49 protein-coding genes and 1 pseudogene (2 of these 50 running past the window's edge) are annotated in these 57258 nt (G+C 61.6%); 28 read left to right on the top strand and 22 right to left on the bottom strand.

Translation table 11 applies throughout. The annotated features are described in order from the left end of the window. A protein-coding gene (locus tag ACVWZP_RS06550; RefSeq protein ID WP_198864401.1) for a pirin family protein crosses the window boundary here: on the bottom strand, positions 1 to 652 show its 5' portion. It extends 44 nt beyond the left edge of the window; 652 of the gene's 696 nt are visible here — the first part of the coding sequence; it begins with the start codon at positions 650 to 652; the stop codon falls past the left edge of the window. Between the two features lie 218 nt (positions 653 to 870). Between ACVWZP_RS06550 and ACVWZP_RS06545 the strand changes: the two genes are divergently transcribed. Continuing rightward, a complete protein-coding gene (locus ACVWZP_RS06545; protein ID WP_457369577.1) occupies positions 871 to 3315 on the top strand; it encodes a UvrD-helicase domain-containing protein in 2445 nt (814 codons plus the stop codon). 92 nt (positions 3316 to 3407) lie between these two features. Here ACVWZP_RS06545 and ACVWZP_RS06540 read toward each other — a convergent pair whose 3' ends face one another. Then, entirely contained in the window at positions 3408 to 3680 is a 273-nt protein-coding gene (locus ACVWZP_RS06540; RefSeq protein ID WP_017845703.1) for a DUF1652 domain-containing protein, read from the bottom strand. A 257-nt stretch (positions 3681 to 3937) separates the two neighbouring features. On the opposite strand from ACVWZP_RS06540, the gene ACVWZP_RS06535 reads away from it, so the two are divergent. The 5 genes from ACVWZP_RS06535 to ACVWZP_RS06515 all read left to right on the top strand — a co-directional run bounded on the left by ACVWZP_RS06535 (position 3938) and on the right by ACVWZP_RS06515 (position 8359). Continuing rightward, positions 3938 to 4765, top strand: coding sequence for a helix-turn-helix transcriptional regulator (locus ACVWZP_RS06535; RefSeq protein WP_046383340.1), 828 nt, complete (start codon positions 3938 to 3940; stop codon positions 4763 to 4765). Between the two features lie 82 nt (positions 4766 to 4847). Further along, positions 4848 to 5276, top strand: a complete 429-nt coding sequence (locus ACVWZP_RS06530) for a hypothetical protein (RefSeq protein ID WP_457369576.1) — start codon at positions 4848 to 4850, stop codon at positions 5274 to 5276. A gap of 168 nt (positions 5277 to 5444) precedes the next feature. Next, on the top strand, positions 5445 to 6851 hold the full coding sequence (locus ACVWZP_RS06525) for an NAD(P)/FAD-dependent oxidoreductase (RefSeq protein WP_104903137.1): 1407 nt from the start codon (positions 5445 to 5447) through the stop codon (positions 6849 to 6851). 26 nt (positions 6852 to 6877) lie between these two features. Further along, a complete protein-coding gene (locus ACVWZP_RS06520; RefSeq protein WP_046383344.1) occupies positions 6878 to 7219 on the top strand; it encodes a cupin domain-containing protein in 342 nt (113 codons plus the stop codon). Between the two features lie 60 nt (positions 7220 to 7279). Continuing rightward, entirely contained in the window at positions 7280 to 8359 is a 1080-nt protein-coding gene (locus tag ACVWZP_RS06515) for a polyamine ABC transporter substrate-binding protein (RefSeq protein ID WP_057004055.1), read from the top strand. Between the two features lie 44 nt (positions 8360 to 8403). On the opposite strand, the gene ACVWZP_RS06510 is transcribed toward ACVWZP_RS06515, so the two are convergent. After that, positions 8404 to 9198, bottom strand: coding sequence for a helix-turn-helix transcriptional regulator (locus ACVWZP_RS06510; protein WP_017845709.1), 795 nt, complete (start codon positions 9196 to 9198; stop codon positions 8404 to 8406). A 199-nt stretch (positions 9199 to 9397) separates the two neighbouring features. On the opposite strand from ACVWZP_RS06510, the gene ACVWZP_RS06505 reads away from it, so the two are divergent. The 8 genes from ACVWZP_RS06505 (at position 9398) to ACVWZP_RS06470 (ending at position 20061) form a co-directional block, all read left to right on the top strand. Then, the gene (locus tag ACVWZP_RS06505) at positions 9398 to 10762 is read left to right on the top strand and encodes an APC family permease (protein ID WP_017845710.1); all 1365 of its coding nucleotides are present in this window, start codon (positions 9398 to 9400) and stop codon (positions 10760 to 10762) included. 9 nt (positions 10763 to 10771) lie between these two features. Next, the gene (locus ACVWZP_RS06500; RefSeq protein ID WP_079443742.1) at positions 10772 to 11875 is read left to right on the top strand and encodes a DmpA family aminopeptidase; all 1104 of its coding nucleotides are present in this window, start codon (positions 10772 to 10774) and stop codon (positions 11873 to 11875) included. Between the two features lie 358 nt (positions 11876 to 12233). After that, on the top strand, positions 12234 to 13667 hold the full coding sequence (locus ACVWZP_RS06495; RefSeq protein WP_104903141.1) for a serralysin family metalloprotease: 1434 nt from the start codon (positions 12234 to 12236) through the stop codon (positions 13665 to 13667). 48 nt (positions 13668 to 13715) lie between these two features. Then, a complete protein-coding gene (locus ACVWZP_RS06490; RefSeq protein ID WP_448124010.1) occupies positions 13716 to 14084 on the top strand; it encodes an AprI/Inh family metalloprotease inhibitor in 369 nt (122 codons plus the stop codon). A 97-nt stretch (positions 14085 to 14181) separates the two neighbouring features. Continuing rightward, entirely contained in the window at positions 14182 to 15933 is a 1752-nt protein-coding gene (locus ACVWZP_RS06485; RefSeq protein WP_046383348.1) for a type I secretion system permease/ATPase, read from the top strand. Further along, a complete protein-coding gene (locus ACVWZP_RS06480; RefSeq protein WP_017845715.1) occupies positions 15930 to 17231 on the top strand; it encodes an HlyD family type I secretion periplasmic adaptor subunit in 1302 nt (433 codons plus the stop codon). Before ACVWZP_RS06485 ends, ACVWZP_RS06480 begins: the two co-directional genes overlap by 4 nt. 2 nt (positions 17232 to 17233) lie before the next feature. After that, positions 17234 to 18577, top strand: a complete 1344-nt coding sequence (locus tag ACVWZP_RS06475; protein WP_017845716.1) for a TolC family outer membrane protein — start codon at positions 17234 to 17236, stop codon at positions 18575 to 18577. Positions 18578 to 18636: 59 nt separating this feature from the next. Then, complete coding sequence (locus tag ACVWZP_RS06470) at positions 18637 to 20061, top strand: polyurethane esterase (protein WP_457369575.1); 1425 nt, start codon at positions 18637 to 18639, stop codon at positions 20059 to 20061. A gap of 75 nt (positions 20062 to 20136) precedes the next feature. Here the strand turns inward: ACVWZP_RS06470 and ACVWZP_RS06465 are convergent, their stop codons facing one another. Beyond that, on the bottom strand, positions 20137 to 20361 hold the full coding sequence (locus ACVWZP_RS06465) for a YgdI/YgdR family lipoprotein (RefSeq protein WP_017845718.1): 225 nt from the start codon (positions 20359 to 20361) through the stop codon (positions 20137 to 20139). A gap of 187 nt (positions 20362 to 20548) precedes the next feature. On the opposite strand from ACVWZP_RS06465, the gene ACVWZP_RS06460 reads away from it, so the two are divergent. Together ACVWZP_RS06460 and ACVWZP_RS06455 are read left to right on the top strand one after the other, a co-directional pair. After that, entirely contained in the window at positions 20549 to 22195 is a 1647-nt protein-coding gene (locus ACVWZP_RS06460) for a VRR-NUC domain-containing protein (protein WP_108524049.1), read from the top strand. After that, positions 22192 to 24462, top strand: coding sequence for an ATP-dependent DNA helicase (locus ACVWZP_RS06455; protein ID WP_457369574.1), 2271 nt, complete (start codon positions 22192 to 22194; stop codon positions 24460 to 24462). Before ACVWZP_RS06460 ends, ACVWZP_RS06455 begins: the two co-directional genes overlap by 4 nt. On the opposite strand, the gene ACVWZP_RS06450 is transcribed toward ACVWZP_RS06455, so the two are convergent. Next, entirely contained in the window at positions 24452 to 25411 is a 960-nt protein-coding gene (locus ACVWZP_RS06450) for an oxidoreductase (protein WP_079443747.1), read from the bottom strand. The two genes, ACVWZP_RS06455 and ACVWZP_RS06450, sit on opposite strands and share 11 nt — an antisense overlap. A 99-nt stretch (positions 25412 to 25510) precedes the next feature. On the opposite strand from ACVWZP_RS06450, the gene ACVWZP_RS06445 reads away from it, so the two are divergent. Continuing rightward, the gene (locus ACVWZP_RS06445; RefSeq protein WP_046383354.1) at positions 25511 to 26431 is read left to right on the top strand and encodes an AraC family transcriptional regulator; all 921 of its coding nucleotides are present in this window, start codon (positions 25511 to 25513) and stop codon (positions 26429 to 26431) included. On the opposite strand, the gene ACVWZP_RS06440 is transcribed toward ACVWZP_RS06445, so the two are convergent. Together ACVWZP_RS06440 and ACVWZP_RS06435 are read right to left on the bottom strand one after the other, a co-directional pair. After that, complete coding sequence (locus ACVWZP_RS06440) at positions 26428 to 27378, bottom strand: alpha-E domain-containing protein (protein ID WP_017845722.1); 951 nt, start codon at positions 27376 to 27378, stop codon at positions 26428 to 26430. The genes ACVWZP_RS06445 and ACVWZP_RS06440 overlap by 4 nt on opposite strands. A gap of 2 nt (positions 27379 to 27380) precedes the next feature. After that, on the bottom strand, positions 27381 to 28790 hold the full coding sequence (locus ACVWZP_RS06435; RefSeq protein WP_026139870.1) for a circularly permuted type 2 ATP-grasp protein: 1410 nt from the start codon (positions 28788 to 28790) through the stop codon (positions 27381 to 27383). Between the two features lie 422 nt (positions 28791 to 29212). On the opposite strand from ACVWZP_RS06435, the gene ACVWZP_RS06430 reads away from it, so the two are divergent. Then, the gene (locus tag ACVWZP_RS06430) at positions 29213 to 29347 is read left to right on the top strand and encodes a hypothetical protein (RefSeq protein ID WP_017845724.1); all 135 of its coding nucleotides are present in this window, start codon (positions 29213 to 29215) and stop codon (positions 29345 to 29347) included. 51 nt (positions 29348 to 29398) lie between these two features. Here the strand turns inward: ACVWZP_RS06430 and ACVWZP_RS06425 are convergent, their stop codons facing one another. The 5 genes from ACVWZP_RS06425 to ACVWZP_RS06405 all read right to left on the bottom strand — a co-directional run bounded on the left by ACVWZP_RS06425 (position 29399) and on the right by ACVWZP_RS06405 (position 37195). Continuing rightward, positions 29399 to 30139, bottom strand: coding sequence for a glycosyltransferase (locus tag ACVWZP_RS06425; RefSeq protein WP_457370388.1), 741 nt, complete (start codon positions 30137 to 30139; stop codon positions 29399 to 29401). Between the two features lie 406 nt (positions 30140 to 30545). Further along, positions 30546 to 34391, bottom strand: a complete 3846-nt coding sequence (locus ACVWZP_RS06420) for a hypothetical protein (protein ID WP_457369573.1) — start codon at positions 34389 to 34391, stop codon at positions 30546 to 30548. Positions 34392 to 34653: 262 nt separating this feature from the next. Next, complete coding sequence (locus tag ACVWZP_RS06415) at positions 34654 to 35217, bottom strand: GNAT family N-acetyltransferase (protein ID WP_046383356.1); 564 nt, start codon at positions 35215 to 35217, stop codon at positions 34654 to 34656. Positions 35218 to 35320: 103 nt separating this feature from the next. Further along, positions 35321 to 36070: a helix-turn-helix domain-containing protein gene (locus ACVWZP_RS06410; protein WP_046383357.1), complete on the bottom strand. Its 750-nt coding sequence runs from the start codon at positions 36068 to 36070 to the stop codon at positions 35321 to 35323. Positions 36071 to 36271: 201 nt separating this feature from the next. Beyond that, positions 36272 to 37195, bottom strand: a complete 924-nt coding sequence (locus tag ACVWZP_RS06405) for a universal stress protein (protein WP_046383358.1) — start codon at positions 37193 to 37195, stop codon at positions 36272 to 36274. A 243-nt stretch (positions 37196 to 37438) separates the two neighbouring features. On the opposite strand from ACVWZP_RS06405, the gene ACVWZP_RS06400 reads away from it, so the two are divergent. Together ACVWZP_RS06400 and ACVWZP_RS06395 are read left to right on the top strand one after the other, a co-directional pair. After that, entirely contained in the window at positions 37439 to 38512 is a 1074-nt protein-coding gene (locus tag ACVWZP_RS06400; RefSeq protein ID WP_026139872.1) for an NAD(P)-dependent alcohol dehydrogenase, read from the top strand. Positions 38513 to 38524: 12 nt separating this feature from the next. Further along, positions 38525 to 39763 (top strand): MgtC/SapB family protein, encoded by a 1239-nt coding sequence (locus ACVWZP_RS06395; RefSeq protein WP_079443751.1) that lies wholly within the window; start codon positions 38525 to 38527, stop codon positions 39761 to 39763. Between the two features lie 7 nt (positions 39764 to 39770). On the opposite strand, the gene ACVWZP_RS06390 is transcribed toward ACVWZP_RS06395, so the two are convergent. From ACVWZP_RS06390 to ACVWZP_RS06360, 7 genes are read right to left on the bottom strand one after another with little or no spacing between them, the layout of a single operon-like run. Next, on the bottom strand, positions 39771 to 41135 hold the full coding sequence (locus ACVWZP_RS06390; RefSeq protein ID WP_324746600.1) for a sensor histidine kinase: 1365 nt from the start codon (positions 41133 to 41135) through the stop codon (positions 39771 to 39773). After that, positions 41132 to 41794 (bottom strand): response regulator, encoded by a 663-nt coding sequence (locus tag ACVWZP_RS06385; protein ID WP_017845733.1) that lies wholly within the window; start codon positions 41792 to 41794, stop codon positions 41132 to 41134. Before ACVWZP_RS06385 ends, ACVWZP_RS06390 begins: the two co-directional genes overlap by 4 nt. Positions 41795 to 41805: 11 nt before the next feature. After that, positions 41806 to 42450 (bottom strand): tetratricopeptide repeat protein, encoded by a 645-nt coding sequence (locus tag ACVWZP_RS06380; protein ID WP_017845734.1) that lies wholly within the window; start codon positions 42448 to 42450, stop codon positions 41806 to 41808. Continuing rightward, a complete protein-coding gene (locus ACVWZP_RS06375; protein WP_046383363.1) occupies positions 42447 to 43256 on the bottom strand; it encodes an SDR family oxidoreductase in 810 nt (269 codons plus the stop codon). Before ACVWZP_RS06375 ends, ACVWZP_RS06380 begins: the two co-directional genes overlap by 4 nt. Continuing rightward, complete coding sequence (locus tag ACVWZP_RS06370; protein ID WP_046383364.1) at positions 43243 to 43917, bottom strand: TenA family transcriptional regulator; 675 nt, start codon at positions 43915 to 43917, stop codon at positions 43243 to 43245. The genes ACVWZP_RS06375 and ACVWZP_RS06370 overlap by 14 nt, the downstream gene beginning before the upstream one ends. Next, the gene (locus tag ACVWZP_RS06365) at positions 43914 to 45392 is read right to left on the bottom strand and encodes an AMP-binding protein (RefSeq protein ID WP_457369572.1); all 1479 of its coding nucleotides are present in this window, start codon (positions 45390 to 45392) and stop codon (positions 43914 to 43916) included. Before ACVWZP_RS06365 ends, ACVWZP_RS06370 begins: the two co-directional genes overlap by 4 nt. Further along, on the bottom strand, positions 45382 to 46059 hold the full coding sequence (locus ACVWZP_RS06360) for a thermostable hemolysin (RefSeq protein ID WP_177033188.1): 678 nt from the start codon (positions 46057 to 46059) through the stop codon (positions 45382 to 45384). Before ACVWZP_RS06360 ends, ACVWZP_RS06365 begins: the two co-directional genes overlap by 11 nt. Before the next feature lie 182 nt (positions 46060 to 46241). On the opposite strand from ACVWZP_RS06360, the gene ACVWZP_RS06355 reads away from it, so the two are divergent. The 6 genes from ACVWZP_RS06355 to xylB all read left to right on the top strand — a co-directional run bounded on the left by ACVWZP_RS06355 (position 46242) and on the right by xylB (position 52920). Further along, a complete protein-coding gene (locus ACVWZP_RS06355; RefSeq protein ID WP_017845739.1) occupies positions 46242 to 46784 on the top strand; it encodes a cytochrome b in 543 nt (180 codons plus the stop codon). Positions 46785 to 46947: 163 nt separating this feature from the next. Beyond that, positions 46948 to 48480 carry a sugar ABC transporter ATP-binding protein gene (locus ACVWZP_RS06350; protein ID WP_057004075.1) on the top strand — a complete coding sequence of 511 codons (1533 nt, stop codon included), beginning with the start codon at positions 46948 to 46950 and terminating at the stop codon, positions 48478 to 48480. Positions 48481 to 48493: 13 nt separating this feature from the next. Next, complete coding sequence (locus tag ACVWZP_RS06345) at positions 48494 to 49462, top strand: ABC transporter permease subunit (RefSeq protein WP_086005473.1); 969 nt, start codon at positions 48494 to 48496, stop codon at positions 49460 to 49462. A gap of 34 nt (positions 49463 to 49496) precedes the next feature. Continuing rightward, positions 49497 to 50429, top strand: coding sequence for an ABC transporter substrate-binding protein (locus ACVWZP_RS06340; RefSeq protein WP_057004076.1), 933 nt, complete (start codon positions 49497 to 49499; stop codon positions 50427 to 50429). Between the two features lie 21 nt (positions 50430 to 50450). After that, positions 50451 to 51443: a LacI family DNA-binding transcriptional regulator gene (locus ACVWZP_RS06335; RefSeq protein WP_046383370.1), complete on the top strand. Its 993-nt coding sequence runs from the start codon at positions 50451 to 50453 to the stop codon at positions 51441 to 51443. A gap of 16 nt (positions 51444 to 51459) precedes the next feature. Continuing rightward, positions 51460 to 52920 (top strand): xylulokinase, encoded by a 1461-nt coding sequence (gene xylB, locus ACVWZP_RS06330; protein WP_457369571.1) that lies wholly within the window; start codon positions 51460 to 51462, stop codon positions 52918 to 52920. Positions 52921 to 53022: 102 nt separating this feature from the next. Here the strand turns inward: xylB and ACVWZP_RS06325 are convergent, their stop codons facing one another. After that, the gene (locus ACVWZP_RS06325) at positions 53023 to 53463 is read right to left on the bottom strand and encodes an Lrp/AsnC family transcriptional regulator (RefSeq protein ID WP_017845744.1); all 441 of its coding nucleotides are present in this window, start codon (positions 53461 to 53463) and stop codon (positions 53023 to 53025) included. Between the two features lie 109 nt (positions 53464 to 53572). On the opposite strand from ACVWZP_RS06325, the gene ACVWZP_RS06320 reads away from it, so the two are divergent. After that, positions 53573 to 54466 (top strand): DMT family transporter, encoded by an 894-nt coding sequence (locus ACVWZP_RS06320; RefSeq protein WP_288075288.1) that lies wholly within the window; start codon positions 53573 to 53575, stop codon positions 54464 to 54466. Positions 54467 to 54506: 40 nt separating this feature from the next. Here the strand turns inward: ACVWZP_RS06320 and ACVWZP_RS06315 are convergent, their stop codons facing one another. Together ACVWZP_RS06315 and ACVWZP_RS06310 are read right to left on the bottom strand one after the other, a co-directional pair. After that, positions 54507 to 56495: a peptidase U32 family protein gene (locus ACVWZP_RS06315; protein ID WP_457369570.1), complete on the bottom strand. Its 1989-nt coding sequence runs from the start codon at positions 56493 to 56495 to the stop codon at positions 54507 to 54509. A 139-nt stretch (positions 56496 to 56634) separates the two neighbouring features. Next, positions 56635 to 57015 carry a RidA family protein gene (locus ACVWZP_RS06310; protein ID WP_046383374.1) on the bottom strand — a complete coding sequence of 127 codons (381 nt, stop codon included), beginning with the start codon at positions 57013 to 57015 and terminating at the stop codon, positions 56635 to 56637. Between the two features lie 200 nt (positions 57016 to 57215). Between ACVWZP_RS06310 and ACVWZP_RS06305 the strand changes: the two are divergent. After that, a pseudogene (locus tag ACVWZP_RS06305) lies at positions 57216 to 57258 on the top strand (PAS domain-containing protein) (its annotated part continues 725 nt past the right edge of the window); the annotation flags it as partial.

The raw sequence follows: 57258 nt of genomic DNA, 5'->3' as shown, positions 1-57258 counted from the left end.
TCACGCGCAACAGCTGTTCATCTTCCACCGCGACACCGTCGCGCGCGCGTGCGCGCAAGCCATTGATCTCAATCACCCCCGTCGCCGGCACCAGGTAGGCGCGACGCCCGCTGTCCAGGCGGTATTCGGCAGTTTCCCCGGCTTTCAGGTTGGCCGCCACCAGGCGCGCATCCGCACGAATGCGCAGGCTCTCGCTGTCACCGGCCTTGCCGCTGGCCAGGGTCACAAACCCTTCGCGGTCACCTTTCGGAAACGGCTTGGCGCCCCATGACGGCGGCAGGCCGGCTTCGTTGGGGATGATCCAGATCTGGAAAATCTTGGTGGGGGTGGCTTCCAGGTTGTATTCGCTGTGGGCAATCCCGGTGCCGGCGCTCATGACCTGCACGTCACCCGCCTCGGTGCGGCCCTTGTTGCCGAGGTTGTCGGCATGGCTGATGGCACCTTCGCGCACATAGGTGATGATTTCCATGTCGCGATGCGGGTGCTGGGGAAACCCGGTGCCGGGCGCGATGATGTCGTCGTTCCAGACCCGCAGGTTGCCCCAGTGCATGCGCTGGGGATCGTGGTACTCAGCGAATGAAAAGTGATGATGGGCGTCAAGCCAGCCATGATGGGCGCCGCCCAGGGCGGTGAAAGGTCGTAATTCGAGCATGATCGTCTCCAGTTGATGGGGTCATCATCCAACAGTGCATGATCGATAAAAAGCGTAAAAAATGCCTTATTCCTATCGATCAATTGGATTGGTTTCGGATGTTTTGACTTTCACTTCATCGCCTAACTGCATGACGGCAAAGCAATTGGCTGGAACTGCGCGGCGATTCCGGCGACCATGGCGCACTCGTCAACACCCAGCTCATCGCAGGAGTCCGCGTGCCGCAACAAAAGCCTGATCTGCCCCCTGAATTGCGCCCCCTGGCCGAAATGCCATGGTTGAAACGGCTCGCCGCCCGCTTGTTCGGGCATGGATTGACCCGCTTGCGCGCACAACACCGGTTTTCCTGGCTGCATGGGCAGGCCGACGGTTTTCGCAGTGGGCACGAGGCGGGTGTGGAGTACGGCTATCGCGAGGGCAAGGCCGACGGCATCGAAGAAGGCCGGCAGGTCCTGCTGATTCGCGACTTCCGCCCGGAAGAACACCGTGCGCCGGGGGTGGATGACAACCTGTTCGATGATTGGCGGCTGCCCCTCACGGCCGATCTGAAAAAACGCATCAAGGCCGATGTGGCACGCTTGCTGCCGGCTCACGCGCAGCCCAGCGCCGCCCAATGGAAGATGATCTTCAGCGACACGCCGTCCACCTCGGTGATCGCCGGTGCCGGTGCGGGCAAATCCACCTCGCTGGTGTTGCGTATCCTGCTGCTCACCCATTACCTGGGTTTCGAGCTGAGCTCGATGACCGTGGTGACGTTCACCCGTGAGTCGCGCAAGGACTTCATCAACAAGCTCATGGAAGTGCTCAGCTTGTGGGGGCAACCCCTTGATATCAAAGAAGCTCAGGCCGTGGTGCGGACCTTTCACTCGCGCATCCTGCCGATGGTGCGCAGCCTGCCGGGCTTCGAGCGGCTGCAGGCGTTCGAGAACCTCAGTGCGGGCTTCGAGGACGCAGACAGCAACCCGTTCGACCTGCGCCTCAACGAGGCGCAACGCCAGCAGATGAACGCCTGCTACCACCGGCTGTACGGCCAGCACGCGCGCTTTCGCGAACTGATTGCACCGCTGGCGCGCCATGGTTTGCAGCTCAAGGAGCTGGAGCGTGATCACCCGGACGTGCAGAAGCGCATTGCCGTGACAGAACTGGCCGCCAAGCGCGATGAAGAGCTGTGTGACGTGATTGAAGACCTGTGGTTTCGCGCGGGCGCCTGGCCGATCAAAGGGATCGAGCCGAGTCGCCAGACCGTGGAGATCAATGGCGCGCAATTCCATTGCCATGGCTATATTCCCGAGCTGGATGCCTGGGTCGTGCTGGGCTTCGATTCGCGGGAAAACGCCCAGCTCAGCCGCCCCAATGCCAAGCTGTCGGTGCGTGCGGAATGGGCGGTAAAGCGCACCCTGTTTCAAGCATTCTGCCGTAAACCTTTGATATGGATCGATAGTTACGAGTCGTCCAAGCGTCTTTTAAGCAGCCTGGCCGGTGACGCCAGTGCGGGGCCGGGGTTCGATTACAAGGTCAAAGGCGAGCTGGCGTCGGCGCCGTTGCTGGACTGTTTTGTCATGGCCGCAGGTTTCATCGAGAACCTCGGTCTGGACGTGCCCAGTGCCGTGGGCCAGATGAGTTTCGCCAAAGACGATCCGGACCGCGGCTTCTTCGAGGCCTTGAGCATTTTCTGGAAAGCCCTGGAAGACCATCTGCTCGACCAGTCGCCGCCGATCATGACCTACAACCGCATGTTCTCGCTGTTTGGCGAAAACACCCCGGAAAACCTCAAGTTGCTCAGCGACCCCCTGTTGCGGCCGCTGTCACACCTGATGATCGACGAGTTCCAGGACGTCTCGCCGCAGATCGTCTCCTGGCTGCGCGCCAGCCTGCGTGAAATCCGCAGCCGTGGGCCAGCCATGCATGTAGGACGCGGCGCCCAGCATTCGTCACTGCTGTGCGTAGGGGATGACTGGCAGTCGATCTATGGCTGGCGCGGCAGTTCGCCGAAGTACTTCATGCAGTTCAACCAGGAATTCCCGGCACCGAGTACCACCCGCGTCATGCTCGGCGAGAACTATCGCAGCCATCAGCACATCATCGATGCCGCCGAACACATTGTGCGCGCCGCGCCGGCGATCCCCGGCAAGAAGGCCAAGGCCAGCGGCATACCCAAGGCGTTGGTGCCCGTTACGGTACTGGAACGCGACGATGCGGCCTTGGGCCGGCGCCTGCAGGAGCACTATCAAAAGGGCGATTCGGTGTTAATGCTGTATCGAAAAAGTAGCGATAAGTTATTGATTAATGATCATATTCAATCTGTAGTTAATGTGGATTCTAGCTTGCCGCCCGCGGCGCGCAGGCTCAAGCAATTGACCTATCACAGCGCCAAAGGCCTGCAGGCGGATGCGGTGTTCCTGCTTGGGGATTGCCAGCATGTCACCCGTTCGCCGTACAAGAACCAGGTGTACCGCATGGCGGGCCTGGGCAAGGCCGGCGACACCGAACCCTACGACAACGCGCAAAAAGACGAAGTGCTGCGCCTGGCGTATGTCGGCATTACCCGCGCGGTCAGCCATTGCTACTGGTATGTGGAAAAACCCGAGGGTCAGGCCGTGAATGTGCCGAAGGCCTCGGAGCGGGTCGACGCCAGGAAAGCGTTCTTTGACGATCAGCGCTAAGCACTGTCTGGCACAGGCCCTATGTAGGGGCTTGCCCGCAATAGCGGTGCATCAGTCGATAGACCGCTCGACTGGCGCACCGCTGGTCGTGTTCAAGCCCTTAACAAATGCGGCGGCACAAAACACTCCAGCTCCGCTTCCACCGCTTCGATGATGCGCTCTACATCGGTAGCATTCATCACGGTGGCGCAGGGGATGCCAGCGATGGCGATCAGCGTCTCGCCGCTGGCGCGGTCGAACAGACGCGCGACCATACTGCCGGGAGCGTCCATGCTCCCTTCGAAGCCCATGGGATGGAAATGCCAGCGCATCAGCTGGCAGGCGTTGGGGAATGTCACTTTGTTCATGTTGCCCACCTTGTTCATTGAGCGCTTCCTTTAGCTCGCGGCAGGGGGCCATGACCGTCACTGGTCACAGCGAGTGAGAGTGTAAAAATAGCATTCGTTCATAAATGCAAGGGCAGTTTTTTCGCCCCGTTCGGCGGTTCTTTTCCTATAGCTTGACGTGTGTCATGTCTTGCTAAAGGCTGGGCAAAAGGCCATTAGTCAGAAGTTGCCGTCGGCCATTGATGGCAGCGCTGAAATTCGGCAACCTCCACCTTTTACCCGTCGTAGAGCCATGCATGCCCCACACCGCCGCGGACGATGATTGCCAGCACACCCACGCCACGCGCGAGCTAGTGACGCGCCACCACCTGTGCTGGCGTCATCGCGACCTGGATGGCGTGATGTCTTACTACCATCCGCACATCCAGTACCACGACTTCTTCCAGAACCGCGTCGTCGGCTACGCCGAGCTGCGCGAGTACCTGCAAGCCAGCATGCCGCGCGGGCCCGACGAGGCCATCGAGCACATGGACCGCATTCGCGCCGATGGCGACACCGCGTTCATCCAGTACCGCATCACCCTGCGCGGCGGGCAGGGCCTGGTATCGTTCCGTACCAGTGAGGCCATCACCGTGCGCGACGGGCTGATCTGGCGGGTCAACGAATATGCGTCACTGGTGCATGAGCACAGCCCCCAAACCACGCGCCCGAGCGTCAGCCGCCTGGGCCTGTCGCCCCAGCAACTGGGGCATATGGCCAACGACCTGCAGCACTACTTCCAGCAGCAACAACCCTACCTGGACCCGGAGTTGGACCTGCAACGGGTTGCCAAGGAGTGCGGTTACAGTCGCAATCAGATTTCCTACTTGCTCAATCAAGTCCTCGGGCAAACCTTCTATCGCTATGTCAATCAGGCTCGGCTCGTGCATTTGCTGGCTGCGCTGGATAAAGCCAGGCCGCCCATACGCGTGGACGACTTGGCCTATGCGGCGGGGTTCAATTCGTTATCGGCGTTTTATAGCGCTTTTCGCCAGCACACCGGCCTGACGCCGAAGGCTTACATTAAAGGGCGCTTTGAGGGCGAGTCGGCTAGATCAACTGGCAATAAAAAAGATGTGGGTTAAACCTGTCATGTTCGACAGGTTTTTCATTCGCGGATTCGTAGTGTAATGCCCAGGCATCTTTTCTTTCAGTTGGAGTGTCGCTATGCCTAAGCACAATAAATCCGCCCACCCGAACGGTCCAGAGAGTGAAGGCCGCATGGACGGAATCATTAACATCGACGGAACGGGTCACACCTTTCAAGCGGACCGTGTGTATATGGATGAGCAAGACGGTGCGCTGAGGTTTTTCGGTGCCCGAACCGTTGACGAGAACCCGGATAAATTCGAAGCGGTTCAAGTGCAACTCACACCGCCCACCATTTCGACGGGTAAATACCAGGTGGGCGGGGAGAGTGTTAAAGATGTTATTTACGTCGACCATCAAACCGGTAACAGCTATACAGCTGACAAAGGCGAGGTGTCGCTCACCAGGAGCATCCCCCTTAAACAGTTATTCGGGGTAGTGAGTTGTGAGTTCAGTGTTGGCGGTCGAACGACTATCGTAAACGTCCAGTACGCCTTCAAGGGGTAGAATAAATAGTCGGCCCCGCAGCCTCTGCCCGCGTCGGTTAGCGCCAATCATTCGGCGTTGACGGGGCAGCAGGTCGCGCCAACATTTCCCTGCGTGCACGCGCGCAAGACAGCCCCTGACATCCCGCTCTAGGATCCAGCCTATCGAAACGAGGTAGGGGAACCTGGCATGCCGGCATGGCGCACTATCAGTTTATGGATGGACCAGTTGGACGACCCGCTGCTGGCGCGGCCGTCTCTGGAGCACGACCTGGACGTCAACGTGGCCATCATCGGCGCCGGTTACACCGGTCTGTGGACCGCGTATTACCTCAAGCGCCAGGCGCCCGAGCTGAACATTGCCATCATCGAGGCGCAAACCGCCGGTTTCGGCGCGTCCGGGCGCAATGGCGGCTGGTTGATGGGCAACCTGTTGGGGGAAGACCGTTTACTCGCCGGCCTCACGCCCGAGCAGCGGCGTGCTTCGTTTGACCTGCTGCACGGCATTCCCGACGAAGTGGCGCAGGTGCTGGCCCGCGAAGGCATCGACTGCGACTACCGCAAGGGCGGCGCCCTGTACTGCGCCGCGCGTTACCCCGAGCAGGAAAGCAGCCTGCGCCTTTATCTGGACAAGCTCTACGCCCAAGGCCTCACCGAGGCCGACTACCGCTGGCTGAGCCCGCAACAACTGGCTGAGCAACTGCGAATCGCCAAGCCCTTTGGCGCGGTTTATGCGCCCCATGTGGCGACGATCAACCCAGCCAAGTTGGTCCGCGGCCTGGCGCGGGTGGTGGAACGCATGGGCGTCAAGATCTACGAAAACTCGCCCGTCACCCATTGGCAGTCCGGCCGCCTGCGCACTGCAAAGGCCGGCGTGCGTGCCGCCTGGGTGGTGCCGGCCGTGGAGGGCTACGCGACCACCTTGGCGCCGTTGGGTCGCTACCAACTGCCGGTGCAAAGCCTGATCGTCGCCACCGAGCCATTACCCGCCAGCACCTGGGACGAAATCGGCCTGAGGCATGGCCAGGCCTTCGGCGAAAGCAGCCGCCAGGTCACCTATGGCCAGCGCTCGGCCGACAACCGTCTGGTGTTCGGTGCCCGTGGCGGTTATCAGTTTGCTGGCAAATTGCGCCACGACTTCGATTTGACCGACAGCGAAGTGGCGCTGCGTCGCTACCTGTTCGGCGAGCTGTTCCCACAGTTGAAAAACGTGCGGATTACCCACTCCTGGGGCGGCAACCTCGGCATGTCGCGCCAGTTCCGACCGCACATGCTCTGCCATCACGCCACCGGCATCGCGCTGTCCGGCGGCTACGGCGGGGAGGGCGTCGGTGCCACCAACCTGGGCGGCCGCACCCTGGCCGACCTGATCCTGGGCCAGGAGACGCCGTTGACCCATCAACCCTGGGTGATCCGCGAGCGTGGCCTGGAGGCGCTCAAGGCCTGGGAGCCGGAGCCGTGCCGCTGGCTGGGCTACAACGCGATCATTCGCAGTTTTGTCCATGAGGACCAGGTATTGGCCAACCCCAATACCGCGCCCTGGCGCCGCAAGTTGGCGATCGGCGTGGCCGGGTTCATGGAAAGTTTCATGCACTGAGCCGTTCCACTCACACAGGTAGCCCCATGAGCATCACTCAATTCAAAGACGCGCTGAATGCCCACCTGCCGGATTCGTCACCGGTCGCCGTGCCCCTGGGCGAGCCGATCGCCGTGGCGTCGACCTTGAGCGTCGAGCGCAGCGACGGCGTCGAAACCGGTATCTGGGCCTGTACCCCCGGCCGCTGGCGCCGGCAGATCAAAGCCCAGGAGTTTTGCCACTTTATCCAGGGCCGCTGCACTTTCACCCCTGACGACGGTGAAATCGTCCACCTACAAGCTGGCGATGCACTGATGTTGCCGGCCAACAGCAGCGGAACCTGGGATATCCAGGAAACCGTGCGCAAGACCTATGTATTGATTCTGTAACGCTTTGATCCTTGATCGCCTGCCATAAAAACAGCCCTAAAACCGCCAGGAAATCGAACCATGAAAGCCATTGCCCTGTTGCCCTTGATGTTGGTGGCCGCTATCAGTCAGGCCGCCGAGACGGTGAAGATCTACAACTGGTCGAGCTACATTGCGCCGGACACCACGAAGAACTTCCAGAAACAAACCGGCATCGGTTTCAGCTATGACGTGTACGACAGCAACGAAACCCTCGATGGCAAGTTGATGACCGGTAACTCCGGCTATGACGTGGTGTTCCCCTCCAACCACTTCATGGCGCGGCAGATCCAGGGCGGCGCCCTGAAGAAGCTCGACAAGAGCCAATTGCCCAATTGGAAGAACCTCAACCCGGTGCTGCTCAAGGCCCTGGAAAACAACGACCCGGGCAACGCCCACGGCTTCCCGTACCTGTGGGGCAGCACCGGCATCGGCTACAACATCGACAAGGTCAAGGCAGTGCTGGGCGATAACGCGCCTGTGAATTCCTGGGACCTGATCTTCAAGCCCGAATACATGCAAAAGCTCAGCAAATGCGGGGTGGCCATCCTCGACAATGGCCCGGAATTGTTGCCGATCGCTCTGAATTACCTGGGGCTGCCACCCCACAGCAAGAAGCCGGAGGACTACAAGAAAGCCGAGGCGCTGCTGATGAAAGTTCGCCCTTACGTGGCGTACTTCCACTCCTCGAAATACACCGGTGACCTGGCCAATGGCGACATCTGCGTGGCCGTCGGTTTCTCCGGCGACGTGCTGCAAGCCGAAAGCCGCGCCAAGGAAGCCAAGAATGGCGTGAACATCGGCTATCAGATCCCCAAGGAAGGCGCCGCGATCTGGTTCGACATGGTGGCCATGCCCGCCGACGCCCCGGATGAAAAGGCCGGGTATGCCTTCATGAACTACTTGCTGGAGCCCCAAGTGATGGCCGACATCACCAACTCCGTTCATTACGCCAACGGCAACAGTGCGGCGGACAGCCTGGTGGACCCGGCAATCAAGGCCGATACCAAGATCTACCCAAGCGCGGAAATGATGGGTAAGTTGTTCGCGCTGGAAGCGATGCCACTGAATATCGACCGGGTTCGCACGCGGGTGTGGAACACCATTCGTACCGGGCGCTGAAGAACTGATGTGGGAGAGGGCTAGCCCCCTCCCACATTTGGATTTCAGGGGTTTTCCAGGTCATGCCCCAACGACTGGATAAACAACGAGAACAGCTCCGGCTGCGAAGAAATATCCAGCTTGGCGTACAGATGCCGGCGATGCACTTTGACCGTATCCGGCGAGATATTCAGGCGCTCGGCCATGGCCTTGGAGGAGAACCCGCGCAGTACCAGGCGGGCGACTTCCAGCTCGCGGTCCGAGAGCACGCCGCAGCCGAAATGGCTCAGCGCATCGCGAATCTGGCTGGCCATCGCCTGCGCTGCCGGTACACGCTGGGTGCTTTGCTGCCAATGCTGCTGCATCAACGGCAGCACCCACGCCGCCAAGGTGGTCAGCAGCCCGGTTTCTTCAGCACTGAAGCGCCGCTGCATGCCCAATGACAGCGACAATGTGCCCGCGCCAGGTAGTTGCAGGATGAATTGCACCTCGTCTTCCAGCACGTTGTCGTGGAAGTAATTGAGGAAGTATTCGCTCTGGCGGAAATGGTCCGGCGCCACTTCCTCCAGGCGGTACACGCCGCTGGCATACCCTTCGCGGCAGGCCTGGAAAAACGGGTCAAGCACGTACAGGCCGTTGAGGTACACCAGCATCGACGCCGGTTTGCTGCTGGGCTGGGCGTCGTATTCCTCCAGGGCCTGGGGCAGGCCATCGAGCGGGTAGAAAATCGCCAGGGCGTTATCGAACGGCAGGCATTGGTGCAACAACAGCACCAGCTGTTTCCAGAATCGCTCGCTGCCGATCTGTGACAGGGTACGCCCCAGCCCCGCATGCATGCCGACTTCCCTGAACAGGCTCATGTCACAGGTTCCCCTCATCAAAAGATCGGCCAAGGGTTCGGCTTTTGCCGGGTGTCGTCAAGGGGAGTACGCCAATAGGGGAATTGGCTGACAACAGCTCTGGCTTTAACTTCGCGATCATTGAGTGGGAAACATATCCCACGACTTTCAGACTTTTCGTTTCTGCCTCACACCAAAAACAACGACAGAGGATAACGATATGAGTGCTTCCCCCGCGCCTGACGGCGTGCTCAAGCCCACCCTGAGCGTCTTCGATGTGGTGGCCATTACCGTTTCGGCGGTGACGCCCGCCAGTTCGGTGTTCGTGATCGCCCCGTTCGCCATTCAACAGGCCGGCAGCGGCGTGTTCCTGGCCTTTGTCATGGCCGCCTTGCTCGCGCTGATGTTCGCCTTTTGCTACGCCGAACTGGGCCGCGCCCACAACAGCGCTGGCGGTGAATATGTGTATGCCAAGCGGGTATTCGGCGGCATGGCGGGCTATGCGACGTTCCTGACGGTACTGGTGATGTTGCTGTTTATCCCACCGGTACTGGCCACGGGCGCGGCGACCTACTTGAATAACGCCCTGGGCACCCGGTTCGATGCCCAGACCGTTGCGCTGGTCATTGTGGTGTGCAGTTACGCCCTGGGCATCCTCAATATCAAGCTCAATGCCTGGATCACCGGCACTTGCCTGCTGCTGGAAGTGGCGGCCTTGCTGGTGATCGTGTTCCTCGGCTTCGGCCATCCGGTGCAGCCGGTCAGCGTGCTGTTTCAGCCGCAGATCGTCGAAAACGGCATGTTGCACCTGGCGCCCTGGGCCCTGGTGATCGGCGCGGTCGGCATCGGCCTGTTCTCCTTCAATGGCTACGGGCCGGCAGTGCTGCTGGCCGAAGACATGAAATGCGGCGGCAAGGGCGTACACAAAGCGGTGTTGTGGTCCCTGGGGCTGGTGGTGGTGATCGAACTGGTGCCGATCACGGCGCTGCTGATCGGCGCGCCGTCGCTGAGTGCGATGATCAGCAGCCCCGACCCCATCGGCTACCTGCTGACCAGCCATGGCAACGAAACCTTGTCACGCCTGGTCAGTGCCGGGATCTTCCTCTCGGTATTCAACGCCATCGTCGCCATCGTGATCCAGATCGGCCGCGTGGTATTCAGCAGCGGCCGCGACGCCCTGTGGACGCCGACCATCAACAAACTGTTCACGCGCATTCACCCGCGCTGGGATTCGCCCTGGCTGGCGACGCTGTTCCTGGCGATCCCTTCGGCGCTGCTGAGTTTCAGCTCCAACCTGGCGGACCTCACCTCGTTCAGTGTGCTGCTGATCATGCTGGTGTACCTGATCGTGGCCTTGAGTGCGCTGATGAGCCGGGTGCTGCTGCGTGAGCGCGCACATCCGTATCGCATGCCCTTGTGGCCGCTGCCGGCATTGCTGGCGGTGCTGGGCGCCGGGTATCTGTTGATGACCTTGATCGCGGAGGCTTCGGTGCGCGACATCATGGTCATCATCGGCTTGCTGGCACTGTCGGTGATTCTGTATTGCATCAGTGGCCGGTTGAGTCCGGCGTATCAGAAACTGTAAGGAGTGGTTATGCGCGCACGTCAATTGGGCATCACGTTGGGGCTGGGCACGCCCGGCGCGTTGAATGCCATCACCGATGTTCCCGGCGTCCGGGTCGGCCACAGCACGCTCAAGACCCGCGTCGACGGTAAACAGGTGTGTACCGGCGTCACAGTGGTCCAGCCGCGTGCCGGCGAGGCGCGGCAGCAGCCGTGCTTTGCCGGGTATCACGTGCTCAACGGCAATGGCGACGCCACGGGCCTGGAGTGGATCAGCGAAGCAGGGCTGTTGACCACGCCATTGGCGATCACCAACACCCACAGCCTCGGCATTGTGCGCGACACCCTGATTGCCCTGGAGCGCGAGCGTCTGGCGGACCCGGCCGTGTACTGGTGCATGCCGGTGGTGATGGAAACCTACGACGGCCTGCTGAACGATATCTGGGGCCAGCACGTCAAGCCTGCGCATGTGCGCGAGGCGCTGGAGCACGCCGAAAGTGGTCCGGTACAGGAAGGCGCGGTGGGCGGCGGCACCGGGATGATCTGCCATGAATTCAAGGGCGGCATCGGCACCGCGTCGCGCCGGTTGCCGGCGGAGCAGGGCGGCTGGACGGTCGGCGTGCTGGTGCAGGCCAACCATGGCAAGCGCCAGGAACTGCGGGTCGACGGCTACCCGGTGGGCCGGCAGTTGATGACGATCCCATCGCCGTTCGCCGAGCGGGGCACGCCGGGCATGGGCTCGATCGTGGTGATCCTGGCCACCGACGCGCCGTTGCTGCCCCATCAATGCCGGCGCCTGGCGCAACGCGCGTCCATCGGCATTGCGCGCACCGGCGGCGGCACCGAGGATTCCAGCGGCGACCTGTTCCTGGCCTTCGCCACCGGCAATCAGGCGCTGCCCCCGGCGGACTATGGGCGCAAGGACCTGGCGTTCAGCAGCGCGGTGCAGATGGTCAATAACGATCATATGTCCCCGCTGTTCCTCGCCGCGGCGGAGGCAGTGGAGGAGGCGATCGTCAACGCCATGCTGGCCGGTGAGAGCATGACCACCGACGACGGGGTGCGGGTGCCGGGTCTGGACGGCGAAACCCTGTTGCAGGCATTGCGCGAGACGGGCTGGAACAGCTGCCGATAATCCGGTGTATTTATAAAGATGCTGGCTCTTTAATGCGGCGAATGACACCGTGACAATATATTGGATCCATCTAAACAAGTGCGCCGCTCAAGTTGAGCGGCTTTACCGCTATTTAATATTTAAATAACAGCACGGCGCTTTTTGTCGGACAAAAGCAACTAACCCCCTACAAACATTGCACGCGACTTGCTTAAGTTGCCGGCTTGTCGGTTTTCACTGCGTAAATAGATGTAGACGAAAGATTTCAAGTTGTGTCAGTTTCGTGACGCCTTCAAAAGAGGCGAGTGATAGGACGATCTCGCCAGCGGGGTTCCTATCGACCCAAGACTGATGCACTTGCACACAAGGAAGTACGTTTATGTCAAAAGTAAAAGACCAGGCTATTGTGTCTGCCGCGCAAGCCAGCACTGCGTATACGCAAATCGATAGTTTCAGCCATCTGTACGACCGTGGCGGCAACCTCACGATCAATGGCAAACCCTCCTATTCCGTTGACCAGGCCGCCACCCAGCTGCTGCGCGACGGCGCCGCGTACCGGGACGTCGACGGCAACGGCAAGATCGACCTGACCTACACCTTTCTGACCTCGGCCTCCTCGAGCACGCTGAACAAGCATGGCATCTCGGGCTTCAGCCAGTTCAACAGCCAGCAGAAAGCCCAGGCCGCACTGGCCATGCAGTCCTGGTCGGATGTCGCCAACGTTGCCTTCACCGAGAAGGCCCGCGGTGGCGATGGGCATATGACCTTCGGCAACTACAGCGGCGGCCAGGACGGCGCGGCGGCCTTCGCCTACCTGCCCGGCACCGGCGCGGGCTACGACGGCACCTCGTGGTACCTGACCAACAGCAGCTACACACCCAACAAGACCCCGGACCTGAACAACTACGGCCGGCAGACCCTGACCCACGAGATCGGTCATACCCTGGGCCTGGCTCACCCCGGCGACTACAACGCCGGGAATGGCAACCCGACCTACAACGACGCGACCTATGGACAGGACACGCGCGGCTACAGCCTCATGAGTTACTGGAGCGAGAGCAACACCAACCAGAACTTCAGCAAGGGCGGGGTCGAGGCCTATGCCTCCGGGCCGTTGATCGACGATATCGCGGCGATCCAGAAGCTTTACGGCGCGAACTACGCCACCCGCGCCGGCGACACCACCTACGGCTTCAACTCCAACACCGGGCGTGATTTTCTCAGCGCCACCGCCAACGCCGACAAGCTGGTATTTTCGGTCTGGGACGGCGGCGGCAACGACACCCTGGATTTTTCCGGTTTTACCCAGAACCAGAAGATCAACCTCAATGAGACCTCGTTCTCCGACGTTGGCGGCCTGGTGGGCAACGTGTCCATCGCCAAGGGCGTCACCGTGGAAAACGCCTTCGGCGGCGCGGGCAACGATCTGATCATCGGCAACAATGCCGCCAACCTGATCAAGGGCGGGGCCGGCAACGACCTCATCTACGGCGCTGGCGGTGCGGACCAACTGTGGGGCGGCGCCGGCAACGACACCTTTGTGTTCGGTGCCAGTTCCGATTCCAAGCCAGGTGCGGCGGACAAGATCTTTGACTTCACCAGCGGCGCCGACAAGATCGACCTGAGCGGCATCACCAAAGGTGCGGGCCTGAGCTTCGTCAACGCGTTCACCGGGCATGCCGGCGACGCAGTATTGAGCTATGCCTCGGGCACCCACCTGGGTACCTTGGCCGTGGACTTCTCCGGGCACGGCGTGGCGGATTTCCTCGTCACCACCGTGGGCCAGGCAGCGGTCAGCGACATCGTGGCCTGATGCTCCGGCGCGGCGTTGTGGCGCCGCGCTTCCAGGAGGGGCATACACATGCCGCGTTTTGTGCATTTGATCGCCTGTGTCCTACAGGTGTTGTTCGTGTCGGCAGGAGCCCATGCAATGGCTAGCAGTCTCGTTTTACCCACCACCGCGCAGTTGGCCGGACATTGGCAACTGCACCGACAGGATCAGGTCTGTGCCCTGGATTTGCTGGAGCAAGCCACCGCCGTGGGGGGCGATGTGGCCTGCGTTGAGCAATGGCTGGGAGACAAACCCCTGACATGGTCGCCGACGCCGGACGGGATCTGGTTGATGAATGCCGAAGGTTCCGGGATTACCCACTTGAATCGTCAGCGCGACGGTGAATACCAGGCGCGCACGCCATCTGGCGATATCGTGATATTGCAACGAATACCTTAGTTATAACGCTATAACTCGAATTTAATAGTTGGCCGCCGCTTATTCAGGGGCTGGGGCAACTATTGCCGGTCATTGGGTTCAAGGAAGATCAAACACCATGGCGAAGCCCCCTGTTGTTGCGCCTTTATTCAAGGCGCTGGGTGAATATAAAAGTATTTTGATCAGCGTTGGCTGTTTCACTGCATTAATTAACCTGCTGATGCTGGTGCCATCCATTTATATGCTGCAAGTGTATGACCGCGTGCTGTCCTCCCAGAATGAAACCACTCTGGTGATGTTGACGCTGATGGTCGTCGGTTTCTTCGCCTTTATCGGCAGCCTGGAAGTCATCCGCAGTTTTATCGTGATCCGCATCGGCAGCCAGTTGGAACGGCGCTTCAACTTGCGCGTGTATAAAGCCGCCTTCGAACGCAACCTGCAACGCGGCCAGGGGCATGCCGGGCAGTCCCTGGCAGATTTGACCCATCTGCGCCAGTTCATCACCGGGCCGGCGCTGTTCGCGTTTTTTGATGCGCCGTGGTTTCCGATCTATCTGTTGGTGATTTTCCTGTTCAACGTGTGGCTGGGCGTGCTGGCCACGGCGGGGGCCTTGCTGCTGATCGGCCTGGCCTGCCTCAATGAATACCTGACCAACAAGCCCCTGGCTGAGGCTGGCGGTTACTCCCAGCAATCCAGCCAACTGGCCACCAGCCATTTGCACAACGCCGAAACCATCCAGGCCATGGGCATGCTCGGCGCATTGCGCCAGCGCTGGTTTGCCGTGCATTCGCAGTTCCTGGGCTTGCAGAACGCGGCCAGCGACACCGGCTCGGTGATCACCGCGCTGAGCAAATCCCTGCGCCTGTGCCTGCAATCGTTGGTGCTCGGCCTGGGCGCATTCTTGGTGATCAAGGGCGAGATGACCGCCGGGATGATGATCGCCGGTTCGATCCTGATGGGGCGGGTGCTCAGCCCGATCGACCAGTTGATTGCCGTGTGGAAGCAGTGGAGTTCGGCCAAGCTGGCCTATCAGCGGCTTGACCAACTGCTGCGCGAATTTGCGCCGGACGTCGAGCCGATGGCCTTGCCCGCCCCCAAGGGCCAGGTGAGTTTCGAGCAGGTCAGCGCCGGCCCGCCGGGTCGACGCCTGGCGACGCTGCATCAGGTCAGTTTCCACCTGGGCGCCGGCGAGGTGCTGGGGGTGCTGGGCGCGTCGGGGTCCGGCAAGTCCACGCTGGCGCGGGTGCTGGTGGGCATTTGGCCAACCCTGGCCGGCACCGTGCGCCTGGATGGCGCGGATATCCATCGCTGGGACCGTGACGATCTTGGCCCGCACATCGGTTACCTGCCCCAGGACATCGAACTGTTCAGCGGCAGCATCGCCGACAACATTGCGCGCTTTCGCGATGCCGACCCGGCGCAGGTGGTCCAGGCGGCGCAACAGGCCGGCGTGCATGAATTGATTCTGCGCCTGCCGCAAGGCTACGACACCGTGTTGGGCGACAACGGCGGCGGCCTGTCCGGCGGCCAGAAGCAACGGGTGGCCCTGGCGCGTGCGCTGTATGGCGGGCCGCGGCTGGTCGTGCTGGACGAACCCAACTCCAACCTCGACACCGTCGGTGAAGCCGCGCTGGCCAGCGCCATCGTGCAACTGAAGGCCCAGGGCAGCAGCGTGATTCTCGTCACCCACCGCTCTTCGGCCCTGGCCCAGGCCGACAAGTTGCTGGTGCTCAACGAAGGCCACCTGCAAGCGTTTGGGCCGAGCCAGGACGTGCTGCGCGCGTTGTCCGGCCAGCAGGCGGCGACGCAGGAAAAAACCGGCGTCAGTTTCAGTCGTCAGTATCAAACCGCAAGGAATCCAGGCGCATGAGCATGCTCACTGTGGAACAACGCGACGCCGCTTTTTTCGTGCGTCTGGGCTGGTGGCTGACGGTGGTCGGCGCCGGTGGGTTTTTCCTCTGGGCCAGCCTGGCGCCGTTGGACCAGGGCATTCCGGTGCAGGGCACCGTGGTGGTCTCGGGCAAGCGCAAGGCCGTGCAGACCTTCAGCCCCGGCGTGGTCAGCCGGATCCTGGTGCGCGAAGGTGAGACGGTCAAACAGGGCCAGCCGCTGTTTCGTCTTGACCAGACCCAGAACCAGGCCGATGTGCAATCGCTGCAAGCGCAGTACCGCCTGGCCTGGGCCAGTGTGGCGCGCTGGCAGAGCGAGCGCGACAATCGCGCGGCCATCGTGTTTCCCGCCGAACTCAGCACCGCCCCGGACCCTGCGCTGGCCTTGGTGCTCGAAGGCCAGCGTCAACTGTTCAGCAGCCGCCGCGAAGCCTTTGCCCGTGAACAGGCGGGGATTCGCGCGAATATCGACGGCGCCACGGCGCAGCTCAATGGCATGCGCCGCGCACGCAGCGACCTGAGCGCCCAGGCTCAATCCTTGCGCGATCAACTGAGCAATTTGCAGCCCCTGGCCGACAATGGCTACATCCCGCGCAACCGTTTGATGGAGTACCAGCGCCAGCTGTCCCAGGTGCAACAGGACCTGGCGCAGAACACCGGCGAAAGCGGCCGAGTGGAGCAGGGCATCCTCGAATCGCGGCTCAAACTGCAGCAGCACAGCGACGAATACCAGAAGGAAGTGCGCAGCCAACTGGCTGACGCGCAACTGCGCAGCCTGACCCTGGAGCAGCAACTCACGTCCGCCGGGTTCGACCTGCAACACAGCGAAATCAACGCGCCGGCCGATGGCATTGCGGTCAACCTCGGCGTCCACACCGAAGGCGCGGTGGTGCGTGCCGGGGAGACCTTGCTGGAGATCGTGCCACAGGGTACGCGGCTGGAAGTCGAGGGGCATTTGCCGGTCCACCTGGTGGACAAGGTCGGCACCCACCTGCCGGTCGACATCCTGTTCACCGCGTTCAACCAGAGTCGTACCCCGCGTGTGCCGGGGCAGGTCAGTCTGATTTCTGCCGACCAACTGCTCGACGAAAAGACCGGCGCGCCGTACTACGTGCTGCGCACCAGCGTCAGCGAGGCCGCGCTGGAAACACTCCACGGCCTGGTGATCAAGCCGGGCATGCCCGCCGAGATGTTCGTGCGTACCGGCGAGCGCTCGTTGCTCAATTACCTGTTCAAGCCGCTGCTCGACCGCGCCGGCTCTGCGTTGACGGAGGAATGAACATGAAACCGCTGTTCATTGCCGTGCTGTTGAGCTGTGCGCCTGCCCAGGCCGCCATGGGCCCGTTCGATGTGTACGAGCAGGCTCTGCGCAACGATCCGGTGTTCCTCGGCGCGCTCAAGGAACGCGACGCCGGCCTGGAAAACCGTACCATCGGCCGCGCCGGGTTGCTGCCGCGGCTGTCCTACAACTACAACAAGGGGCGCAACAATTCCGAAGCCCACCTGCCTGACGGGCGTGGCGGCAGCTATCGCGACGCGCGCAATTACAACAGCTACGGCTCGACCTTCAGCCTGCAGCAGCCGCTGTTCGACTACGAAGCCTATGCCAACTACCGCAAGGGCGTGGCCCAGGCGCTGTTTGCCGATGAAAGTTTTCGTGACAAGAGCCAGGCGCTGTTGGTGCGGGTGTTGAGCTATTACACCCAAGCGTTGTTCGCCCAAGACCAGATCGAGATCGCCCGCGCCAAGAAAAACGCCTTCGAGCAGCAGTTTCAGCAGAACCAGCACCTGTTCCAGCAGGGCGAGGGCACGCGCACCGACATCCTTGAAGCTGAATCGCGCTATGAGCTGGCCACGGCCGAAGAAATCCAGGCGCTGGATGAACAAGACGCCTCGTTAAGAGCGTTGGGCGCGCTGATCGGCGTGCAGAGCGTCAACATCCACGACCTCGCGCCGCTCAATCAGCGCTTCGCCGCCTTCAGCCTGACGCCGGCCAACTACGACACCTGGCACGCGCTGGCGATCAGCAACAACCCGACGCTGGCCTCGCAACGCCAGGCCCTGGAAGTGGCGCGTTATGAAGTGGAGCGCAACCGTGCCGGGCACTTGCCGAAGATCACCGCGTATGCCAGTTCGCGCCAGCAGGAATCCGACAGCGGCAACACCTACAACCAGCGCTACGACACCAACACCATCGGCGTCGAAGTCAGCCTGCCGTTGTATGCCGGTGGCGCTGTCTCCGCCTCTACGCGCCAGGCCAGCCGCGCCATGGAGCAGGCCGAATACGAGCTGGAAGGCAAGACCCGCGAAACCCTGATCGAACTGCGTCGCCAGTTCAGCGCCTGCCTGTCGGGCGTGAGCAAGCTGCGCGCCTACCAGAAAGCCCTGACCTCGGCCGAGGCGCTGGTGGTGTCGACCCGGCAAAGCATCCTCGGCGGCGAGCGGGTCAACCTCGATGCGCTCAACGCCGAGCAGCAGCTCTACAGCACCCGGCGCGACCTGGCCCAGGCGCGTTACGACTACCTGATGGCCTGGACCAAATTGCACTACTACGCCGGCAACCTGCGCGATACCGACCTGGCGCAAGTCGATGAGGCCTTTGGGCCGGTGGGCAAGCAGCCGTAGCAGCACCTGGGACGTCATTGCGCTTTCTCGACAACTCCAACAACAGAGAGGCACTACCGATGGGAATCTTTGATTATAAAAACCTTGGCACCGAGGGTTCCAAGGCGCTGTTCGCCGATGCAATGGCGATCACGCTGTATACCTACCACAACCTGGATAACGGCTTTGCGGTGGGCTATCAGCACCACGGCTTGGGCGTTGGCCTGCCGGCGACGCTGGTCGGTGCATTGCTCGGCGGTGCCGACTCCCAAGGCGTGATTCCCGGTATCCCGTGGAATCCCGATTCGGAAAAGGCCGCCCTGGAAGCGCTGCAACACGCCGGATGGACGCCGCTCAGCGCGAGCACCCTGGGTTACGCTGGCAAGGTGGACGCCCGGGGCACGTTTTTCGGTGAAAAGGCTGGCTACACCACCGCGCAGGCCGAAGTGCTGGGCAAGTACGATGACGCCGGTCGACTGCTCGAAATCGGCATCGGCTTTCGCGGCACGTCGGGGCCGCGGGAAAGCCTGATCAGCGATTCCATCGGTGATCTGCTCAGCGATCTGCTCGCCGCCCTGGGCCCCAGGGATTACGCGAAGAACTACGCCGGCGAAGCCTTCGGCGGTTTGCTCAAGGCGGTTGCCGAGTATGCCGGTGCCCATGGCCTGAGCGGTTCCGACGTGCTGGTCAGCGGCCACAGCCTCGGCGGGCTGGCGGTCAACAGCCTGGCGGAGTTGAGCGACCAGCGATGGTCGGGGTTCTACAAGGACGCCAACTATGTGGCCTACGCGTCGCCGACCCAGAGCGCCGGCGACAAGGTGTTGAACATCGGCTATGAAAACGACCCGGTATTCCGTGCGCTGGACGGTTCATCCTTCAACCTGTCGTCCCTGGGCGTGCATGACAAACCCCATGAATCGACCACCGACAACATCGTCAGCTTCAACGATCACTACGCCTCGACGCTGTGGAATGTGCTGCCGTTCTCCATTGCCAACCTGCCGACCTGGGTGTCGCATTTGCCCAGCGGCTATGGCGACGGCATGACCCGCGTGCTCGAATCCGGGTTCTACGACCAGATGAGCCGGGACTCGACGGTGATCGTCGCCAACCTGTCCGACCCGGCGCGGGCTACCACCTGGGTGCAGGACCTCAACCGCAATGCCGAGCCGCACAAGGGCAACACCTTCATCATCGGCAGTGACGGTAATGACCTGATCCAGGGCGGCAAGGGCGCGGACTTCATCGAAGGCGGCAAGGGCAACGACACCCTTCGCGACAACAGTGGCCATAACACCTTTCTGTTCAGCGGGCCGTTTGGCCAGGATCGGGTGATCGGCTACCAATCGAGCGACAAACTGGTGTTCACGGATGTGCAGGGCAGCCTGGATTATCGCGAGCACGCCAAGGCGGTGGGCGGCGATACGGTGATCAGTTTTGGCGCGGATTCGGTGACGCTGGTGGGGGTGAGCAACTGGCCGGGGGAGGGTGTCGTGATCGGTTGAAACCGCGTTGGCACGCGGTTCAAAGGGTGGGAGCAAGCGGGCTCCCACATGTTTGATGAGGGATGCAGGGCGGGATCAGTCTTCCTTGCGAACCGTGGCCACATCATCGGCCCTGACGCGGATGCGCTTGCCGGCGATGTCGGTGAATTCATAGAAGCCGTCGGCGGTCTTGGTCTTCGGCGTGTCTTTGGTTAAATACTGCGTGCCGTTCTGTAATGTCACTACGGTTTGCGTCGCGCAACCGGCCAATACCAGAAAAGTGAGTGCAACCAGTGGCAGACCCAAATTCTTCATGTTCATAACCCTTACCTTAACCCTGAAAAGTCCCGCGGCCTGAGGCTGCGGGCCATAAATGTTACGCCATCAATTCCCCTATCTGATCACTTTTACGCAAAAAGTTGCGTGCGCCATTTATCTATTACCGATTGCAACAACGCGTCAGCGGCGGCACTCTGTATGCATAACCAGTATTTAATCGCTGCGGACCATGCCCGAAACCCTCGAAAACCCCCTGTATTACCTGCATAACTTCCGTCAGGTGCTGGATTGGCTGGCACAACGCTATGCCGATCTGCTCGATGCTGAAGAAGCGCATTTCATTCAGCAATTCGACAGGTTGCCGCAGGCGTCCCAGGCATTACTGGTACGTCTGGTGATGCGCAAGGGCGTGCATTTTCGAGCGGGCAAGCTCAATTACCCGGAGATCGGCTGCGCTCATGCGGCAGCGCGTCCGCTGAAGGCTTTGGGTTGGGTGGATGATCAGTGCCTGCTGGGCTTTGACGAACTGTTCGGGTTGCTGCAAAAGGGCGAGTTGCTGGGCGCGTTCCAGCCGTGGATCGAGCAGCCCAAGGGCAAAAAGGCCGATTGGCTCGAGCAACTGGCGCCGCAGTTCGATGAGCGTCGCTGCTTTGCCCACTGGTGCCCCGAGCTGGATGACGTGCTCTACAGCGTCACTGTGATGGACTTGTGTGATCGCTTGCGCTTGATGTTCTTCGGCAACCTGCATCAGGACTGGTCGGAGTTCGTGCTGGCGGACCTGGGCATCTATACCTACGAAAAAGTCGAGTTTTGCGCACAGTCCCGTGGTTTGCGCAGCCGCGATGACGTGCTGGGGTTTCTGTTCCTGCATCAGTGCCAGCAAGCCTTTGAGTCCGCGCAGGCGCTGGACAGCGTGCTGGCGCAGATCGCTACGTTGCAGACCGACAACCCCTGGCTGGAAAAACGCCGGGCCAAGCTGTTGTTCCAGGTCGGCCAGTCTTGCGAGCGCAGTGCCGAGTTGGCGTTGGCCGAGCAGATCTACCGGGCCTGTACTTATCCCGGCGCGCGCGCACGCTTGATTCGCGTGCTGGAGCGCCAGGAAGACTACGCCCAGGCCATGGCCCTGGCATGTGCCGCCCACGAGGCCCCGGAAAGCCCCGCCGAGCAGCAACACCTGCTGCGAGTGTTGCCGCGCCTGCGGCGCAAGCTGGGCGCGCCAGCCGTGCCCAAGGCCAAGCCTCGGGACGTCACGCGCCTGGACCTGGCGCTCCCGCCGCCGCCGCCCTCGATGGCGGTGGAGTATTGCGTGCAGGCGCATCTGAGCGAGCCCGATGCGCCGGTGTACTACGTCGAAAACGGCCTGATCAATTCGCTGTTCGGCCTGCTGTGCTGGGAGGCGATCTTCGCGCCGCTGCCGGGGGCATTTTTCCACCCGTTCCAGCGCGGGCCGGCGGATTTGCACAGCGAAGACTTCCATCAGCGTCGTGCGTCACTGTTTGCCGCCTGTCTCGAGCAACTGCAGGATGACCGCTACAAACACACCATCCGCCAACGGTACGTGGACAAGTGGGGCATCCAGTCACCCTTTGTCTTCTGGAACCTGCTCAGTGAAGAACTGTTGGAGCAGGCCTTGGCATGCTTGCCCGCCGAACACTTGCGTTGCTGGTTCGAGCGGCTGCTGCTGGATATTCGCGCCAACCGCGCGGGTATGCCGGACCTGATCCAGTTCTGGCCCGCGCAGAAAACCTACCGCATGATCGAAGTCAAAGGCCCCGGCGATCGCCTGCAAGACAACCAACTGCGCTGGCTGGAGTTCTGTGGCGAGTACCAGATGCCGGTCACCGTCTGCTATGTGCGCTGGGCGCAGTCCGCTTGAGCTACACCGTGGCGGTGCGCGCACTGTGTGAGTTCACGGCCAAGGTCGGCGACCTCGACCTGCGTTTTACCCCGTCGCCCAGCGCCCAGGAAGGCATCGCCGGCCATCGCACGGTCGCCTCGCGGCGCAGCGCGCACTACCAGAACGAAGTGGCCCTGGAAGGCGAGTACGAGGAACTCAAGGTGCGGGGCAGGGCGGACGGCTACGACCCGGACAGCAACCGCCTCGAAGAGGTGAAGACCTATCGCGGCGACCTCGACGCCCAGCCCGCCAACCATCGGCAATTGCATTGGGCCCAGGTCAAGGTCTACGGCTGGTTGATGTGCCAGAAGCTCGGGCTTGCGCACATCGATTTGGCGCTGGTGTATTTCGATATCGTCGGCGAGGGCGAAACCTCGCTGAACCAGCGCTTTGCGGCCGCCGATCTGCAATGTTTCTTCAACCGGCAATGCGCGTTGTTTCTCGGTTGGGCCCGCCAGGAGATGCAGCACCGCGACGCCCGCAACCGCGCCGCACAGGCCCTGGCGTTCCCCCACAGCGCCTTTCGCCCCGGCCAGCGCAACCTCGCAGAGTCGGTGTACAAGGCCGTCAGCACCGGCCGCTGCCTGATGGCCCAGGCGCCCACCGGCATCGGCAAAACCGTCGGCACGATCTTCCCCATGCTCAAGGCCCTAGCGCCCCAGCAACTGGACAAGGTGTTGTTCCTCACCGCCAAGACCCCGGGTCGTAAGCTGGCCCTCGACGCCGCGCAAGTGCTGTACGCCAGCAGTCCCGAGCTGCCGCTGCGCGTGCTGGAGCTGGTGGCGCGGGACAAGGCCTGCGAACACCTGGACAAGGCCTGCCACGGCGAATCCTGCCCGCTGGCCAAGGGTTTCTACGACCGCTTGCCCGCCGCGCGTATCGCGGCCGCCAAGGTGCGCCTGCTCGACCAACGCAACTTGCGCGAGGTCGCCCTGGAGCACGGCCTCTGTCCGTATTACCTGAGCCAGGAAATGGCGCGCTGGAGCGACCTGGTGGTCGCCGACTACAACTACTATTTCGACTTTGGCGCGCTGTTGTTCGGGCTGGCCCAACTCAACCAGTGGCGCGTCGCGGTGCTGGTGGACGAAGCCCATAACCTGGTGGAGCGCGCACGATCGATGTACAGCGCCAGCCTTGATCAGTACACCCTCAAGACCGTGCGCGATACGGCGCCGGAGCCGTTGAAGAAACCCTTGCAGCGCTTGAATCGTGAGTGGAACGCGTTGCACAAGGACCAACTCGCGCCGTATCAGGCCTACGCGGCCAGACCCGACAAAATGCTTCAGGCCCTGAGCCTTTGCGCCAGCGCCATGGGCGACTATTTCAACGACCACCCCGAAGCACTCAATGGCGATCTGCAGGCGTTCTATTTTGAGGCACTGCAATTTGCCAAGGTCGCCGAGCTGTTCAACGAACATTTCATCTTTGATATCAGCCTGCGTCAGTGGCGCGGCAAGCGCAGCAGTTCCACCTTGTGCCTGCGCAATGTGGTGCCCGCCGAATTCATCCGCCCGCGATTGACGGCGGCGCGCAGCAGCGTGTTGTTTTCCGCCACACTCAGCCCGCGCCATTACTACGCCGACCTGCTGGGCCTGCCGGCGGACACTGCCTGGGTCGACGTGGAATCACCGTTCAATGCCGCGCAGTTGCGGGTGCGGATTGTCGATGAGGTCTCCACCCGGTTCGTGCATCGCCAGGCCTCGCTGGAACCCATCGTTGAATTGATCGCCGAGCAGTTCGCTCACCAACCGGGTAATTACCTGGCGTTCTTCAGCAGTTTCGATTATCTGCAACAAGTGGCGCTGTTACTCGCCGAGCGACACCCGCACATCGCACTGTGGCAGCAGTCACGCGGCATGGCCGAAGCCGAGCGCCGGGCGTTTCTCGAACAGTTCACCGAACACAGCCAGGGCGTCGGTTTTGCGGTGCTGGGCGGCGCGTTTGGCGAAGGCATCGACCTGCCCGGTGCGCGCTTGATCGGCGCGTTCATCGCGACCCTGGGGCTGCCGCAACTGAACCCGATCAACGAACAGATGAAGCAGCGCATGGGCGCGATCTTCGGCTCCGGCTCCGGCTACGACTACACCTACTTGTACCCGGGCATTCAGAAAGTCGTGCAGGCAGCGGGGCGGGTGATCCGCAGCCAGCAGGACCAAGGCGTGGTGATGTTGATCGATGACCGGTTCGGCGAAGGGCGGGTGCGGCAGCTGTTGCCTCGGTGGTGGGCGATAGCGACTAAAGCGTGACGCCGCTCAATTGCGCGCTCAATGCCCAGAGCCGCTCGGCTTGCTCCGGATCGATGGCCCATGCGCGGACGCCGGAGCGTTTGGTGTCGTCCTGAGAGAGCACGGCAACCTCACAATCTTCGCAGTACAGGCCGCCCATACCCTCCAGTAAAGGGCTGACGCCACACCACAGCATCGTCGCTGCGCCTTGTTCGGGACGTTTGTAATGTTTGGCTGGACGGATGTTCCCTGAATCGTCCAGTGCTCCAATCAACGCCAGGTCGTCCCTGTCAAGGTAGCGAACCAGGTCCGTGAGGATCTCCCCGGGATGCACGGAAAATGCACGCACGCCGTGTGCTTTACCGCGTTGATCCAGCGCCACGGCAAACAGCGCGTTGGCCGTCTTTGATTGGCCGTAGGCGGCCCACTTGTCGTAAGGGCGTCGCTCAAACTGTGGGTCGTCGAAATGAATAGGGCTCAACCGGTGGCCTAGCGACGATACCGACACTACCCGCGCACCGTCGGCTTCGCACAAGGCCGGCCACAGGCGCGCGGTCAGTTGAAAGTGGCCCAGATGATTGGTGGCGAACTGCGCTTCCACACCCTTGCCGTTGCGTTGCAGTGGCGTGGCCATGATCCCGGCGCTATTGATCAACAGGTGTAATGCCCGCCCGGACGCCAGGAAATTGCGTGCAAAGCAGTCGATGGACGCCGAGTCGAGTAAATCCAGGTTGCCCCGCTCAACCCCGGCTATGCCATCGAGGTTGCGTTCGGCCTTGAGCGGGTCCCGTGCAGGCACGATGACCTGCGCACCTGCGGCTGCCAACACGCGCACGGCTTCCAGGCCAATGCCTGAATAACCACCGGTGACGATGGCAGTCATACCGTGCAAATCTTTACCCGCCAACGCTTGCATAGCGGTTGTCGTGCCGTCGAATCCACTCTCGATAGGGCGTTGTTTATTGATCATAGGGAATTCTCCATGGGGAGCCGCTATGTTCTCCCCTGGATGCCGGACGCGAAACACCATAAAGTCCGTATTTCTGTCGCGTTCGTCCGGAGTTTTTTTATGGATACCCTGTCCGACGTGGTGGCGCTGTTAAAGAGTCATCGGTCCTATTTCGCCGGCCTCAAGGCTGGCGGTGATTGGGCCCTGGATTTTCCACCGCCGGAGGGCATCAAGTTCAATGCCGTGGTGGAGGGAAAGTGTTGGCTGGAAGTCGAGGGCATGCCCGTACCGATGCCCTTGAGCGAGGGCGATTGCTTTTTGTTGACGCAGAACCGTCCCTGGAGGTTGTCCAGCAACCTTGCACTGGAGGGCGTTGACGCGCGCGCGGTGTACCGTGACGCTGTGGGGGGGATCGCTCGCCTGGGTGAGACTGTGGATCTGTTCCTGATAGGCGGGCGCTTTAGCTACGGTGACGACGCCCGTCTATTGCTGGAGGGGTTGCCGCCGGTGGTGCGTATCAGTGCGAGGTCCGAGCAGGCCAGCGTTTTGCGCTGGTGTCTGGATCGCCTGGCTCGGGAATATGCCAGCCCGATGCAAGGCGCGGCGTTGATGACCGAGCATCTGGCGCAAATGATGTTGGTGCAGATCCTGCGCCTCTATCAGTCATCCATGGGCGCCACTACCACCGGTTGGTTGGCGGCGTTGAACGATCCGCGGTTGGCGCCGGTACTGCAGCAAATACACGCCGCGCCGGCACGCCGCTGGACCTTGAGCGACATGGCCGGTGTCGCGAGCCAGTCCCGTTCGACTTTTGCCCTGCACTTCAAGCAGCGGGTCGGAATGGCGCCCCAGGAGTATCTGACGCGCTGGCGCATGCACCTGGCGTTACAGGCCTTGAACACGTCTGCCAGGAGTGTTTCCTGTATCGGCCAGTCACTCGGGTATCAGTCGGACAGCGCGTTCAGCAGTGCCTTCAAGCGCCTGATGAACTGCTCCCCGCGGGAATACCGCGAGCGAAAGCACGCGCCCCTCGGTGTCTAAACCACCTCCAGGTACGAGCGGTGAATCGCCCGCGCCAATTCGCGTACCGTGTCGATGAATTCCGTCAGGCGGCTGTGCAAGCCTGCTTCGAGGATTTCGTCGATCCCGGTATAGCGCAGCCGCGCTTCGAACTCGGCGGCCAAGCGCTGCGCGGTGCGCCCATAACTGCCTGGCAAGTCCGCCAGAATGTGGCTCAGTTCCTCGATACAGGCATGCAACGAACGCGGCACATCACTGCGCAACAGCAGCAACTCCGAGACCGAGCGTGCATTCAGCGCATTCGGATACAGCTCCGTGTACGCCTCGAATGACGACAGGGCGCGGAGCAGGGCGCTCCACTGGTAATAACCGCGCGCTGACAAGTCGCTGACTTCCTCCGATTCCTCGCCGAACATCTCGTAGCGCGCATCCAGCAGGCGCAAGGTGTTGTCGGCGCGCTCGACGAAGGTGCCCAGGCGAATGAACCGGTAGGCGTCATTGCGCATGATGGTGCCGGACGTCGCCCCGCGAAACAGGTGCGAACGCTGTTTGACCCAATCGCAGAAGTGGCTGATGCCATGGCGCGCCAGCCCGCCGGCGGCGATGCTGCGCATTTCCAGCCAGGTGGCGTTGAGGTTTTCCCACATGTCGGCGGTGATGCGCCCGCGCACGGCATGGGCGTTGCCCCGTGCGGCGCGCAGACAGTTGTAGATGCTGGCCGGGTTTTCTTCGTCGAGGGCGAAGAAGTGCAGCATGCGCTCGGCATCCAGTTGGCCGTGGCGCTCCAGGTAGCTGTCCAGGGTGCCGCTGCTGAGCAGCGACATCGCCAGTTCGTCCAGGCCATCGCTGCGCCCGGCCTGGGGCATCAATGACAACGAATAACTGACTTCGAGCATGCGCGCCAGGTTCTCGGCACGCTCCAGGTAACGGGACATCCAGTACAGGTCTGCGGCGGTTCTACTCAACATACTCAGCCCTCCACCACCCAGGTGTCCTTGGTTCCGCCGCCTTGCGACGAGTTGACGATCAACGACCCTTCGCGCAACGCCACGCGCGTGAGGCCACCGGGTACCAGGCGGGTCTCCTTGCCCGACAGCACGAACGGGCGCAGGTCGATATGCCGGGGGGCGATGCCGTTTTCGACAAATGTCGGGCAGGTGGACAGGCTCAGGGTCGGTTGGGCGATATAGGCGTGGGGACGCGCCTTGATGCGTTGGCGGAAGTCCTCGATCTCAGCCGCCGTGGAAGCGGGGCCGACCAACATGCCGTAGCCGCCGGAGCCCTGGGTTTCCTTGACCACCAGTTCCGGCAGGTGGGCCAGCACATGGGACAGCTCATCCGGCTTGCGGCACTGAAACGTCGGCACGTTTTGCAGTACCGGTTCTTCGTCCAGGTAGAAGCGGATCATTTCCGGCACGTAGGGGTATATCGACTTGTCGTCCGCGACGCCGGTGCCGATGGCGTTGGCCAGCACCACGTTGCCGGCGCAGTAGGCCGCGACCAGGCCGGGCACGCCGAGCATCGACTCCGGGTTGAACGCCAGCGGGTCGAGGAACGCGTCGTCGATACGGCGGTAGATCACGTCCACGGCCTTGGGGCCGTCGGTGGTACGCATGAACACCTTGAGATCCTGCACGAACAGGTCGGCGCCTTCCACCAACTCCACACCCATTTCCCGGGCCAGGAACGCATGCTCGAAAAATGCGCTGTTAAAGCGCCCCGGCGTCAGCACCACCACATTGGGGTTGTCCAGGCGGCTGGCGCTTTTCAGGGTTTTGAGCAGCAGGTTGGGGTAGTGGTCCACTGGCGCGATGCGCTGTTTGGCGAACACTTCGGGGAACAGGCGCATCATCATCTTGCGGTCTTCGAGCATATAGCTCACACCGCTGGGCGTGCGCAGGTTGTCTTCGAGCACGTAGTAGGTGCCGTCGCCATCGCGCACCAGGTCCACCCCGGAAATATGCGAGTAGATGTCGCGGTGCAGGTCGAGGCCGACCATCGCCTTCTGGTAACCCTCGTTGCCCAGCACCTGGTCCGCCGGAACGATCCCGGCCTTGATGATGCGCTGGTCGTGGTAGATATCGGCAAGGAACATGTTCAGCGCAGTGACGCGCTGGATACAGCCACGCTCGATGATGCTCCATTCACTGGCAGGGATGCTGCGCGGGATGATGTCGAAGGGGATCAGGCGCTCGGTGTCCTGCTCGTCGCCATACAAAGTGAAGGTGATCCCGGCGCGGTGGAACAACAGGTCGGCTTCGCGGCGACGCTGGTCCAGCAGTTCTGGCGGCGTATTGGCCAGCCAGCGGGAGAATTCCTGATAGTGCGCGCGGCATACACCGTGTGCGTCATTCATTTCATCAAAGAAAGATCGAGCCATTCCAGTACCTTGTCAGTGCCGAGGGAAGCGCGGGGGGCACTGCCGCTTTGAAAAACGCATTTTTTATGAGCCCGTGGCGCAGGGTGCCATCGGGCCAGGTCCTTACTTTCTTATGGGGTCGGCTCTGGGTCGGGGGGTAACGAATGCTCCTGTATCCGGGCATGACGGGTGAACGATGAATGGATTAAGCAATGCCTGTGCCGAAACCGGTAAAGCGTCTCTATTCCCTGGTAGCGAGCGCGTTTGCTCGCCACCAGGGAACGGCGCGCGCACTACAACAGTGCATACGCGAACTTGAACGTCTCTGAATGCCCGGCCAGGGATTCATCGGAACTTTAACGACCCGCGCAGGGCCTCATCTTGACGCAGGCCGCGTTATTCAAAAGAGCTACGCTATGTCAAGGCGATCAGAGGAGACGGTCATGTCAAAAGATTCGGAAGAAGACCTCAACGACCCCGGCAACGAAGACCCGGGGTCGCTGATGGATGATGCAGAAGTGCCGCTCAAGGAACCGGATGACGCGGAGGACCCTGGCAGCGGTGAACATCAAGACTGATTGTTCATACCTTGCCAGCGTTGGCCGGCTGCCGGTATGAGCATTAGTTGATCATGTTCCTATCCAGGAGTGTTCGGCGCCAATCCTTATCTGGAGTTGGTGAAGAAGTGATAGGTAGTGCTCCTTCATCTTTTTTATCTGATTACCCAGCAGGTCCGGCGGAGTAATACCCTTGCTCGCATAATATTGGCGCGCTTCACGTTCAATATCGACTATCGGTCCGGATGAGACCAGCTTACCGTCGACAATCTTCGATTCTTTAGCCAACCCATCGAGGCCCAGATGGTACATGTCAGGTCTTTTTGACTGGAGCACGTCATCAAACATTGTTGGGCCTACCGTCTCGAAAATCTTACTTTCGTAGGTGCGAAATTCAGAGGTGTATTGGATTTCCCCTCCGGGCCCTCTGGTGACGGTGGGGCGGTTGCTTTCAAAGTAAGCTTTGTTAGCGGAAAATCGCTTGTTCATCTCCGCGATCATATCGTTAATAACCGGATTGCCAGGCTGTGTCGCAAAGTTACTGGTGTTGTAGAAGGGTTTGTAGTCCGTAATAGTATGGGCGACGGGTCTGTTAAGCAGAATGTCGCTGGAGCCCGCCTTCAATGCGGTAGCGCCAATATTGACTGGAATCGCATCATCGGTGTCGAGGTAAATGCCTCCGTATTTATTCATCAGTGGGTAACGGGCGACATCCGAAGTGGCGGCGAGATTTTTACCTTGCCCCTGTCGAAAATAGTTGTACATTTCAGTGTCTTTCAATTGTTTGAAAAAATCGTCCTCGTGCAGATTCATGACGCTTAGGCCAGGCGCTTGAGTGTGCAATTTGCTTTTGATTTTTTCGAACATCGCCGGGCTGTCCGCATCTACATGGATAATGGATTTATACCCAGGTGCATTGGCAGAGTTGTTGGCGATGTTTTCTATCAGGTTCGGCGGAATGTCACTGCCGGCCCAAAAGTAGTGAATCTGTTTGGGGATAGGGTGAGCATCTTTTGGAACCCGTAAAATTGTCGGAGGGGAAACATCAACATATTTAAACGCGCGGGCATCGACTTTTTTTGCGTGTTTAAACTCACTAAACGTTCCCCGTTGCCATTTTCCTTTGCCACTCCTCCAGAAGTAATCCTGATCTTGGGCACCGCTTGCTGGTTTGAGGTTGCTGGATTTCCACGTACCGGCATAGATGTTGAAGGTGACATCATGTTCTACGCCCTTGTGGTTCAGCGAATAGGGGCGTGTCGGGTTTCCCGTCAGGTGGATATCGTCCAGCGGGATTAAGTAGGTATTTTCTCCGGGGTTCCAGGGGTTGCCGCCCGCCGCCCCCCAGGAGGCGGTCGGTTCTGGAGAGTGGTTCCCATCCGGAAAGCCCCAGATCCCTGACCGGTAGGTCAGGCCCAGTGCGCGTCGGATGCCGGATAACTCGCTGGCCATCCTTGAGGTGTGACTCATAAAACTTATCATCGATTTTTACATATTCTTTTTTACTGCGACCCACGTACACATTGGACTGTAAGCCTTTTGTCGATAACTCTTGGGGCGCAATGTACTTGACCTCATAGCCCAACAAATCGGCGTCCATCGACCTCACGTCACCATTGGCCGCGACCCGGCTCGGTTTGAAATCTGTCAGCGGCGGGCCGAAGGCACGTTTATTGATCGCGTCGTAGCGATGCCAATTACCTTGAAACAAAACCACGTTACCTTCGACCGTCTCTTGCCCCACGCTGAATGTGCCGGTTGCTGCCACGCCGTGCTGCTGACTGGCGGTCTTCACCACATCATTACTGCCGATCGAGTGCAGGCTATTGGGGTCATTCAACCTCGGCGTGTCAACGCTGAAATTGTCCAACGGCCTGCCGTATGCCTGCTTCGCGAGCGGATCGTAGGCGTACCACTTATTGGTCGCCTCATCGAATTTGCCCAGCGCTTTGCTTTCGCGTGTGCCATTAGCTGTTTTGAGTGTGCCTTCGGCGACGTCGGTTTTTTTCGCCAATTCAAGTAGATCGACACCTCGGTAAGAGCCGCGCAGATGTTTGACCCCCTTGATCGCTGTGCTGACGCCTCGATGCAGGCCGTTCGCCACGCCACGAACCAGGTCGGCAACCCCGTCCAATGGATTGAGTGCGCCCACGGTCGCGCGCCCTATAATCTTGGCGACCTGACCAACCTTGGCAACTGTCGATGCGCCGGCCGCCGCGACTTTCGCGCCTTTTGCCGCGGCTCCCAAGCCGACGGCGAAACCAAAGATATCGAAGGCAAGATCGACAACGCCCCCACCAACATTGCCGTTGGTAAAATTGACAATGGCTGACCGTAACGGGATCAGGTTGAGCGCGATCTCCTCAACGGTCTCATGCAGCGGTACTTCAGAGTCAAAGGTGGTTCTGCCCTTGGCGTACTTCTCCACCGCAGGCAAGTTGATATCCTCTACCAATGCATCAACGATGTATTGGGTTCTAGCGCTACTGAAACTATTGGGTGCGCCTTGTGCATCTTTGTTTTCATGGGTTATCCCCGCTGCATAGTGACCTGCGGGTTTTACCTCATCAAAACGTTTGCCTGCTTTTATAGAATGAACCGTCGGCTCATAGTCCCGATAAGTCTTGTCCGGCAGCTTGGTCACCGTCCCTTTTAGTCGGTCGATTTCATAGCTCATGCGCTGGCCATTGCGCTCGGTCTCGACCAGCAGAACACCGTCTGAAACACGCCTGGGCTGATCGGCGCGGTGGAACGACATTTCTTTGCGGATTGTTATTTTGCCAAACTCCAGATTCTGCCGATCCTCCAGCGACTGTTTCGAAATAAGGTGCTTGAGCTGCGCGGCGGTCGTTTTTTTGACGGCACTGGAGTAATCCGAGAACGTCTCGTTGAATATCTCCGTCGGGCGCGGTAGTTCGTTAAGCCGTTCCAGCACATCGCTAATGCTGAACCCGTCCGAGGAGGACACCCATGCGCTGGGACGACCGTCCGGCCGCAGAGTGACGCCACCAAATGTCAGTAGGTTCACGAAACCACGGCCCGCTTCCCCCCAATTATCCGCTGAATCCGGTGCGCCTTTGAGTCCTCGACCATCGATATACATGTCCAGTATCGAGTAAGGCCCGGGGAAGTGTCGGTTGGAAGGCTGCAGGGTGATAGTTTTTTCTTCGAACAGTTCCGGGTCGACGTGAGGCAGCGCTACTTTTAACTGTTCCAGCGCAATGCTCCTCGTCGTCGGCATTTGCCCGATGTGCGTTTGCGCAGCCTCTCTCAACTCTCGAATCTGCGCGCTGTAGGCCTCGCGGGCAGTCGTCATTGAGGCATCCGTCGACGGGTAATCCATACCGTTGGCAACGCTCCAGTGTTTGATTGCGTCGGTCTGGGCGACATATTCGACAGTGCGTTCGTCGTCAGAGATCGGCGCAACGCTGGCTTCGAGCATAACGTCGGCGTAGCTCATCGACGCCGTGTTTCCTGGCGCTTTCGCTTCGATTCGGGCAACCGCCGTGGCAAGACTGACCCAGCTGTGGGTGCCCACGACGACGCCTTCCGGGATGTCCTTGATCAGGAATTCCGGTGCCCGGCTGGCCAGTAACAGGTGAGCCTGAATCGTGGCTTTTTCCGGGGATGAGGCTTTGCCTTTGGCGACCAGGTGATCCTCCAGCTCCTTGACAACCGTCGACGGTGATTTGCCCGAGTTCTCCGCCGAGACCAGCCGATAGCCTTCAATTTGACCAGGGGCTTGGTGATCGACGTCGTCGCCAGAGACGCTGGCGCTTTCGCTGTTCAGGGCCGTGAGCAGCCAGTCAGAAGCACTGCCTTTGACACCCCGCGCCTCGAACGCAGTTTGAATGGCCTCACCCAGCGCCTTGCCTCTGGGCGATGTGATCCAGGTATCGATCAGCCGTCGCGGGTTACTCTGTTCCGCCGCGGAAATTGTCCTGCCGCTCAGCAGGTAGTCCAGGACATTTTTTGACGGTCCTAAGTCAATATCGCCAATTTTGCCCGTACCAATATCTGCCTTCAGCTGTTGCAGGTCTCCCTGATCCAGCGGCACAGGCCAAGCCAGCGCTCCGCCGAGGTTACCGTGTGCCGGCATCTTGGGCGCCGGGGTTGAGAGGGCGGTTGCGAGGTTCTCCAGCTGTTCGTGATGGGTGGGAATATGCCAGCCATGATCTTCCAGGAATTGCACGAGGCTGACCCTGTTCGATTGGCTAGCACTGATGGGTTGGTAGGTGCTCGGGGAAGACAGAGAGAGCGTCCGCTTCTTCAATTCGCCCGGGATTTGCTCGGGATTGCGGATGTCCACGGACTTTGCCAGGTGCCGCAGCTCGTTGATGGCCTCATGCCGATTCAGCACATCGCCCACCGTGGCTTCCTGTTTTTGGAGCGCGTCCGCGCTACGCGATTCAATCAAGCCTGCCGCGCTGCTCGGGTCGAGAGGTGAAAAACCTTGGTCCCGGTCGAGCTCTTCAGCGCGCCTGCGCATCGCCGGCCCTGTAAGGTCTTGCCGCTCTTGATAAAACCGCCCCACCATAAACCAAGGTGCGGATTCACTGAGATCACTTGCCGGCGGCGTGAAGGCCGTATCCTCGTGGCCCGCGTTGATCACGCGCGCGGCCTGGAGGATGGGGCCGCTGATCGCGCCCCAGCGCCTGTCGTCTTGCCCGACGGTATGCAGTTTCTGTTCGGGATCAACCGAAGGCTTGAGCTTGAAGGTGATCGTTCCCGATTCCGGTTTGAGTGTTATCGACTCAGCATTAATACCTTTGTCACGCATCCACTGAACGACGTCAGGTGATCGAAAGGCGGCACGCAACTGCCCCCACCACCGACCGAATGAGGAATCGGCAGGTATCGGGCGGATGTTGATATTGCTCTCGCGATTGGCCGCCAGCAGCAACGCAGTACTGTATTCGGCCGCCAATGCGCGATCGCCTTCGGTACGAGCGTCGCCTGCCGACTCGGTGGGGGCAGGGGCTTCGCGTTTGTGTCTGGTGAGTGGCAGGTGGGATAGGGCGAATGGCTGGGGTTGTGCGGTGATGTGCGTGGAAACACTGGTCATGAGGTCTGTCGCCTGAGGTTACGAGATGACGCCAGGGGGGGCAGTGCCCGTGGCATTAACCGTGTGTAGCGACAGAAGCGGTCTTGATTCCTTCATTCAGCCAAAACACCGTTACCTGGTATTGCGCAGTGCCAGGCGCAGGTGCGGTTCACCCCGCTTACAGGCGTTCGCGCAACAGACGTTTTCGGTTCGGTATGAATACACTCAAACGAGTGTATGGAAGGCAAGGGCGGCGCGCCGCCCTTTTACCGTGCAGTGCTACTCAGAGCTTCACGCTGCTGATCACTTGGGTAGCGTCATCCGGATTGGTGACGGTGTGGAAGCCCAACGCGTTGGTCAACTCACGCAACGGGGTGTTGCTCGCTTCATCCACGGTGTACATCGACGTGAAGTTGTTTGCTTTCGCCGCGGTCATCAGGTGTTGCATCAAAATGTGCCCAAGTCCCAGGTGCTGCCAAGGGTCCGCCACGGTGACCGCGCATTCGCATTCGTGCTCTTTGGCTGCGGCATAGCGCGCAACGCCGATTTCGATCAGTTTGCCGTTGTCATGCACCAGGGCAATAAATGCCACGCGTTGCTGATTGTCGACATCCATCAATTGATCGAGCAGGGTCTTGCCGGGCTCGTTGATTTCGCCGAGGAAGCGCGCGTGCCGGGACTCGCGGGACAAGCTCTTGATGAAGTTATATTCGCGGTCCCGGTCTTCGATTCTCAGCGGGCGCACCAGCACATGGCGGCCGTCATTGAGCTTATCGATCCAGTGCGGTTCCGGGCTTGTTTTATAGGCGATGGCGGCTTGTCTGTTGTGCTCTTCGACGGTAAGCATGGTGTGAGCTCCGAGGTTTGGGGGCGACAGGAGCGGCCCCCTGTTGCTTCGGTTCTACGCCTTTGCCGACAGATAAAGCTGATTTGGATCAGATGAGGCCCTGTTACTCGGGACCATGCCGATGACAGCCGGATATGAACGTCTTGAGTTTCGCCAGGTCGAGAATCTCGACATTGCGTGCGCTGATATGCACCAGGCCCAGTTTGCGTAACTGCGCAATGCTGCGGCACACCGTCTCCAGGCGCAGGCCCAGATAAGAGCCGATCTCTTCTCGTCTCATGCGTAATATAAAAGATCGCGATGAATAACCACGCGTACTCATACGCATTGATATATTCAATACAAATGCACAAAGCCGCTCATCGGCGTTCATATTACCCATTTGCAATAACATACCGTGATCACGCACAATTTCGCGGCTCATGATTTTGTTCAAGTTATGCTGCAACGACGGTATTTGACCGGCCAGTCGCTCCAGTTGGTTGAAGTGCAGAGGGCACACTTCGCTGTCTTCCAGCGCAATCGCGTTGCAGGCATGGGTGTCGGCACTGATGGCGTCTAGGCCGAGCATTTCCCCGGCCATCTGGAACCCAGTGACTTGCTCGCGACCATCCATGGACAGTATGCAGGTCTTGAAGAACCCGGTACGCACGGCGTAAAGCGAGCGTAACGGATCGGCGGTGCGATACAGCGAAGCACCTTTTTTGACTTTGACGCGTTGTGGAATCAATGTGTCCAGGCGACCCACTTCGATCTCGGTCAAACCCAGGGGTAAACACAACTCTAAAACGCTGCAGCTCGCGCAGGTTGTTTTTAAATGTTGGACTTGTACAAGAACTGGAGTTGACTTCATCACAAAAGCCTCTTGCACACACACACATATATATTCCTCCTACTTAACATCCAAATATTGGAGAAAGATAGGTGCATGTTTCATATATTTGACCGCTGATCGCTTTCGAGTGTGATGAGTCTCGTTATGCCCCCTCAATGAATGCCTTTGACATGCCCTCGCTGCGAGTGTGCAGCGAGGGTGTGCATACGATCACCGCGCTCAGTCGAGCACTTCCGGTTTAACCATCCACACGCTGCAAGGCATTTTGTACAGCAGCGTCTCGGCTGTACTGCCGAGCAGGCGCGATAGGCCGCGATGACCGACGCGGCCCATGACGATCACATCGACGTTGTAGGCATCGGCATAGCTGGACAGCACTTTCGCCGGGTTACCCAAGATCATATGGCGCTGCGCTGGCGGAATACCGTTGCGCGCGGCCAAGTCATTGAAGGCCTGCCCCTGTTCGTCGAACAGCCGTTTGGCGGCCACCGAAGAGAAGAACCCGGCACCGCTGCCGAATCCATACTCCTGAGCGCCGAGATCGGACAGGTCATGGGCATAAATCACCTCGACCTCGGCATCGCAGGCTGTCGCCAGTTTGACGGCTTCATGCAGGATGCGGTCGTTAAGGCTGTCGTAGTGCTCGTCGTGATGGAACGGGTCGACGGCCGCCACGATCTTGCGCGGTAACGCATGGGGCGCACCGCTGACAAAATGCAGTGGCACTGGGCATTCGCGAATCAGGTGGACGTCCAGCGGCGTAAACATCAAGCGCGACAGCAGGGACTCATGCTCCAGCGCCTTGATCACCACGGCCATGGGCTCTTCCTTAAGACGAATCAGAATTTCCTGCAGCGGGCGCTCCACCCACGCCACTTCGGTGGTGACGGTCAGGCCGAGGTTGCGCAAGGGCCTGGCCTGATCCTCCAGCCACTGGTGATGGCGCTCTACATAGCCAATTCGCATCTGTTCCAGAGCCTGCTCGTTGACCAGGCCGGCGGTAGCCAGGCCTTCCAGGTAATCGAAGGCGAGAATGTGCAGCGCGGCGCCTTCAGCCTTGGCCAGGGCGGCGGCCCGGTCGAAGGCGGGGCTGTGTTCCATCAGTGGCGAAACCAGCAGTAAGAAACGTGCTTGAGCAGACATGGGCAATCTCCCTTGGGTAACCAGCAGATAGCATCGGGCAATGATACTTACTCTAGATCATGGCGCCGGGCGACGGCGCCGGTTTGACTTGCATCAAGTCGCCTTGAGCCAGGGCACGCTCAGCGACATCCGGCCGGGTGTCTCGATCAATCAGAGGATTGTTGATAATGATCAACCCCCGTGTTGTCATCGCGGTGCAGTCTGGATGTCATTCAGGCTTTTCCAGACGCAGGAGGTCACGCCGTGGCAACCATGAGAGCAGCTGTCTTCGTTGAAAAAAACCGCATCGTCCTCGACGACAAACCCATCCCCGAAGTCGGCCCGCTGGATGCGTTGGTGCGTATCACCACCACGACCATCTGCGGCACCGACGTGCATATCCTGCGCGGTGAGTACCCGGTGGCCAAAGGGTTGACCGTGGGCCACGAACCGGTGGGCGTGATCGAGCGGCTGGGCTCCCAGGTGCGTGGTTTCGTTGAGGGGCAGCGGGTGATCGCCGGCGCCATCACGCCCAGCGGGCAGAGTTATGCCTGCCTGTGCGGCTGCGGCTCCCAGGACGGCCCCGACACCCGGCATGGCTTTCGCGCGGCCGGCGGCTGGAAGTTCGGCAATACCATCGATGGCTGCCAGGCCGAATACGTGCTGGTCCCCGATGCGCTGGCCAACCTATGCCCGATCCCCGATGGGCTGAGCGACGAACAAGTGCTCATGTGCCCGGACATCATGTCCACCGGCTTTTCCGGCGCCGAGCGCGGTGAGGTGACCATCGGCGACACCGTCGCGGTCTTCGCCCTCGGGCCGATCGGCCTGTGCGCGGTGGCGGGCGCCCGGCTCAAAGGCGCGTCGATGATCATCGGTGTCGATGGTGTCAGCGAGCGCATGAACGTCGCCCGCAGCCTGGGCGCCACCCATATCGTCGACTTCAAGAAAGGCAATGTGGTCGAGCAGATCATGACCATCACCGACGGCCGTGGGGTCGATGTGGCGATCGAGGCCCTGGGCACCCAGGGTACGTTCGAGTCGGCATTGCGCGTGCTGCGTCCGGGAGGGCGGGTCTCCAGCCTGGGGGTCTACTCCAGCGACCTGCACATTCCCTACGACGCATTCAGCGCCGGCTTGGGGGATTACAGCATCGTGTCGACCCTGTGCCCTGGCGGCAAGGAACGCATGCGCCGTTTGCTCGCCGTGGTGGCCAGCGGCGGGGTGGATCTGTCGCCCCTGGTGACGCACCGTTTCAAGCTCGACGATATCGAGGCCGCCTATGAGCTGTTTGCCCATCAGCGCGACGGTGTCATGAAGGTCGCGATCACCCCCTGAAGGCGCCTGTAAATGACGCAAACCCTCGGGCTGGCCGGTGCCGCCGCGGCGCTGGGCATCGGCATGCTGATCGGCCTTGAGCGCGAACGCCACAAGGGCCAGGGCGAGTTGCGCGCGTTTGCCGGTTTGCGCACCTATTCGATTACCGCGTTATTGGGCTACGTCTCGCAGCAAGTCGGCGGTGGCCTGTTGCTGGGCCTGATCGCCGGGTGCCTGGCCGTGATCGTCAGTACCGCTTACTGGAAGAGCCGGGACAACGACCCGGGGATCACCAGTGAAGTGGCGTTGCTCACGGTGCTGCTATTGGGCGCCTGGTGTGGGGTCGCTCCCGAACTGGCCACGGCCGTCGGCGTGGTGGTGGCCGGCCTGCTGGCCTATCGCGACAAGTTGCACAACTTTGCTCGCAGTCAATTGACCGATGTGGAAATGCGCGACGGCCTGTTGCTGTTGGTCGTTGCGCTGGTGGTCCTGCCGCTGGCGCCGGATCGCTTTATCGGCCCCTACGGCGCGCTGAACCCGCGCACCATCTGCACGTTGACGGTGTTGTTGATGGCGGTCGGCGCGGTGGGGCACGTGGCGGTGCGCGCGCTGGGGCCACGTTATGGCTACGTCGTGAGCGCCATTGCTTCGGGGTTCGCCTCCAGTACCGTGACCGTTGCCGCCATGGGCCAGATGGTCGCCAAAGAGCCGGAGCACCTGCGCATCCTCGCGGCGGCGGCCATTTTCTCGAATATTGCGACGGTGGCCCAGGCGGCGCTGATCCTCGGCACCGTGGAGCCGGCGCTGCTGTCGCAGATGGCCTGGCCGCTGCTCGCCGGGTTTGCCACCACCGCGTTGTACGGTGTGTGCCTGATGTGGCACGCGCCGACGGCGGCGGCCAGCCAAACCATCAAGGTGGGCGGCGCATTCGACCTCAAGTTGGCGCTGATCATGGTCGTGACCCTGACCGGCATTACCTTCTTGTCGTCGCTGATGCTCCATCACTTCGGCCAGGTCGGCGTGATATTGACTGCCACCCTGAGTGGCTTTGCCGATGCCCACGCGTCCATCGCCTCGATCGCGGCCCTGGCCACCAGCGGCCAGCTGTCCCTGGAGGCCGCGTCCATCCCGGTGTTGCTCGCGGTCAGTTGCAACGCGCTGAGCAAGTGCGTGGTGGCCGGGGTCAGCGGCGGTCGTTACTTCGCGGTGTATGTGATCGTCGGCCAGGTCTTGCTGGTCGGCGCGATGTGGCTGGTCACATGGGCCGGCTGATGCTCCGTCAGGCAGGGATTTCCAGGGTCGCCCGCAGGCCGCCGGCCGCCAGGTTTTCCAGGCTGACCTGGCCGCCCAGGCGTTGGGCGATGGTTTGTACGATGGTCAGGCCCAGGCCTGCGCCCTGGGCATTGCCACGGCTATAGAAGCGTTCGAACAGGCGCTCGCGCTGGTTTTCGTCGATGCCAGGGCCCTGATCGTCGACGGTAAGGGCAAAACGCATGGCGTTCTTGCGCAAGCCCACGGTGATCACCCCGTGTTCCGGGGAGAAATTCGCGGCGTTGGTCACCAGGTTGGTCAGGGCGATATTGATCGCGGCGGCGTCGGTATTCACCGGGCACGGGCCATCCTCGACGTCGAATACCAGCTCAAGGCCTTTGCTCAACAGCCATGGGGTCAACTGAATCAGGGTTTCGCGCACTGTTGTCGCCAGGTCGATGGCCTGTACCGGCGGTTGCCCGGCGCTGGGCTCCAGGCGCGCCATGGTCAGCAATTGGTTGACCAGGCGGCTGGTGCGGTCGACGCCGGCGATCAGAAAGGCCAGGGACTCGCGCCGTTCGGTTTCTGTGCCGGCTTCCAGCAGGTTCTGGGCATGCACGCGCAATACCGCCAATGGTGTACGCATTTCATGGGCCGCATCGGCAATGAAGCGCCGTTCGCGGCCGAGCATTTCCTGGATCTGCGCGAGCATGCGGTTGAGCGCCGCCTGCATCGGCTCAAGCTCTGTGGGCAGCGGCGTCAGTTGCATCGGTTCGAGCGAGCCCGAATGCCGCGCACGCAGGGTGGCGGCCATGTCGGCCAGGGGCTTGAGGCCCCAGCCGATCGCCAGCCAGACCATCGCCGCGAGAATCAGGCTGCCCAGCACGTTGGGCCACAAGGTATGCCGCACGATGCGTTGCACCAAGTCGGCGCGCACGTCGTCGCGCTCGCCCACCCAGATCCGCAGACCGTTGTCCTTGTCCTTGAGCACAAAGCCGCGCCATTGACGGCCGTTCAGGTCTTCGACGTTGCTGAAGCCCGGCTGGGTGGGCGCGGGGACAAATGACGGGGCGCTGGCGGTGAACACCAGCAGTTCGCCCTTGGGGTTCCACACCTGGAAGGCGACTTTGCTTTCGTAGGGGTGTCCATCCACCTTGGGCATCGCTTCGCCCAAGGCTTTGTTGAACGCGCGGTACAGGTCTTCCTGGTCCTGGCTGGCCAGCGGCATGCTCATCACGCCCTGGAGCAGGCGGGCGTTCTGCGCCAGTTGCGCGTCATAGACTTCGGCGATTTCGTGGTTGCTGTCATGCAGGTTGAGCGCGCTGATCAGCAGCAGACCGGCGAGCAGCAGGCCGATGATCAGGGTCAGGGTTCGCCGTCGTATAGAAGTCATCCGCGCTCCTCAACCAGATAGCCGACGCCGCGAACGGTGCGGATCAGCTCGCTGGAGAACTTCTTGCGCAGGTGATGGATATGCACTTCCAGGGTGTTGCTTTCAGCTTCTTCGTTCCAGCCGTAGAGCAACTGCATCAACTGGTCGCGGGTCATGACGCGGCCCGGTGGCGACAGCAGTTCGTGCAGTAGTTGGTATTCTTTGGGGGTGAGCAGCACCGGTTCGCCGTGGTAGCTGACCTGTTGCGTGCTCGGGTCCAGGCAGATGCCCGCGTGTTCGATCATCACCCGTGCGCGCCCGGCGCTGCGGCGCAGCAACGCACGCAGGCGCGCCTTGAGTTCGGCCAGGTCGAAGGGCTTGATCAGGTAATCGTCGGCGCCGGCGTCCAGCCCGGCGATCCGGTCTTCGGTGGCATCCCGTGCCGTGAGGATCAGCACCGGCAGGTTCGAGCCGCTGTCGCGCAAGCGGCGCAGCACCTCCAGCCCATCCATGCGCGGCAGCCCGAGATCGAGCACCGCCACGTCAAAGGTTTCGCTGAGCAGTGCATGTAATGCACTGCTGCCATCTTTGAGCCAATCAACGGTGTAGCCTTCCCGCACCAGCGCCTGGTGAATACCTTCACCCAATGCTTCGTCATCCTCGATCAGTAATAGGCGCACGCGGACTCCTGTCAGTTGAGTTTTTTGTTGATGTCGGCCAGCACGCTTTCGATCTCTTTGCGCCGTCCGGCATCGGCGGTTTCCCGGCCCGGCCGTGGAGCGGCGAGCAAGGCTTTTTGCAGGGCCTCGCGGGCTTCGCTGTAGCGTTTCTGCCGGTACAGGTGGTCCCCCCAGAAATACAGACTATCTATGCCTGTCGGGTTCAGTTGCAAGGCCTGTTTGAGTAACTGGTCAGCCTTGTCGGCATCGCCAAAGCCGATCGGCCAGCCGGGAACCCGATCATACAATGCAGCGAGGCTGGTGTAGGCCGAGCCTTGCAGGGCCTTGGGGTCGAGGGCGAGGGCTTTTTCCAGGTCGACCTTGGCCGCCTTGACCTTGCTCAACGCGCCAAGCCCGCCCTGGGCACCGGCCCAACTGCTGCTGACGATGCCGGACCAGATCCAGGCCTCGGCCGCTTGAGGGCGCGCCTGGGTGAAGGCTGTCGCCTGGGCGGCGAGTTGCTCAAAGGCCTTGGTGCGCTGTTCCTCGGGCAAGTTGTATTGAATATGGGCCCAGCGTGTCTGGATCTCGGTCAGGCGTTGCTGGTCGGCGCTGTCCAGCGCCCAGGTGAGTGGGCTCAGGGCGGTGAGCAGCAGCGCGGCGAAGAGGCGTTTCATGGGTTCAGATCCTTTTTCACGGGTTTATCGCTGAGGCGGCGGACCAGCGGCAGTTGTTTGCGCAAGCCTCGGTCGACCAGGTTCGGCAGCAGGCTGTTGAGGCGCACAAAAAAGCGCTCCGGCCAGCCCAGGTAAAGGTCGCGGCGGTCGTTGGCAATCGCTTTGATCACCGCGGCGGCCACGCTGTGCGGGTCGTCGACGTTGGATTTGAGCGCATCGTTCAAGGCTTGCGCCGCGGGGCTGTTCATGCGCGTATGGGTGGCACGCGGCGCGACGTACAACACGCCGACCCGCGTATCGGCCAGTTCCCGGCGCAGGGCTTCGGAAAACCCGCGCAAGGCGAACTTGGTCGCGCAGTAGGTGGCATAGCCGGGGTAACCGATGGAGCCGTAAGTGGAGCCGACGTTCACCACCATCGCGCTCGCGGCTTGCTTGAGCATGGGCAGCAGCAGCTTGGTCAGGCAGATCGGCGCGGTGATGTTCAACGCGAGCATGCCGTTGATCTCGTTTTCGTCGAGCTGTTCCAGCATGGCGAAGTGGTTGATCCCGGCTGCGTTGATCAGCAGGTTGACGCCGCCGATGGCTTGCGCGGCGGCCAGCACCTTGCGCCGGTCGTTGAGGAAGGTCAGGTCGGCGCCGACCCAGCACAGTTGTTCCGGGTATTGCGCCAACAAGGCTTCCAGCGGTTCGCGATGACGCGCCACGGCCAGCACATGCGCGCCACTGGCGCACAGTGCGGTGGCAATCGCCAGGCCAATGCCACCGCTGGCGCCGGTCAGCACCACACGGGCTTCAGACAGGCGCATGGGGAGCCTCCCCGCTACGCGGCAGGTTGCGGAACATGTCGGTGTACAGCGCGTACACGACTTTGGAGGCGCGGATCACGGCGGCCTGGTCTTCGGGGTCGTCCAGGCTGTTCATCAAGCGGCGGTACGTTTCCATGTGCCCGATGTCCAGGGCACCGTGGGAGCTCAGGTAGCTGAACGCCGTCTCCGGCAGTTGCAGATGATCGCGGATGCTGCCGGCGGCGTGGGTGGCCAGGGCGATGCTGGTGCCTTCCAGCACATTGACCATGCCGAACAGGCCGACCGGGTTGTCACGGGCGATCAGGTCGTAGAGGTAGCTGACCATCAACTCGATGGGCAAGCCCGGGCGTCCGTCACGTACCGCGTCGCGGTCGCCGCCACAGGCCTCGATGTCATCGAGCACCCATTGCTCATGGCCATATTCATCCTCGATGTAGTCGCTGACTGCCTTGCGCAACCACTCCAGGCGCGAGGGCAGGCGCGCACCGCAGGCCATCATCAACGGCACGGTGTGGCGCACGTGGTAGTAGGCCTGGGCGAGGAATTCACGGTAGCTCTCCAGGCTGACCTTGCCTTCCAGTGCATCACGGATGATCGGCAGGCTGAACAGGGCCTGGCGTTCTTGTTGGGTAGCGTCTTGCAGGGTGTCGAAAAAGTTCACGATGAAGTTTCCTCGTTGAGTGCAGGGGCAAGTTGGGATTGATAACGCGCGACGATGGCGTCACGCCGTGGCCGGCCATTGGCGGTGAGCAAGCCGTTGGCGGCGGTGAACGGTTCTTCCAGGCGCGTCCAGCGATGCACCTGTGCGTAGTCGGGCAGGCCGCTGTTGGCCAGGGCCACAGCGGCGGCCAGTTGGGCGTCGGAGCAGTCGGCGCGATGAGGCCACAGCAGCGCGTGGTTCTGCGGCAGGGCTTCGCCATAGACGAAGGCCTGGGCGATGGCGCCGCCCTGGGTCAGTTCGGCCTCGACCCAGTCCGGGTTGACGTTGCGCCCGTAACTGGTGACGAACTGATGCTTCTTGCGGCCTTTGAGGTAGAGAAAACCGTCGTCGTCGAACGCGCCCAGATCACCGCTGGGCCACCATTGTTCGGGCTGTTCGGGCTGGCCCAGATAGCCGAGCAAGGTCGAGCCCTTGATCAGCACCTCGTTGTCTTCGGCGAGGCGGATCTCCACATGGGGCAGCGGCTGGCCAACACTGCCGGCGCGCTGGGCGCCGGGGCGGTTGAGGCACACCACCGAGGCGCATTCCGACAGGCCGTAGCCTTCGAACACCGGCACGCCCAAGTGCTGCGCGCGCAGCAGCAAGGCCTTGGAGACCCGCGCACCGCCCACCGCGGCAAAGCGCAGGCCTTGCGGGTTGAAGGCTTTCTGCTCGGCGGCGATGACCAGCATCAGCAGCAACTGCGGAACCAGGATCAGGCTGTGGGGTTGGCGCACCGCCAGGCAACCGAGCAATTGCGCGGCGTCCACCGCACTGGCGCCCTGGATGCCCAGGCTCTTCTGGCTGGGCAGGCTCAAGGTGGCGCCGGCATACAGCGCGGCGTAGCACCCCAGGTTCTCGAGCAGGATGGCAAGCGGCAATAATGACAGGTGATGGCGCGGGTCGCTGGCATGGCTGGCCTGGTACAACTCGCGGGCCACCCGCAGTACGCTGTCGGCACTCAGGCACACGCCTTTGGGCGTGCCGGTGGTGCCGGAGGTAAAGGTCACCTTGGCCGTGCCCAGGGGCATTGAAGGGCGGCCGTCGAACGCGCGGCACCAGAAGTCACCGGTTTTGCGGTAACCGCCAGCGTGCAATTCGGCGTCCAGGTAGGGCTCGGCGATCACGCGCTCGGCGTGGCTCTGTTCCAGGCAGTGGGCGCGCTGGGTCGGGCTGAAGAACGGCGGCAGGGTCAGGCAGGTCAAGCCTTCGAACAGGATCGCCAGGTCCCACAGCATGGCCTCGATGCCATTGTCCAGGGCCAGCGCCACCACCTTCACGCCTTCATCGCGCAGGCGTTCCTGTCGAGCGGTCACCTCGGCGAACAGCGCGGTGTAATCCATCTTCAAGGTGTCACCCCACAGGGCGACGGCGCCGTCATTGCGTTCGGCATAGCCGCGAAGAACAGCGTGGAAACGGCGGGTTTCAGGCGACATGGCTGGCATCCTCAATCGTGGTCGGCAACCCCAGGCGCGAGAACAGGCCCATGTTGCGCAGATGGATGAAGCCGGCGCGGATATTGCCGACATGCACCCAGGGTTGGCTTTCGTAATAACTGCCCCAGTGATGGCGCTCATCGCCCAGGCGCTGCGGGTCGGCGGCGCACAGGGTGACGGGCTTCAGACCGAGGCGATGGAAACTGTTGACCAGGCCGATATTGCCGGTGAACGCCACCCACTCCAGGCCGGCCATCGCCAGCAACCAGGTGATGGCGATGATGCTCAGGCGCGCACTGCCGGTGTCGCTGGCGGCCAGGTTGCCGACTTCGGCGATGGCCCCGCGGTCTACCGGTTGCGCGGCGGCGGCGCTGATCAGCGGCTCGATCGGATGGTCGAGGTAGCGCTCCAGGAACAACGGCTCGTCGCTCGCCAGGCGCACCCCGGCGACGGCGCAGAGTTCACCGTTGGCCTGGCTGACGCCAAACAGCTGCGGCATGAAATGACGGATATCGGCACCGTGGGCAATCCGAAAGCGCTGCTGGATGAAGGCTTCGAAGGCCGGGCGTTGGGGGTCTTGAGGCAGTGCTCGGGAAAGGCACAGCGATGCGCTGTCGGCTTGGCCGAACAGCAGGGGCAGGGGAATCTTCCAATCGATACCGGGCATTGGCGTTATGCCTCCCAAGTGAAGTTGGGAGAAGTATCAAAGGCATTTCTTAACGAAGTCTGAAGGTGGCGAAAATGATCGTTTCAGCGATCTTCAGATTGTCTTAAGACTAGCCGGGCAGGGTGATCGCGACTTTATCAAGGCCGGGTTCGGCCCCACCCCCTGCACAAGGTGCCTTTTCTATGAGCGAAAACCTGATGACAGCGCGCTATTCAAGGCTGTCGATGATTCTGCACTGGTTGATGCTGGCGTTGTTTGTCGGCGTGTACGGTTGCATCGAAATCAAAGGTCTGTTGCCCCGCGGGCACGCACTCAAGGGGCTGTTCCTTGGCGCCCATGCGCTGTTCGGTATCGGGATTTTCCTGCTGGTCTGGCTGCGCCTGCTCGGGCGCCTGACGCCGCGCCCACCGATCGTGCCGCGCCCGCCGGCCTGGCAGACGGGCATGTCGCACCTGATGCACCTGGCGTTGTACGGCCTGATGATCGTCACGCCGCTGCTGGCCTGGCTGATGCTCAACGCCGCAGGCAAACCGGTGCCGTATTTCGAGTTTTCCTTGCCGACCCTGGTCGCAGCGGACCCCGACCTGGCCAGGCAGTTCAAGCACTGGCATGAATGGTTGGGCAGCGCCGGTTATTGGCTGATCGGCCTGCACGCCGCCGCCGGTTTGTTCCACCACTATTGGGTGCGGGACAACACCTTGCTGCGCATGCTGCCAAAACGTTAAGAACGCTGAGGTTGCGGTTAAGTCGCTTGATGAAACGTTTCATCAAGCGACAAACGGGATACGCAAGCGCTTGCGTAAGCAAATCTATCTGATTAGAGTCGGTGGTGATCGGCTCTGATCCAAGGAGCGCGAATACAAAAATAATAAATTCAGGAGCTCAGTCATGAGCCTCGAACCCTTGCTTGAAATGCAGGGCATCAGCAAAACCTTCAACGGTTTGCGCGTGCTCAAGAATGTCAGCCTGAAAGTCTACCCCGGCGAAATCCACGCCTTGATGGGGGAGAACGGCGCCGGCAAATCCACCCTGATGAAAATCCTCTCCGGCGCTTACCAGGCCGACCCGGGCGGCACCATCCGCATCGCCGGCCAGCCTGTCGCCACGTTCGACCCCGCCACCGCCAAAGCCCTCGGCATCGCCGTGATCTATCAAGAACTGAGCCTGTGCCCGAACCTGAGCGTGGCCGAGAACATCTACCTGGGCCGCGAACTGCGCCGTGGCTGGACCATCGACCGCCAGGGCATGCAGGCCGGTTGCGTGGAAGTGCTGCAACGCCTGGGCGCCGAGTTCACCGCGGCAACGCGGGTCAGCAGCCTGTCGATTGCCGAACGCCAATTGGTGGAAATCGCCCGCGCCCTGCATGCCCACGCCAAGATCCTGGTCATGGACGAGCCCACCACGCCGCTCTCATCGCGCGAGACCGACCGCCTGTTCGCGCTGATCAAACAGCTGCGCAGCCAGGGCCTGGCGATCATCTATATCAGCCATCGCATGGCCGAGATCTACGAATTGTCGGACCGGGTTTCGGTGCTGCGCGACGGCCAGTACATCGGCGAACTGACCCGCGACGCGCTGTCGGCCGAGGTATTGGTGAAGATGATGGTCGGCCGCGACCTCTCCGGTTTCTACAAGAAGGAACACGCGGCCTATGACCCTGGCGCGGTGGTGATGCGCGTGCGCGACATGGCCGACGGCAAACGCGTGCGCAACTGCAGCTTCGACCTGCATGCCGGCGAAGTGCTGGGCATCGCCGGCCTGGTGGGGGCAGGGCGCACCGAACTGGCGCGGCTGATCTTCGGCGCCGACCCGCGCACCGGCGGCACCCTGGAAGTGGTGGGCAAGACCGTCACCCAACTGCGCACCCCGGCCGACGCGATCCGCGCCGGCGTGGTGTACCTCACCGAAGACCGCAAGGCCCAGGGCCTGTTCCTGGACATGAGCGTGGCCGACAACATCAATGTCTGCGCCTGTGTGCCGGACGCCCATGCCGGTGGCGTGCTCAATCGACGGCATGCCGTGCAACGCTCGCAGGACGCGATCAAGTCGCTGTCGATTCGCGTGGCGTCGGGCAAGGTCAACGTCGGCGCGTTGTCCGGCGGCAATCAGCAAAAGGTCTTGTTGGCGCGGCTGCTGGAGGTCAAGCCGCATGTGCTGATCCTCGACGAACCCACGCGCGGCGTGGACATCGGCTCCAAATCCGAGATCTACCGCATCATCAATCAACTGGCGCAGGCCGGTGTAGGCGTCGTGGTGATTTCCAGCGAGTTGCCGGAAATCATCGGCACCTGCGACCGCGTGCTGATCATGCGCGAAGGCCAGTTGGTGGCCGAAGTCGGCGGGGCTTCGGGCCACGTCATTTCCCAGGAACGTATTATTGACCTCGCCACCGGTGGCGATCAGGTGGCTGCCCATGGCTGATTCGAACAACACAATGACCCTCCCGCCAATCGGCAAGGCCGAGCGGCTCAGGGAACTGATGCGCAGCGTCGGCATGCTGCCGGTGCTGGTCCTGCTGCTGGTGGGCTTTGCCCTGGCCAGCGAAAACTTCCTGACGGTGCAGAACCTGTCGATCATCACGCAACAGGCCTCGGTCAACGTGGTGCTGGCGGCGGGCATGACCTTTGTGATCCTCACTGCCGGCATCGACCTGTCCGTCGGTGCGATCCTCGCGGCGTCCGCCGTGGTGGCGTTGCAGGCCTCGATGTCGCCGCAGTTCGGCATGTTCGGGATTGCCGCCGGGATTGGCTTTGGCCTGTTGCTGGGCCTGGTCAACGGAGGGTTGATCGCGTTCATGCGCTTGCCGCCGTTTATCGTCACCCTCGGCGCGCTGACCGCCATGCGCGGCCTGGCGCGTTTGCTGGCCGACGACAAGACCGTGTTCAACCCCGACCTGCCGTTTGCCTTTATCGGCAATGACTCGATCCTCGGCGTGCCGTGGTTGGTGGTGATCGCGGTCGCGGTGGTGGCGTTGTCGTGGTTCATCCTGCGGCGCACGGTGATGGGCGTGCAGATCTATTCGGTGGGCGGCAACCCGGAAGCGGCGCGGCTTTCCGGGATCAAGGTGTGGAAGGTGCTGCTGTTCGTCTACGCGATGTCCGGTGCGTTGGCCGGGCTTGGCGCGGTGATGAGTGCTTCACGCCTGTTCGCTGCCAATGGCCTGCAACTGGGGCAATCCTACGAGCTGGATGCGATCGCTGCAGTGATCCTCGGCGGCACCAGCTTTACCGGCGGCGTCGGCACCATCGGCGGCACGCTGATCGGCGCACTGATCATTGCGGTACTGACCAATGGCCTGGTGCTGCTGGGCGTCTCGGATATCTGGCAGTACATCATCAAGGGCATCGTGATCATCGGCGCGGTCGCGCTGGATCGCTATCGCCAGTCCGGTGCGCGGACCTGAGTTCACTCCTACAACAATCACAAGAGAGACCCACATGAACCTAAAACACATCTTTCCCGTCATTGCCTTGGCTGCCCTGATGTCCCAAGCCGTGGAAGCGCGTGAATTGAAAGCCCTGGGCATCAGCATGGGCTCGCTGGGCAACCCGTATTTCGTGACCCTGGCCGACGGCGCCACGGCCCGCGCCAAGGAGCTGAACCCCGGCGTCAAGGTCACGTCGGTGTCGGCCGACTATGACTTGAGCAAGCAGTTTTCGCAGATCGACAACTTCATCTCGTCCAAGGTCGACCTGATTCTGATCAACGCCGTCGACCCCTCCGCGATGGCCTCGGCGATCAAGAAAGCCCGTGACGCCGGTATCGTCGTGGTGGCGGTGGACGTGGACGCCAAGGGGGTCAACGCGACCGTCCAGACCGACAACGTCGAAGCCGGCAAACTGGCCTGCCAATTCCTGGTGGACAAGCTCGCGGGTAAAGGCAACGTGATTATCCAGAACGGCCCGCAAGTGACTGCCGTGACCGACCGCGTCAAAGGTTGCAAGGCCGCCTTGGCCGCTGCGCCGCAGATCAAGGTGCTGTCCGATGACCAGGACGGCAAGGGCTCGCGTGAAGGCGGCCTGAACGTGATGCAGGGCTACCTCACGCGTTTTGCGAAAATCGACGGTCTGTTCGCGATCAACGACCCCCAGGCCATCGGCAGCGACCTGGCGGCCAAGCAGCTCAAACGCAGCGGTATCATCATCACCTCGGTAGATGGCGCGCCGGATATCGAGAATGCGCTGAAGACCGACACCCAGATCCAGGCGTCCTCCAGCCAGGACCCATGGGCCATGGCGCAGACGGCGGTGAACATCGGCAATGACCTTCTCAACGACAAGGCGCCGGCCGAAACGGTTACGCTGCTCACGCCCAAACTGATCACCCGCGACAACGTCGCGACGTACAGCGGTTGGTCGAGTAAACACTGAGTCATTGAGGGGGACAGCGCCGTGGTCACCATGGATGACGTCGCAAGCAGAGCGGGGGTGTCGACGTCAACGGTGTCCCATGTGTTGAACGGCACCCGCAAGGTCAGCCCGGCCACGGTGCAAGCGGTGCAGCGCGCGATCCAGGAACTGGGTTATATCCCCAACACCCTGGCGCGTTCGCTGGCGCGTTCGAGCACCAACACCATCGGCGTGGCGATCTCGGCGCTGTCCAATCATTACTTCAGCGAAACCGTACACGCGATCGAAACCGAGTGTGCCAAACACGGCTACATGATGCTGTTCGTCGATACCCACGACGACCCGGAGCAGGAGCTGCGGGTGGTCACGGCGCTGCATCACCGGCGCGTCGACGGCATTGTATTGGCGCCCTCGAACGGTTCGCTGGCCCTGGAGTATCTACGGGCCAGCGAGATTCCGGCGGTGCTGGTGGACCGGATGATGAGTGAACAATTCGATCAGGTCGGGGTGGCGAATACCCAGCCCACCCAGGCGCTGATTGCCCACCTGATCGCCCATGGGCATCGCCGAATCGGCTTCATCGCCGGGCGCCCGGGGTTCAGCACCACGGATGAACGGGTGGCCGGTTACCGCGCGGCATTGGCGGCCGCGGGGTTGGCGTTCGATCCGCAACTGCTGGTCAACGGCGGCTCCAACACCGAACCGGCACGCCAGGCCACGGTGCAGTTACTGGGCCTGGCCGCGCCGCCGACCGCGATCATGGCCGGCAACAACCTGATGACCCTCGGCGCCATGCAGGCCTTGCGCGATGCACATATCGAAGTGCCGGCGCAGATGGCGCTGGTGGGCTTCGATGATTTTGATTGGGCGGATTTCTTTGTGCCGCGCCTGACGTTGATCGCCCAGCCGGTCCAGGCGCTCGGCGCTCGTGCGGTCAACCTGTTACTGCAACGCATGGCCGCACCCGATGCGCCGACCCGCAGTGTGCGTCTGGAGCCGACCCTGCAAATACGTAACTCCTGTGGCTGTGATTGATTGGAATGACACGCGTATGAACACTGCTGTTTCCCTCGGCATCGACCTGGGCACCTCGGAACTCAAAGCCATCCTGATGGACGCCAGCGGCGCGGTGCTGGCTCAGGCCGGCGTGCGCTTGAGCGTCTCGCGCCGGCACCCCGGCTGGTCCGAACAGGCGCCGCAAGACTGGTGGCGAGCCTGTTTGCAAGCGCTGGATGTGTTGCGCGCTCATGAATCGTTTGCCCGTGTGGCGTGCATCGGCCTGTCCGGGCAAATGCACGGCGCGGTATTGCTGGGGGATGACGATCGCGTGTTATACCCGGCGATTCTGTGGGACGACTCGCGCGCGGTGGCCGAAGCGGCACAGCTCGGCCCAGGGTTTGCCGACGTCACCGGCAGCTTGCCCATGGCCGGCTTGACCGCGCCGAAACTGCTCTGGCTGCAACGGCATGAGCCCGAGGTGTTCAAGGCCATCGATTGCGTGCTGTCGCCCAAGGACTACCTGCGCCTGCGCTTGAGCGGGGAGCGCGTCAGCGAGATGTCCGATGCGGCCGGAACGCTGTGGCTGGACGTGGCCAATCGTCAATGGTTCAGCCCCATGCTGCGGGCCACCGGCCTGGCGCCGGAACAAATGCCCAGGCTGGTGGAGGGCGGTGCGGCAAGCGCGTGTCTGACCGCCCGCGAGCTGGGTTTGCGCGCCGAGGTGGTGATTGCCGGCGGCGGTGGCGACAACCCGGTTGCGGCGGTCGGCATCGGCGCGATCAATGCCGGCGACGGTTTCATCACGCTGGGCACCAGCGCGGCGATTGTCGCGATCACCGACCATGCGGCGGGCAACCCGGCCAGCGCGGTACACAGCTTCTGCCATGCGCTGCCCGACCGTTGGTACACCATGGGCGCGATGCTGGCCGGCGCCAGTTGTTTGCGCTGGGTCACGCGCCTGACGGGCATGCCGGATGAACAGGCGCTGTTGGATCAGGTCCAGGCCCAGTTGCCCATCGGCCAATCGGTGCCGCTGGATACGCCGTTGTTCCTGCCGTACCTGGCCGGCGAACGCACCCCGCATAACGACCCCTTATTGCGCGGCGGCTTTATGAACCTGGGCCACGACTGCACCCCGGCGATGCTGGGGTATGCGGTGATGGAAGGTGTAGGTTTTGGCCTGCTCGACGCGTTGCGCGCGGTGCAATCGAGCGGCGCCGACGTCACCGCCTGTGCGCTGGTGGGTGGCGGCGCGCGCAGTGAGTATTGGGCGCAGTTGCTGGCCAACATCCTGCAGCGGGAAATCTTCACGCTGCACGGCAGTGAACTGAGCGCGTGCATCGGCGCGGCGAAGTTGGGCTTTTTGGCCATCGGGCAGGGCGCGGCGTTGCTCGCGGCGGGCATGCCGGTCAAGGCGCGGTATGTGCCGGACGTGGCGCAACAGCCGGTGCTGGAGGCGCGTTATCGCAAGTTTCAGGGGCTGTTGGGCGCGGCCAAGGCTCTGCACGGCTGACTTGATCCGGCCCTGTGGGAGGGAGTTTGCTCCCGATAGCGGAGTGTCAGTCACTGCATAAGTGCCTGAACCACTGCTATCCCCACCTAAGGTTTGTCGGCGTTAGTCCGTCAGCGGTGGCAGGCGCCGCTTCACTGGGGTTTTCTTGACGATGGCGGTGTTGGTTTCGGCATAGACGTTGAGCCGATCCAGCAGGCTGTCGAGGTGGTCCATGGTGCGTACATGCAGGCGTGCGATGAAGCAGTCCTCGCCGGTGACTTTGTCGCATTCGGTGAATTCGGGGATGGCCTGGATCTGCCGCTCCACTTCCTGCAATTGGCCGGGCAGGGGACGGATACGCACGATGGCTTGCAGCAGGTAGCCGAAGTGTTTGGGGTCGATGTCGACCGTGTAGTGGGTCAGCACGCCGCGCTCTTCCAGGCGGCGCAGGCGTTCGCCGACGCTGGGCGAGGACAGGCCGGTGATGCCGGCCAGGGCCTTGAGGGACAGCCGGGAGTCGTCCATCAAAGCGCCGATCAGTTGTTGGTCGATGGTGTCGATCATGGTCTGCGCCTAATAAATAAAGGTCATTGAGGCTTTTCGCCTTTTTTAGGCGCTGGAGCCGCGGCGAACCAGCTTGCCATAATTGAGCCTCACTTGAGGAGTCTCAATCATGGATACATCCATCCGTCGCGGGTCGTGGGAAATGGTCGCCGCCATGCTGATCTCGGGCACCATTGGCTGGTTTGTACTGGTGTCGGGCGTATCGGTGCTCGAAGTGGTGTTCTGGCGCTGCGTGATCGGGGCGCTGACATTATTGCTGGTGTGCGCGCTGCTCGGGTATCTGCGCCGGGACTTGCTCAGTTGGGCCGGGCTCGGCCTGGCAATGCTCAGCGGAGTGGCCATTGTCGGCAACTGGTTGCTGCTGTTCGAATCGTATTCCCGCGCGTCCATCGCCATCAGCACTGCGGTGTACAACGTGCAGCCGTTCATGTTGGTGATGCTGGCGGCGCTGTTTCTCGGTGAAAAGCTCAGCGTGCCGAAGCTGGCGTGGCTGAGTGTGGCGTTCCTCGGGATGCTGGCGATTGTCAGCGCCCATGGCAATCAGCCAACCGGTGGCGATTACCTGACCGGTATCGCCCTGGCCCTCGGCGCGGCGTTTCTGTATGCGCTTGCCGCGCTGATCATCAAGCGCCTGAAGGCAGTGCCGCCGCATTTGATCGCGCTGATCCAGGTCACGACCGGTGCGTTGTTATTGGCGCCGCTGGTGCCGTGGCACAGTCTGCCGGTGGCGCACAACGCCTGGGCGGCCTTGTTGACGCTCGGGGTGGTACACACCGGTTTGATGTATGTGTTGCTGTACGGGGCGATCCAGAAGTTGCCGACGGCCATCACCGGCGCGTTGTCGTTTATCTACCCGATTGCGGCGATTCTGGTCGACTGGATTGCCTTCGGGCATCGCCTGGGTTGGCTGCAATGGCTGGGTGTCGCCGCGATTCTGTTGGCTGCCGCCGGTTTGCAAAGGGGCTGGTGGTGGCGCCCCAAAGCTGTGGTGCAAGTGCAGTGATCGAGAGCGAGCGCGCCGTTGCAGCGCGCCCGCGGTTCGATCAATGCGGCGCGCGCGGGATGGTCTTGAGCAGATCGTCCGGGCTGATGTAGCCGACCACGCTGCCTGGCTGCGGCAACCCGAGGATGTGCCCCTTGATCTTGCCCACCACATGCATTTCGCAAGGCTTGCAGTCGAATTTCAGGGTCAGCACTTCATCGCCATGGATCAACTGCATCGGCGCAACCTTGGTCTTCACTCCCGTCACGCCCTTGGCCTGTTTGGGGCAGAGGTTGAACGAGAAACGCAGGCAGTGCTTGGTGATCATCACCGGCACTTCACCGGTTTCTTCGTGGGCTTCGAAGGCCGCGTCGATCAGTTTCACGCCGTGGAGGTGGTAGAAATCCCGGGCCTTCTGGTTATACACGTTGGCCAGGAACGACAGGTGCGCTTCCGGGTACACCGGCGGCGGGCTGGTTTCGGCCTTGCGCCCACCACGCGGGTGAGCGTCGATGCGCGCCGCTGTCAGTGCTTCGATCACTTCACGGCGCGCGGCCTTGAGCTGCGAGTTGGGGATGAAGAACGCCTGCGGCGCATCCAGCTCGATGGCGGTGGCGTGGTATTCGGTGGTGCCCAGTTGGCCGAGCAGGTCACGCAGGGTGTCCAGCGCCTGTTCCGGCTTGTTGGCCGCGCCGAACGGGCCGGGCAGGGCGACGCTGGCGGTGATGCCTTCTTCGCTGGTGGCGTTCAGTTCCAGGCGCTCTTCGCGCAGTCGGGCGACCCACGACAGGCCGATCCGGCGCTCGGCGGAGGTTTTGAGCAGCGCCTGTTGCCAGTTGTGGTCGAGGTTGCGGTTCAGCGGGTGGTTGGGGCGCAACTGATGCAGGCCGGCCGGCATTTCGTTCGGCTCGACGCGATAGCGGTAGCGCTTCTCGCCGTCTTCCTCGAACTCGCCCTTGGCCTCGGCGATATTGGCGCGGAAACCCACCACTTCACGCTTGACCAGCACATTCAGGCCGTCGCCGTTGGACAGCGGCTCATGGGTGACCACTTGCAGGTCGCGTTTGCCGGCTTTTTCCACCACGCCCACCGGCAGGCCGGTGAAGGTCGGGGTGTCGAAGGCGCCGATGTCGATCTTGCGGTCGCTGACGAAATAATCGGTGCTGCCCCGGTGGAAGGTCTTTTCCGGGTCGGGCAGGAAGAAATGCGCGGTCCGGCCGCTGGAGGCACGGGCCAGGTCGGGGCGGTCTTCGAGGATCTCGTCGAGGCGCTGGCGGTAATAGGCGGTGATGTTCTTCACATAGCCCATGTCCTTGTAGCGCCCTTCGATCTTGAACGAGCGCACACCGGCATCGACCAAGGCGCGCAGGTTGGCGCTCTGGTTGTTGTCTTTCATCGACAGCAGGTGCTTTTCAAAGGCAACGACGCGGCCTTGATCGTCTTTCAAGGTGTACGGCAGGCGGCACGCCTGGGAGCAGTCGCCGCGGTTGGCGCTGCGGCCGTTCTGCGCGTGGGAGATATTACACTGCCCGGAGAACGCCACGCACAGGGCGCCGTGGATGAAGAACTCGATGGCGGCATCGGTCTCATCGGCGATGGCGCGGATTTCCTGCAGGTTCAGCTCACGGGCCAATACCAACTGGGAGAAGCCGGCCTGGTCGAGAAATTTGGCGCGGCCCAGGGTGCGGATGTCGGTCTGGGTGCTGGCGTGCAGCTCGATCGGCGGGATATCCAGCTCCATCACGCCAAGGTCTTGCACGATCAACGCGTCGACGCCAGCGTCGTAGAGCTGATGGATCAGCTTGCGCGCCGGTTCCAGTTCGTTGTCATGCAAGATGGTGTTGAGGGTGGTGAAGACGCGGGCGTGGTAGCGCCGGGCGAATTCGACCAACTGCGCGATATCGCTGACCTCGTTGCAGGCGTTGTGGCGGGCGCCGAAGCTTGGGCCGCCGATGTAGATGGCGTCGGCGCCATGCAGGATGGCCTCGCGCGCGATGGCGACATCGCGGGCAGGGCTGAGCAATTCCAGGTGATGCTTGGGCAAGGACATAGTTTTTTTAGTCAGGCTTGTCACGGTCGAGGCGCGCATTGTAGCCGTGAAACGCCTGACCGGCACCTACCGCAGGGCCGCCGGCGGGCTTGGCCTGCAAGGTGCCAGGCCAATGACGGGTGTTTCAATCGACGCGGGTTCAGGCCTTGGCGGCCATCGCAGTGACTTCCACGCGCATGCCTTCCACCGCCAGGGCCGCCACGCCAACTGCGGCACGCACCGGCCACGGCTTGGCGAAGAAGCGCTTGTAGACCTCGTTGAACGCCGCGCGGTCGGCCATGTCGGTCAGGTAGATGGTCAGGTGCATCACCCGGTCCATGGAACTCCCGGCGCGTTCAAGGGCGACTTTCAGGGCTTGCAGCGTGCATTCGCTTTGCGCGGTGATGTCGCCCAGTTCCAGGCTGCCGTCGGCGCGGGTCGGGATCTGGGTGGAGACCAGGATGCCGTTGAAGCCGATCACGTCGGAGGAAATCGAGTCGGCATCCGGATCAGGGGTGAAGGACAGGTCGTGGTTGGCCATGACGTTCTCTTGGCAGGGAAAAGGGCCGCCAATTTAAACACAGGGGGGCGCGAGGATCAGTACTCTTCGGCGTTGCAGGCGTGGCGAGCGGCAAGTATTTGACGTCAAATGATATTTATTTTTCATCGGTCAAGTCCGGTATTTATTGGCCGATAGCGCAGGAGATAACCCCCGATTCCACGCACGGCTGAGGCTACGTCATGTTCAATCACACACTAAAAACAGAACTGGCGGCCAGGAAGG

The organism is Pseudomonas sp. TE36184 (assembly GCF_054060055.1).
The sequence above is the reverse complement of the archived record's forward strand: the minus strand, read 5'-3'. Positions and strand labels throughout refer to the sequence as shown.

Coding starts and splice junctions, on each gene's coding strand:
- ACVWZP_RS06470 (WP_457369575.1), top strand. CDS start 18,637: ATGGGAATCTTTGATTATAAAAACCTTGGCACCGAGGGTTCCAAGGCG.
- ACVWZP_RS06355 (WP_017845739.1), top strand. CDS start 46,242: ATGAGCGAAAACCTGATGACAGCGCGCTATTCAAGGCTGTCGATGATT.
- ACVWZP_RS06315 (WP_457369570.1), bottom strand. CDS start 56,495: ATGTCCTTGCCCAAGCATCACCTGGAATTGCTCAGCCCTGCCCGCGAT.
- ACVWZP_RS06465 (WP_017845718.1), bottom strand. CDS start 20,361: ATGAACATGAAGAATTTGGGTCTGCCACTGGTTGCACTCACTTTTCTG.
- ACVWZP_RS06440 (WP_017845722.1), bottom strand. CDS start 27,378: ATGTTGAGTAGAACCGCCGCAGACCTGTACTGGATGTCCCGTTACCTG.
- ACVWZP_RS06405 (WP_046383358.1), bottom strand. CDS start 37,195: ATGTCTGCTCAAGCACGTTTCTTACTGCTGGTTTCGCCACTGATGGAA.
- ACVWZP_RS06395 (WP_079443751.1), top strand. CDS start 38,525: ATGACGCAAACCCTCGGGCTGGCCGGTGCCGCCGCGGCGCTGGGCATC.
- ACVWZP_RS06525 (WP_104903137.1), top strand. CDS start 5,445: ATGCCGGCATGGCGCACTATCAGTTTATGGATGGACCAGTTGGACGAC.
- ACVWZP_RS06380 (WP_017845734.1), bottom strand. CDS start 42,450: ATGAAACGCCTCTTCGCCGCGCTGCTGCTCACCGCCCTGAGCCCACTC.
- ACVWZP_RS06475 (WP_017845716.1), top strand. CDS start 17,234: ATGAAACCGCTGTTCATTGCCGTGCTGTTGAGCTGTGCGCCTGCCCAG.
- ACVWZP_RS06325 (WP_017845744.1), bottom strand. CDS start 53,463: ATGATCGACACCATCGACCAACAACTGATCGGCGCTTTGATGGACGAC.
- ACVWZP_RS06340 (WP_057004076.1), top strand. CDS start 49,497: ATGAACCTAAAACACATCTTTCCCGTCATTGCCTTGGCTGCCCTGATG.
- ACVWZP_RS06360 (WP_177033188.1), bottom strand. CDS start 46,059: ATGCCCGGTATCGATTGGAAGATTCCCCTGCCCCTGCTGTTCGGCCAA.
- ACVWZP_RS06490 (WP_448124010.1), top strand. CDS start 13,716: ATGCCGCGTTTTGTGCATTTGATCGCCTGTGTCCTACAGGTGTTGTTC.
- ACVWZP_RS06515 (WP_057004055.1), top strand. CDS start 7,280: ATGAAAGCCATTGCCCTGTTGCCCTTGATGTTGGTGGCCGCTATCAGT.
- ACVWZP_RS06510 (WP_017845709.1), bottom strand. CDS start 9,198: ATGAGCCTGTTCAGGGAAGTCGGCATGCATGCGGGGCTGGGGCGTACC.
- ACVWZP_RS06495 (WP_104903141.1), top strand. CDS start 12,234: ATGTCAAAAGTAAAAGACCAGGCTATTGTGTCTGCCGCGCAAGCCAGC.
- ACVWZP_RS06505 (WP_017845710.1), top strand. CDS start 9,398: ATGAGTGCTTCCCCCGCGCCTGACGGCGTGCTCAAGCCCACCCTGAGC.
- ACVWZP_RS06410 (WP_046383357.1), bottom strand. CDS start 36,070: ATGAAGTCAACTCCAGTTCTTGTACAAGTCCAACATTTAAAAACAACC.
- ACVWZP_RS06450 (WP_079443747.1), bottom strand. CDS start 25,411: ATGATCAATAAACAACGCCCTATCGAGAGTGGATTCGACGGCACGACA.
- ACVWZP_RS06415 (WP_046383356.1), bottom strand. CDS start 35,217: ATGCTTACCGTCGAAGAGCACAACAGACAAGCCGCCATCGCCTATAAA.
- ACVWZP_RS06375 (WP_046383363.1), bottom strand. CDS start 43,256: ATGCGCCTGTCTGAAGCCCGTGTGGTGCTGACCGGCGCCAGCGGTGGC.
- ACVWZP_RS06445 (WP_046383354.1), top strand. CDS start 25,511: ATGGATACCCTGTCCGACGTGGTGGCGCTGTTAAAGAGTCATCGGTCC.
- ACVWZP_RS06430 (WP_017845724.1), top strand. CDS start 29,213: ATGTCAAAAGATTCGGAAGAAGACCTCAACGACCCCGGCAACGAAGAC.
- ACVWZP_RS06310 (WP_046383374.1), bottom strand. CDS start 57,015: ATGGCCAACCACGACCTGTCCTTCACCCCTGATCCGGATGCCGACTCG.
- ACVWZP_RS06500 (WP_079443742.1), top strand. CDS start 10,772: ATGCGCGCACGTCAATTGGGCATCACGTTGGGGCTGGGCACGCCCGGC.
- ACVWZP_RS06390 (WP_324746600.1), bottom strand. CDS start 41,135: ATGACTTCTATACGACGGCGAACCCTGACCCTGATCATCGGCCTGCTG.
- ACVWZP_RS06535 (WP_046383340.1), top strand. CDS start 3,938: ATGCCCCACACCGCCGCGGACGATGATTGCCAGCACACCCACGCCACG.
- ACVWZP_RS06530 (WP_457369576.1), top strand. CDS start 4,848: ATGCCTAAGCACAATAAATCCGCCCACCCGAACGGTCCAGAGAGTGAA.
- ACVWZP_RS06350 (WP_057004075.1), top strand. CDS start 46,948: ATGAGCCTCGAACCCTTGCTTGAAATGCAGGGCATCAGCAAAACCTTC.
- ACVWZP_RS06460 (WP_108524049.1), top strand. CDS start 20,549: ATGCCCGAAACCCTCGAAAACCCCCTGTATTACCTGCATAACTTCCGT.
- ACVWZP_RS06425 (WP_457370388.1), bottom strand. CDS start 30,139: ATGAATCTGCACGAGGACGATTTTTTCAAACAATTGAAAGACACTGAA.
- ACVWZP_RS06480 (WP_017845715.1), top strand. CDS start 15,930: ATGAGCATGCTCACTGTGGAACAACGCGACGCCGCTTTTTTCGTGCGT.
- xylB (WP_457369571.1), top strand. CDS start 51,460: ATGAACACTGCTGTTTCCCTCGGCATCGACCTGGGCACCTCGGAACTC.
- ACVWZP_RS06320 (WP_288075288.1), top strand. CDS start 53,573: ATGGATACATCCATCCGTCGCGGGTCGTGGGAAATGGTCGCCGCCATG.
- ACVWZP_RS06435 (WP_026139870.1), bottom strand. CDS start 28,790: ATGGCTCGATCTTTCTTTGATGAAATGAATGACGCACACGGTGTATGC.
- ACVWZP_RS06485 (WP_046383348.1), top strand. CDS start 14,182: ATGGCGAAGCCCCCTGTTGTTGCGCCTTTATTCAAGGCGCTGGGTGAA.
- ACVWZP_RS06520 (WP_046383344.1), top strand. CDS start 6,878: ATGAGCATCACTCAATTCAAAGACGCGCTGAATGCCCACCTGCCGGAT.
- ACVWZP_RS06540 (WP_017845703.1), bottom strand. CDS start 3,680: ATGAACAAGGTGGGCAACATGAACAAAGTGACATTCCCCAACGCCTGC.
- ACVWZP_RS06345 (WP_086005473.1), top strand. CDS start 48,494: ATGACCCTCCCGCCAATCGGCAAGGCCGAGCGGCTCAGGGAACTGATG.
- ACVWZP_RS06365 (WP_457369572.1), bottom strand. CDS start 45,392: ATGTCGCCTGAAACCCGCCGTTTCCACGCTGTTCTTCGCGGCTATGCC.
- ACVWZP_RS06420 (WP_457369573.1), bottom strand. CDS start 34,391: ATGACCAGTGTTTCCACGCACATCACCGCACAACCCCAGCCATTCGCC.